Raw genomic sequence first — 57,671 nt, forward strand, 5'->3', positions numbered from 1 at the left:
CCCGCCAACCCGGCCCCGCGGGCCTGCCAACTGCGCGGGGGCCCACCGCCCCCCCCCCCCCGCGGGGGGGGGGGTTTGTTCACCCCGGCCCCCACCCCCGCCCCGCCGGGCGTACCGGTCCTCAGCCGGTTATCAAGCGCTGTCGTTCATCAGTTGCCGCTCGTCTTCTGCGTGAGGTCGTAGAAGGTGTCCGAGCCGACCGTCACCTTCTTGAAGTTGCTCTCGACCCACGAAGTGATCTGCGACGAGACGCTGGTGCCGGTGCCGGTGCCGGTGCCGGTGCCGGTGCCGGTGCCGGTGCCGGTGCCCGTGCCCGTGCCGCTGCCGGTGTCGCCGCCACCCATAGCGCCGGGCATGCCGGCTCCCCGGCCGCCGGAGATGAAGTAGTGGATCTTCCCGTCCGCCACGTACTGCTGGAACTGCTCCAGCGTCGGGTACGGGTCGGTGCCGTTGTATCCGCCGATCGCCATCACCGGGTCGCCGGTGGCCAGTTGGTAGCTCGCCGAATTCTGGGCGCCGATGGACGCGGCGACCCAGGTGTACTGGTCGGCGTCCGTCTCCAGCAGTTTCTTGGCGTCCGAGCTGACCGTGGGCCCGTTGAGCAGACCGCCCATGCCGCCGCCGCCCATGCCGCCACCCGTCCGGCCGCCCTCGCCGGTCCCCGGGAAGCCCCCGCCGTTCTGCTGTCCCTGGCCGCCGGGGAAACCGCCGCCGCCGTTCTGCTGTCCCTGACCGCCCGGCGTACCGCCGCCGAAGCCGCCGCCGCTCGGGAAGCCGCCGCCGCCCGGGAAACCGCCCCCGCCGTTCTGCTGCCCCTGGCCGCCGGGGAAGCCACCGCCACCGTTCTGCTGCCCCTGACCGCCGGGCATGCCGCCGCCTCCGCCGAAGCCGCCGCGCATACCGCCGCCACCGCCCTGGCCGCCCCCGAAGCCCATCCGGCTCGCACCCGCAGGACCGGCCGTCGGAATGGCGCCGGTGTGGGCGGAGTCGATCGTGGACAGCGTGTACGCGGTCGGTCCGGCCAGCGCGGCGACGAGGCCCGCGGCCGCCGCCCCGAGGGCCAGCCGGCGCGGCACCCGGGCCACGAAGATCAGGCCCAGCGCGGCGGCCAGGCCACCGATCAGGACCAGCCAGCGCAGCCAGGGCGCGTAGTCCGGGGTGCGGTTGAGCAGCACGTAACCCCAGGCCGCGGCGGCCACCACGGAGGCCGCGAGGACCAGCGAGGCCCAGGTCTCGGCCCGCCGCTCCCACACCAGACCGACGCCCATCCCGACCACGGCCGCGAGGTACGGGGTGAGGGCGACCGTGTAGTACTGGTGGAAGATGCCCGCCATGTAGCTGAACACGATCATGGTGATCAGCAGTGAGCCGCCCCAGACCAGGAACGAGGCCCGGGTCACGGACGTGCGCCGGGCCCGCCGGGTGGCCCACAGGGCGGCCACCAGCAGGATCAGCGCGGCCGGAATCAGCCAGGAGACCTGGCTGCCGACCTCGGCGCTGAACATCCGGTCCCAGCCGGTCTCCCCCCAGCGGCCGCCGCCGCCCGCGCCGCCCCGGCCGCCGACGCTGCCGGTCTCGTCGCCGCTCAGCCGACCGAAGCCGTTGTAGCCGAAGGTCAGCTCAAGGAAGGAGTTGTTCTGGGAGCCGCCGATGTACGGGCGCGACGAGGCGGGCCACAGCTCCACGATCGCCACCCACCAGCCGCCCGCGACGACCATCGCCGCCGTGGCGAGGCCCAACTGGACGAACCGCTTGCGCAGCCGCACCGGAGCGCAGACCGCGTACACGATCGCCAGCGGCGGCAGGATCAGGAACGCCTGCAACGTCTTGGCGAGGAAGGCGAAGCCGATCGCGGCCCCCGCCCACACCAGCCACTTGGTCCGGCCGTCCTCCACGGCACGCAGCACCAGGTAGCAGGCCAGCGCCATCAGCAGGGCCAGCATGGCGTCCGGGTTGTTGTACCGGAACATCAGCGCCGCGACCGGGGTGAGCGCGAGCACCGCGCCCGCGACCAGCCCGGCCACCGGGCTGAACCGGCGCCGTACGGCCGCGTAGACCACCGCGACCGTGCCGACGCCCATCAGGACCTCGGGGGTGAGGATCGCCCAGGAGTTCAGGCCGAAGATCCGCACGGACAGGTCCATCGGCCACAGGAAGGCCGAGGGCTTGTCGACGGTGATGGCGTTGCCCGCGTCCAGCGAGCCGAAGAAGAACGCCTTCCACGACTTGCTGCCCGCCTGCACGGCCGCCGAGTAGAAGGAGTTGGAGTAGCCGGAGACGCTCAGGTCGTAGAGGTAGAGCAGCGCGGTGGCGAGCAGCAGGCCGAGGAAGGCCGGGCGTGCCCAGCGGGGGTCCTCCGGACGCCCGCGCCACAGTCTGCGGACGAAGGGCTGCTTCGGTTCACCCGACTCGGGGACGGGGTTCCCGGGCGCGTCCGCCGCGGCCGGCCCGGATGCCAGGGCCGGGGGCGGCGGCGAGGCCGGGGGTGGGGGAGCCGTCTGCGGCGGGCCCGACGGGCCGGGGCCGCCGTGCGGGGACGGCTGCTCGTAGTGGGTGGTCATCGGGCTTCCCCCGGGTCGGTGTCATGAGGGCGCACCGGCTGCATCCGCATGGTGGCGTCCCTCCAGTTGTCGTCCGCGGCGTCGTCGACGCGAGACTGGGTGGTCGTCGGGTGCTGGGTGTGCTGGGTGTGCTGGTACTGGGCGGAGCCGTGCTGTGCGGACGGGCCCGAAGGCTGCGCGGACGGGCCGGAGGGCTGCGCGGACGGGCCGGAGGGCTGGGCGGGCAGGCCCGGCAGCCGCCCGGCGGAGACGGGGTACTGGGCCGTGGCCGCCGGGTGGGGCGCGGCGGACGCCGGGGGCGCGGGGTGGGGCGCTGCGGACGCCGGGTGGTGGGCGTCCGGGGCCGCCGGACCCGTACCGTACTCGCGCCGCTCCGGGAACACCCACGCGCGGAACAGCAGGAAGCGCAGCACGGTCGCCGCGAGGTTGGCGGCGATCAGCACCGCCAGCTCCGTGGAGTGCGGCGGGTTGCTGCTGGCCGCGTCCAGGGCGGCGAGCGAACCGCTGGTCAGGGCGAGACCTATGCCGAAGACGACCAGGCCCTGCGCCTGGTGCCGGACCGCTCCGCCGCGCCCGCGCACCCCGAAGGTCAGCCGCCGGTTGGCCGCGGTGTTGGCGACGGCCGAGACCAGCAGGGCGAGCGCGTTGGCCACCTGGGAGCCGGAGAACTGCCGGAAGAGGCTGTAGAGGACCAGGTAGAAGAGGGTGGACAGGCCGCCGACCACGCAGAACCCGACGAGTTGGCGGGCCAGCCCCTTCGGCACGTCCTGGATGTCCCGGTCGCGCGGGTCGTCGCCGAAGGGGCGGGTGAGCCGGTCAAGCGGCAGCGAACCGGTGGCCAGGGCCTTGCCCACCCGCCACACCCCCTTGAGGTCCTCGGTCGCCGTCTTCACGATGTGCACCGTCGAGTCCGGGTCGTCGACCCAGTCGACCGGCACTTCGTGGATCCGCAGCCCGGCCCGCTCGGCGAGCACGAGCATCTCGGTGTCGAAGAACCAGCCGGTGTCCTCCACCAGCGGCAGCAACGCCTGGGCCACATCGCGCCGGATCGCCTTGAAGCCGCACTGCGCGTCGGAGAAGCGGGCCTGCAACGAGCCGCGCAGGATCAGGTTGTACGAACGGCTGATGAACTCCCGCTTGGCGCCGCGCACCACCCGCGACGACCGGCTCAGCCGGGATCCGATCGCCAGGTCGGAGTGGCCCGAGATCAGCGGGGCCACCAGCGGCAGCAGCGCGTTGAGGTCGGTGGACAGGTCGACGTCCATGTACGCGAGGATCGGGGCGTCCGAGGCGGACCACACGGTCCGCAGGGCGCGCCCGCGGCCCTTCTGCTCCAGACGGAAGTCGTGCACCTCGGGCAGCCGTACCGCCAGGTCGGCCGCCACCCGCGGGGTGGCGTCGGTGGACGCGTTGTCGGCGATCGTGATGCGGAACGCGTACGGGAAGGTGCGGGTGAGGTGCTCGTGCAGTCTGAGCACACATGGCCCCAGGTCCTTCTCCTCGTTGTAGACGGGGATCACTACGTCCAGGACAGGCGTACCGGCGGCTGCGGCCGGGAGGTGCTCCCGCGCCGGCAGGGTGCCGGGAGAAGAGTCGGTTCGCATGCCCCCGACTGTCGTCAGGCGCCCTGTTCTGCCCATGTGGTGGCACTGTGCTGCGCCTGTGAGTGCGATTGCCAAGGTGTTTCGCGGGCCTGCCGGGGGAGCGCCGGGTGAAGCACGGGCAGGTGCACGGTGAACACCGTGCGCCCGGGGGCGCTGTCCACGGTGACGGACCCGCCGTGCGCGGTCGCCACGGCCTGCACGATGGCCAGGCCCAGGCCGGTCGAGCCGGTGGATCTGGACCGGGCGGAGTCGCCCCGCGCAAACCGTTCGAACACGTGCGGCAGCAAATCGGCCGGAATGCCCTGGCCGTTGTCCTCGACGTCGATGCACATCCACTCCCCGCGCCGCTGCACCCGGGCCGTGACCGTGGTGCCGGTCGGGGTGTGGTTGCGGGCGTTGCCCAGCAGGTTGACCAGGACCTGTTGCAGCCGTGCCGCGTCCGCGGAGACGAGGGCCGGCTCGTCGGGCAGGTCCAGCCGCCAGGTGTGGTCCATGCCGGCCGCGCGGGCGTCGCTGATGGTGTCCACGACGAGCGGGATGAGGTCGGTCTGCTCGAACTGGAGGGGCCGGCCCGCGTCGAGCCGCGCGAGCAGCAGCAGGTCCTCGACGAGCAGCGTCATCCGGCCCGCCTCGGACTCGATACGGCCGAGGGAGTGCCGGGTGTCGGGGCCGACCTGCTCCCGGCCGCGCCGGGTCAGTTCGGCGTAGCCGCGGATGGAGGCCAGTGGCGTACGCAGCTCATGGCTGGCGTCCGCGACGAACTGCCGTACCCGCATCTCGCTCTGCTGGCGGGCGTGCAGGGCACCGTGCACGTGGTCGAGCATCCGGTTCAGTGCCGCGCCGACCTGTCCGACCTCGGTGTGCGGGTCGCACTCGGACTCCGGTACCCGCTCGCTCAGCTGCACCTCTCCGGTGTGCAGGGGCAGTTCGGAGACCCGGGTCGCGGTGGCGGCGACCCTGCGCAGGGGGCGGGTGGCGACGCCGACCAGGACGTACCCGGCGATTCCCGCGGCGACCAGACCGGCGGCGGTCACGCTGATCTCGACGAGGATCAGGGTGTTGATGTTGTCGTCGGTTTCCTTGGTCGGTATGGCCACGTAATAGCTGCCGTTGGGGCCGGTGACGTACTGCGCGCGGTAGCTGCCCAGACCGGGGATGTCGACGGTGTGCTTGGCCTTGTCCTTGGGGACGGAGCCGAGCGCCGAGAGCTGGTCCTCGGCGAGCGACTGGGCGCTCATGTCGAGGGTGTCGTGCGACTTGTGGCCGACCTTGCCTTCGGTGACGGCGCCGTTGTCGACCACCGCGGCGATCGTGTACTGCGGCTGCGGGCCCCGGGAGACGAAATCGGTCAGGTCGACCGTCTTGGACTTGGCGCGCAGGACGCCCTGCTGGGCGGCGGGCCCGCCCGCGCCCTGGCCGGGCGGCGCGAACATGCCGGCCGCACGCGCGCCGACCTCGCTGAGCTGGCCGTCGAGCTGCTGGTACAGGTGTGACCGCAGCGCGAGCGTGGTCACGGTGCCGATCACCGCGCAGACGACGGCGACGAGCATGACGGTCGCGACGACCAGCCGGGTTCGCAGGGTGCGCTGCTGTCGCGCTCGTCGCTGCTGCGTACGCGGCCGTCGGCGTCCGCTCATGACGCGGCGGGCTTGATCAGGTAACCGGCGCCGCGCCGGGTGTGGATCATCGGTTCCCGACCGGCGTCGATCTTCCGGCGCAGATAGGAGATGTACAGCTCGACGACGTTGGCCTGACCGCCGAAGTCGTAGGACCAGACGCGGTCGAGGATCTGCGCCTTGCTGAGCACCCGGCGCGGATTGCGCATCAGGAAGCGCAGCAGCTCGAACTCGGTGGCGGTGAGGTGGATGTTGTCCCCGGCCCGCGACACCTCGTGGCTGTCCTCGTCGAGGGTGAGGTCACCGACGACGAGTACGGAGTCGGAGCGCCGGTCGGCGGCGCCGGACCGGCGGATCAGTCCGCGCAGCCGGGCGACGACCTCCTCCAGGCTGAACGGCTTGGTGACGTAGTCGTCGCCGCCCGCGGTGAGACCGGCGATCCGGTCCTCCACCGCGTCCTTCGCGGTGAGGAAGAGGACCGGTACGTCCGGCAGGTCGCGGCGCAGCCGGCCCAGCACGGTCAGCCCGTCCATGTCGGGCAGCATCATGTCCAGGACGACGGCGTCGGGCCGGAACTCCCGGGCGGTCTGGACGGCACCCTGGCCGTCGCCTGCGCTGCGGATCTGCCAGCCCTCGTAACGGAGAGCCATGCTCAGCAGTTCGGTGATCGACAGCTCGTCGTCCACCACAAGCACTCGGACGGGGCTCCCGTCCGGCCTCAGCAGTTCGGTGCGCCCCTGGGGCGAGGTCGTGGTCATGGTGGACACCTTTGCGGCGGCCTCTGAGAGCACACTTTCACTTGTCTGTGATTTCTCTGAGAAACCCACAGCGGGCCCTCAGCCAGTCCATGGGTGTCTGCCGGGCACCTCCTGGGTGCCTCCCAGACGCCCCTGGCCTGCGCCGATGCCCTCAGAGGGAGCCTCAGAGCCACTGGATCGAGCAGCAGGACGACCGGGCCGGATGCCGGGACGACCGGGCCGGCCGTCGGGACCACCGGGCCGGATGCCGGGACCACCGGCCGGCCGTCAGGACCACCGGGCCGGACGTCACCGTCGCCGTCTTCGTCTTTGTCTTCGCCGTCACCGTCGTCGTCGCCATCACGGGGGTGGGCGACGGCTCACAAACCGAACAACCGGGCCCCGTTGTCGTGGCACACCGCCCGCAGCCAGGCGTCGCCGAGGCCGAGCCGTTCCAGCGCGTGCAACTGGTGCACGTACGGATAGGGGATGTTGGGGAAGTCGGAGCCGAGCAGGACGCGGTCGCCGAGGTCGGCGAGGCGGGGCAGGGCGCGACGGGGGAAGGGCGCGTGGTCCTCGATGAAGTCCGTGAACGCCATCGTCGTGTCGAGCCGCACCTCGGTGAACCGCTCGGCCAGCGCGAGGAAGTCCTCGTACTCGGGCATCCCGAGGTGCGCGACGACCAGGCGCAGCCGCGGATGCCGGGCCAGGACCCGTCCGATCGGCCCCGGTCCGGTGTGCTTGCCGGGTGCGGGCCCGGAACCGCAGTGGATCACCACCGGGGCCCCGGCCTCGGCGAGCAGCCCCCAGACCGGGTCGAGCAGGTCGTCCGCCGGATCGTAGGCCCCCACCTGCACATGCGCCTTGAACACCCGGGCCCCGTCGTCGAGCGCCTGCCGGACGTAGCCGGTGGCGTCCTCCTCCGGGAAGAGGGTCGCGGTGTGCAGACAGTTTGGCGTGCGGCCGGCGAAGTCGGCGGCCCAGTTGTTGAGCCAGCGGGCCATGCCGGGCTTGTGCGGATACAGCATCGCCGTGAAGGCCCGTACGCCGAACTCGCGCAGCAGCGCGGCCCGTTCGCCCTCACCGGTCCGATAGGCGATCGGCCACTCCAGGCCGCCGGTGAGCGGCCCGAGCCCGTCGAAGTAGGCCCACACCTTGTGCAGCACGCGCTCGGGCATGAAGTGCGTATGCACGTCCACGAGCCCCGGCACCCCGAGCCGAGTCCAGAACCGCCGGACATCAGATATTTCGGTGCCTTGGGTGCCTTGGGTGCCTTGGGTGCCTTGGGTGCCTTCGGAGGAACCATGGGCTCCACCCGCTTCATGGGACCCATCGGCTTCATCGGACCCGCCGGCTTCACGGGCTCTATCGGCCTCATGGGCCCCGCCGGTTTCACGGGCCCCGTGGGCTTCCAGGGCCCCGCCAGCTCCAGGGACCCCGGTGGGCTCAGCAGTTCTGCCCGCTTCGGAGGCCCCGTCCACGTCGGCGGAGCCGTCCGTCGGGGCGGCGGATGTCCTCTCCGTGCCGGTCACGCGCCCGCTCCACCGGGATGATCGCTCATTCCCCCACGATCGCCCACGGACCGCGTACTGTCCACGTCCGGCCGTCGCCCCGGCTCAGAACAGCTCGTCCTGAATTCCCGCCTCCTCCTTGAACTTCCGTACGGGTACGGCGATCCCCCCGCGTGCGTCGGCCCCCGGCAGGACCGGGACCAGTTCCCATCCGGTCATCAGCCGGGTGTCCAGGACGACCGTCCCGCGCTCGGTGGCGAGGTGCAGATCGGGCCCCGCCACGGCGACCAGCTCACCGCTCACACCCCCGCCCGCCACCAGCTCGGTCACCTCGCCGAACGCGGCCGCCGGGCCCGCCGTCAGCCCGAACACCTCCGCGTGGTCCACCGCCAGGAACGGCTCACGGGCGAGCGCCTCCGGCCAGTTGTCGAGCGCGACGGCGCGCGCGTGCAGCGCCTCGATCTCCGCGGAGCGCTCGGCCGGCGACCCGGGCAGCGCCGCCCGCACCGCCCGCTTCACGCCGTACGGGATCCGGTCGGGCACCCGCAGCGCGGCCCGCAGCAGTTCCTCGGTGCGCCGCGCGGCCATCAGCGGACCGACCGCGAGCCAGCTGAAGCAGACGGCGCCCTGTTCGAGAAGCCTCGCGGACCCCCGTTCTCCGGCGGTGATCCCGACCTTGACCAGGCCGGGCCCGAACCACGCCAGATACACGTGGTACGGCCGCGGGTCGTCCGCGACGGTGTCCGCGGCCACGGAGTGCGCCCGGTCCAGCCGCGCGCACTCCTCGCACCGCGCGCCGGTGCTCCGACCCGACACCACCGCCCGCACCGGGCAGGGATGCCCACGCGCCCCCGCACATCTCCGCACACCCCCGTCCAGGACTCCGAAGGCCACCCGTTTCCCCCGGGGCAACGCACTCCTGCGTCCCCCGTCCCACACCAGCACGGGACCGTCCCCGGCCCACCGCAGCCCCGCGCATTTCCATGCCTGTGCCATCACCTCCGAGAGTAGGCGCCCCCACTGACAACGCCCCTGCCCTTCGGATCGGAGAGAGGGCCGCGACCGACGTCAGTGACCGGCTTCAGCGACCGGCTTCAGTGACCGGCCTCCGCAACCGCAGACTCCGGCTCCCCGTTGCCCGCCCCGGCCGCCACCACTGCCGTACGCCGCTCGCGCCCCGCCAGCCGGCATGCCACGCATCCCACGTGCCCGTCCCGCGCTCCGGCGTCCCGGACCCGCATGCCCCAGGTCTCCCGGGGCCGCGGGCCGGGCGGCTTGCCCCAGCCCACGAGGTGCAGCACCCAGGTGACCAGGACGGCCACGGCGACGATCCCGGTCCCGCCGCCCACCACCGCGGCGGAGGCCATGACCACGCCCAGGCCCGCCACCGTGGACCCGACGGTCGCTATGAGGGCACCGGTCCAACCGGCGACCGTGTGTCCCTCGTCGTGCTGTCCGCTCACGTTCCCGCCTCCGTTCGTCGGCAGGGCGAGTCCGCCCGCTCGGCGTGAGGGCCTGAACTCCCCCACCACGCAAGGTATTTACTCCCGAACAACGCTTTTGCTGCTCGACGTACTGAGGGACGATCGCCAACGGTGCTCCGCCGCACGATGCGGAGAAATACGAGGGCGACCACTGGTGTCCGTGCATGATGGCGCGGTTGCTCCGGCCTGTGAACTCTTCTCCCGGCCTTCGACCCCTCGGCAGGGGCGCCACGGTACGACCAGGGCCGCCCCGCGATACGGCTGAGGCCGCCCCGCGATACGGCTAGGGTCACCCCCATGGGTGCCGCCACAGCCGCCATGGTCACTGCCGTCGTCGGAGTCCTCGGCACCCTGTTCGCGCCGCTGATCACCAGTTGGACGGCCAAGCGCCGACGGGCGGAGGACAGCCGGGCCGAGGAGGCGAGGCGGCGCTTCGAGGAGCGGCGGGCCGCCTACACGGCGATGAACCGGGCTTCCCGCCACTTCCACACCATGCTGAAGGACGCCCTGCACCGCCTGCGGGACGGGGTCTACAGCGACGACGACCGCGTCCAGGTCGAGGAGGCCCGGCGGGACTACCGCGACCGCTACGCCGAGGCACAGATGATCGTCCCCGAGGCGGTGCTCAGGTCGTCCCGCGAGGTGAACACCGTCCTGGCCGCGGTCGACGCCACCGCCAAACGCATCGACCGGGGCCGGGCGAGAGAAGGAGAGAGCGCGGAACAGGCTCTGCTGGCCCTGAAGACCGCGGAGCCCAGGCTCACCGCGATGCGCCGCGTCATGCGCGAGGATCTGGGCCTGCCGGACTGACGAGGAATCGTCGCAGGTCAGAGCCGTTCCGTACGGATGTCACCGGTGATCGCGACCCCGATGTCACCGCCTGCCGCCACCGACCGCTCCCCGGATGCCGTGACCGAGACCCCGCCGCCGGGCAGCAGGGCGGTCAGTTCGCGCAGCAACTCCACGTCGTCCCGCAGAGCCCGCTTGATCTGCTGGCGCAGGGCCGCCGCCGCGTCCGCGTCGTCCGGTTCCGCGACCGCGTCGCCGACCGCGGCCTCCAGTTCGGCACGCCCCTGCGCATCCCGGCGCCGCCATACGGCCTGCAACAGGCGACGACCGGCATTCGCCGTCGCGTCCACCGCCGAGTTCTCCGCCCGGGTCAACACCCCTGCGCCATAGGCACCCAGAGCCGCCGTCAGATACGGCCCGGCCTGCCCCAGAAACTGAACGATCTCCGCACTCACGCTCTGCCCCTCATCTCTGGCCCTCGCCTCCGGCCGCTCGTCTCTGGCCCTCGCCTCCGGCCCCTCATCCCTGGCCTCTCATCCCTGACCCCTGTGCGTCCACCCCCGTGCGTCCATCCATTTCATGATCGCTCCTTTTCATGGTCACTCCTCTTCATGGTCACTCCTTTCGCATCGAGTCCAGGGGCAGATGCCGCAACTCTCCGCATCGTCGGCGGTGTTGCGCCAAGCTCTACGCGTTGCGGATGCTGTGGAACACGGCCGGAGCGCACCCGGAGGAGAAGCACAGTGAACGAGCGACCTCCCGGCGACGACCACGCGCTGTCCGGGGACCTGCTGCCCCCGGACGACACGGTGGGCGCCGTGTCCGTGAGCCTCGGCCTGCGCCCCATCGCGGACGACGTGGTGGGAGAGCGCCGTGACCTGGCCCTGGCGCTCCGCAGATGCTTCGAGGTGCTCGACATCTCCGTACGCAGGTACGCCGTCACGCGCCGCTACCACGCGAGCAGCGTCAGCCGGTATCTCAGCGGGGACACGGTGGCGCCGGACAACTTCATCGCCACGCTGATGGACGACGTCGGCAGGAAACTCGGTCGCCCGATGGCCCAGGAAGCGCGGCTTCGCGTGACGGGGCTGCAACGCGCGGCCCTGAAGGCGACCAGCGGTCGCGCCTGGAAGGTCCAGCACCTGGAGGACCAACTGGTCACCGCTCTCCACGAGAAGGACCTGGCCAGGACCCAGGCCGACGCGGTGGCCACGGCCCTGCAACAGTCGCAGGAGCAGGTGGCGAGGCTGGAGGCGGAGCGGGCGGAACTCACCCGGACGGCGTCGGACCACCGGCTCATCGGCGTCGAGCTGGACCTGTTGCGCGCGGAGCAACACCGGGAGCGCACCGAGCGGGACGCGCTGCACCAGCGGGTGGCAGACCTGGAAAAGGCGCTCGAAGCGGCCGAACGACGTGTTGCACGGGCCGAGCAACGCTGCGTCGATCTGGAACACCAGTTGCTCGCCGCCGATGCCGCGGCGGCCGACGAGGAACACCGGGACCGGCGGCAGGCCGAGGAGAACAGGGAGAGGAAGCAGGCGGAACTCGACGCTCTGCGCGAAGAAGTGGCGCGGCTGCGGGCAGCCACGCCGGGGACCAGGACACCGGAAGGAACCACGGGACAGGACGGAACGACAACGACGGCATCGACGGCGACGGCATCGGTGACGGCAGGGCCGGATCCGACGGCAGGGCCGGATCCGACGACAGGGCCGGATCCGACGACGGAGACGGCGACGGCGGCGGAGGCCCCCCGCGCGCCGGCCCCCCGCGCGCCGGCCCCCCGCGGGGATCTCGTGGCGACCGGCTCGGCCGGTTCCCCCACCGCGGTCCGGCGGGACTTCACGGCCGCTCCGTCGAGCGTCACGATCGTCTTCTCCGGCGCCAACCGGCCCTGGGCGGCGTGGATCGCGCAGTGCCTGGAGCGCCACGGTCACCGGGTCACGCTCCAGCACTGGGACCCGCCGCGCCAGGTCCCCCTGGAGGATTCGCTGGGCGACCTGCTCCGGTCCAGCGTGCGCGTGCTGCTCGTCCTCAACGACGGGTTCTTCGAGATCGGCCCGCGGCCCGCGGGCGAGTGGGACGCAGTGCTGCGCGGATTCGTCGCGGCCCACTCCGACCGCTTCGCGGCCGTCAGCCTGACTAACCGGGTGCTGCGGCCGGCGACCGCGGTGCTGGAACCGGCCGGCCTGTGGGGGCTGAGCGAGGAGGAGGCCGAGGACCGCCTGCTGAGCAGGCTCGGCCTGGAACGTGCCCGCACCCAGCGGGCCCTGACCCGCTACCCGGAGACGAGCTGCGAGGTCTGGGGCGAGGTCCCGCGCCGCAACCCGCGCTTCACCGGCCGCGACCACCTGCTGACCGACATCCACCAGCGGCTGGCCGACGCCGAGCGCGGCGCCGCCGCCTGCACCCTGCTCGGCATGTCCGGCGTCGGCAAGACCCAGCTCGCCGCCGAGTACGCGCACCGCTTCAACACCGCCTACGACCTGGTGTGGTGGGTCGACTCCGACGACCGCGCCACCCAGCGCGACCGCCTCGGCGAACTCGCCGTCAAGCTCGGTCTGCCCGTCGGCAGCGAACCCGAGGAACGCATCCGCGCCGTCCGGGACGCCCTGCGCCGCGGCCACCCGTACGCCAACTGGCTGGTGGTCTTCGACGGCTGGGACGACACCGAGGACGTTGGCGCGCTGCTCCCCGAGGGATCCGGGCACATCCTCGTCACCTCACGGAACCGGACGTGGGGCGACCACATGGACGTCGTGGAGATCCCCGCGTTCCCGCGCGCGGAGTCCATGGCCTACCTGATGCGGCGCGCCCCGCATCTCACCGCCGCCGAGGCGGACGAGGTCGCCGCCGAGTTCGGCGACGTACCGCTGCCCTTGGTGCAGGCCGCCGCCTGGCTCGGTGAGTCCGGCACGGACGCGTCCGAATACCTCCGGATGGTCCGCGAACGCAGGCTCTCCACCGTGGACGAAACCGGCACCGGCGACGGCTTCCCGCAGTCCTCCATGACCTCCTGGTCGATCCTGCTCAACCGGCTCCGCCGCGCCGAGCCCCGGGCCCTGGACGTCCTCGGCCTGTGCACGGCGTTCGCACCCGGCCCCATTCCGCTCGGCCTCGTCCACGCCTGCCCGGGGACCGACCTGCCCGAGGAACTGCGCTGGATGACCGACGACCTGCCCGCCTGGACCCACGCCCTGGACACCCTGGTCACCTACTCGGTGCTCACCCGCGGCCACCACGGCGATCCGGCCGGCGCCGAGGCGGACCCGTCCGGGGAGACCGTGCACATGCACCGCCTCGTCCACGACATCGTCTCCAGGCTGATCGACGGCGACGGCGACGGCGACGACAAGGGCGAGGGCGAGGGCAAGGACAACGGAAGGGGCAAGGGCGACGGCAGGGGCGACCGCAGGGGCAGGGGCGACGGCCGCGTCGATTACCGCAGGGCCGTCCGCACCCTGCTCGCGGCGGCCGACCCCGGCAACCCGGAGGACAGCAGGAACTGGCCCAGGTACGCCGACCTGCTGCCCCACCTGGAGCCCTCCGGAGCGCTGGGCAGCGACCGGGACCCGGTCCGGCGGACGGTCCTGAACGGCCTGCGTTACTCCCTCCTCAGCGGGGACCACCAGGCCGGACTGGCCCTGGCCCGACAGGTCCGTACCCTCTGGTCCACGACCATGGACCCGCTGAGCGAGCCCATGCTCGACCTCGCCGACCAGGAGGGCGCCCTGCTGCGGGCAGGCGGCAGGTTCCGTGAGGCGTACGAACTGGCCCGGGGCGTCCTCGAACGGCTGGAGGCCGCCCCGCGGCGCAACCCGCTCGGCGAGCTGACCGCCAGGCGCGCCGTGGCCGGCGGCCTGCGCCACTCCGGGCGGTACCAGGAGGCGTTCGAGGTGCAGCACGAAGTCTTCCAGGACACCCTCGACCGGCTCGGCCCCGCGGAGTCCGCCACCCTGGCCGCCCAGCACGACCTCGGTGTCGGCCTGCGGCTCCTCGGCCGGTACGAGGAGGCGTACGAGCTGGACACGCAGACCCTCGCACGGCGGGAACACGCCTTCGGCGGACGCCACATCAGCACGCTGGACTCGGGCAACGCCGTCACCCACGGTCTGCGGCTCCTCGGCCGCCACCAGGCCGCCCTCGCCCGCCAGGAGTACTTCGTCCGGCTCCACACGCAGGTGCTCGGCGAGCAGCATCCGCAGACGCTTGAGGCACGGTTCCAGCTGGCCCTGTGCCTCCTCCACCACTCCGACGCCCGCGGCCCGGACGTCGCGGCCTCACTGGCCGAACTCCTGACACAGCTGGAGCAGGCGTACGGCCGGGAGCACCACCGCACGCTGTCCTGCCGCACGGCCTACGGCAACTGCCTGCGGGAGTCCGGCGATCCGGGCCAGGCGCGCGACCTGATCGTGGAGGCGGAGTCCGGCTACCGCTCCCTGCTCGGCCCCGCCCACCCCGTCACCACCGGCATGCTCTCCAACACCGGACTGGTCATGCTGGCCATGGGCGAACGCACCGAGGCGCTGGCGCTGTTCGAGGCCGCGCTGGCCGGTCTCACCGCCACCCTGGGCGCCGACCACCCCACCACTCTGGGCTGCGCCCTGAACACGGCGAACGCACGCAACGCCAACGACCGCGTGGCCGAGGCCCACCGGTTGAGCGCGGACACCTGCGACCGGGCTAGGTACGTCCTCGGCGTCGAGCACCCGTTCACCCAGCTGTGCCAGGTCGCCCTCGCCGCCGACCTGCGCGCCACGGACGAACTAAAGGACGCCGAAAAGCTGGAGGAGGCAGCCCTGACGACGCTGATACGCACCCTGGGCCCCCAACACCCCCACACCCTCACAGCCCGCCGACGGACCCGTCCTTACTGGGACTACGAGGCGTACGTAGGCTGATCACCACCGACCGAAGCCCCCCAGCCCCTCCCTCCCGATCGACTCCTGTGATCGCCCCCTCCGGCGAATCCCCTGGCCGCGCCCCGGGCAGAATCCCGTGCCCGGACACAAGATGCCGACCCCACAAAACCAGACTAAACTATGCCCAAAACCGTGAATTGGGACGCCCCGGGCCGTTGAAGTTCCCCGAGTCGAGGAACTCCGGCCGTTGATGTCGCCCACGCGTACCGCGTGGTCCCACCTGCCGGCACCGGTGCTGTGACGTTGCTTTTCAGATCCGAGCGGTGAAACCGACCGTCCCGCACTGGCTCTTCTCTGCGGCGGCGGCCACAGGCGCGCCTTCAGGCGCGCGAGACGATGGAAGGAAAGGCGGGCGTTCCCATGCGAGCGCAACGCACGAGGCATCTCCTCGCGATATCCGCTGCCGGGATTCTGATCGCCGGTGGCACCGCGATCGGCACAGCGGGCACCGCTTCGGCGACCCCAACCCACACGAACTCTTCGTATGCGCAGAACTACAACGCGTATTACGGCAACTGCTACTTCAACGCCTACTACGGCTACGTCTGCTACGGCGGAGGCTATGGAGGCTATGGAGGCTACGGAGGCTATGGGGGCTATGGGGGCTATGGAGGCTACGGCGGCGGATACGGCCACGGCGGATACGGCGGCGGTTACGGCCACGGCGGCTATGGCGGTCACGGTGGCTACGGCGGCGGTCATGGCGGCCACGGAGGCCACGGACGCTGACCGAACCCAGCCGATGGCGCCCTGCAATCGAAAGGCCCCGGCTATCACCGGGGCCCTCCGCACTGCGGGCACCCAGCGGGAAGGACTGAAGTCCCCATTGCCAAAGGCTGCTGCTGTCCGGCCTCGTTGATGTCAGTCGCGGACGTCAGTGGGGGTGGCCAGCCCGGCTGAGCCGGCCTGGGGACCAGTTGCTTGCGGCTCTGGCCGGCCGAGGCTTCACCGCGGTTCCCCGCTGCTGATTGACCGAGAGGCACCGGCGATGCGCCCCGTTCAGGTGGCATGCGCTCCTTCTGTGCGCTGGATGCCACCTTGCGTGATTCGCCAGGGGGACAGCACGGTTTGGGCGGATGCTGCTCGGCGCTGTGCTCCAGGACCACCAGGGAGGGGCGGTACGTCGTGGGTTCAGCCGGTCACTGGGCAAGTGAGACGTTCGGAGACATCGCGGGTGAGCTGGCGGACATCATCCCGGCCTGCCTCGTCCGGGCGCACGAGCGGGCCCGCACCGGACACGAGGGCGTCCATACCCAGACGCTCGAAGCCTACGGGCACGGCCTTTACGCGGTGCAGTACGAAGAACTGGCCGCCGGCCTCGCTGGTCTCGGGGACGCCGTGCGCCTACAGGGGCGAACGATGATGCTCATCCGCGGGTGCCTGATCTACCCTCTCCGGTACGCGAAGAAGGACGTTCCCGTTACGGCTGCATGCCTCCGGCGGGCCACAGGCTTTCGAGCGGATTTGATCCGCCGCCACGGCCCGCCGCCCATGCAGGAGCCGCTTGACCTGGACTGGGGAGACCTCGACGACTCCGAAGTGCATCCCGATCTGGAACTGCTTCCCGAAGACGTGCGACTCGTCCTCGTCGCCTACGCCTGTTCCATGGGGGACGGCGTGATGCGCGTCGAATGGGGCTCCGCAGAGTTGCGCCGAGAAGACCGTCACCTGATCTGGCACCGGCACGAGCCACTGCTTCCAAATGTGCGGGGGTAAAAACCGCAGCTTGGGAAGCTCAGGTATTCTGGGGCCTTTTGGGTGGCTGAATTGCAGGGAAGGGGATTCCCAGACGTCGGTGCCGCGGACACGCTCCCCGTGCTTCCCCGTGGCTCCCCGTAGGTTCTGGCACGGTTGTGGCATGCCTGAACGAAGGCGCCGAACTACCGCCCCGGTGAGGACGGGTGGGCAGAGGGAGAGAAGTGCACGGGAGCCGGCCGCTGCGGCCCGCCGGCGTTGGACGGCTGAGACCCCAGCTCAATATCGGTCCCAGGCTGCCGATGCATCCCCTGCTGGGATGCCAGGAGAGCAGTACCAACAGCAGTAATCATTGAGGCGCTTGCCGCCGCGCCGAATAGACCGCTCGCGACTTTGTCAGGGTAACGATGGCAGCAACGGCAGACGTTGCACTGCCTACCGTTGCTACACCCGAAGCAATCTGATAGGCGAGTTTCTTTTGGTTGGCCGCCAGGTCCTGTTCCGGCATTTCATCCCTTTCATGAGTGTTGGGTGAGCCAAGCCCACTTTGACACGCTGATGTATGGAGACTCTGTTCGCGTTCTACAACGCTTGTGACGAGCGTTTGGTTCAGTCGATCTCCACCAGTCCCCCTCCCCCGCTCCCGTCAGCGGAGAGCCGGCAACGGTGAGAGGCCGGCTCCGCGGCCTTGGGCTGGAGCCGCCATGGGACGAGCGAGCGGCGCGAGGACGCGCGCCGACTGTCAGCGTCCCCGTGGCCCGTCAAGAAGCTCAGGAAGCCGGGCCAGAGCTGGACAGTCCAAGCGTGGCTTTGAGCACTGGGTCGAGAACATTGCCGAGCCGTACGTCTCCGAGAACACGTACGACGGGTACGAGGTCGACGTACGCGTTCACCTCGTGCCCGGCCTGGGTGCTCACAAGCTCGACAGGCTGGAGCCGGAGCGCCTGGAGCGCTTCTACCGGAAGATGCAGGACTCCGGGAGCGCGGCCGGTACCGCTCACCACGCCCACCGGACGATCCGGACCGCCCTCGGTGAGGCGGTGCGACGGGGGCACGTTCCCACCAACGTGGCGGAGATCGCCAAGGCTCCGCGGCTCGAAGAAGAGGACATCGAGCCTTACACGATCGAGGAGGTGCAGAGCGTGCTCGTCGAGGCGTCCAAGCTCCGCAACAGTGCTCGGTGGGTCGTCGCCCTGGCCCTCGGCCTCCGGCAAGGGGAAGCCCTCGGGCTCCACTGGGAAGACGTGGATCTCGACGCGGGATACGTCCGCATCCGCAAGAACCGGCTCCGGCCCAAGTACGCGCACGGGTGCGGAGACGATCCCTGCGGCAGGAAGGCGGGCTACTGCCCCAAACGGCAGCAGACCCGGCGTGAGCACAAGAGCACCAAGTCACGCGCGGGACGGCGTACGGTCGGCCTCCCGGACCCGCTGATCAAGCTTCTCCGGCAGCACCAGGAGGTGCAGGAGAAGGAGCGCGTCGAAGTCGGTACGGACTGGACGGACAAGGGCTACGTCTTCGCCTCGCCGACCGGCGGTCCTCTCAGCCCCAATACCGACTTCCACGTCTGGAAGCGTCTGCTGCGGGACGCGGGCGTGCGCGACGGCCGTCTTCACGACGCTCGCCACACCGCCGCGACCGTCCTTCTGATCCTCGGCGTCCCGGACGTCGTGGTCGACGCGATCATGGGCTGGGAGCCCGGGGGAGCGGCGCGGATGCGGGCCCGGTACATGCACGTGACAGGGACGCTGCTCCGGAAGGTCGCGCAACAAGTCGGAGACGTTCTCTGGGAGCCGCCCGACGCGGCCCGGAAAGTCAACTGAGACGGAAACTGAGACGGACAACGTCGAAGGGCCCCACCGTGACCGGTGGGGCCCTTCGACGTATTGCCCGGTGAGAGCAATGGCGGAGGATACGAGATTCGAACTCGTGAGGGGTTGCCCCCAACACGCTTTCCAAGCGTGCGCCCTAGGCCTCTAGGCGAATCCTCCGCCGGAAACATTACATGATCCTGAGGTGTGCTCGCGAACTCGTTCCCCAGGCGGAGATCGGGTACCCTGTGCAAAGCCCCTCACGCGGCGCTATCTGACTGAACTCCCCCAGGGCCGGAAGGCAGCAAGGGTAGGTTGGCTCTGGCGGGTGCGTGGGGGGCGTTCGCGTGCCCGGGCCCAGGTGGGAGGCCATGGCGGGGATCGTTGTCAGTGGGCGCCTATAACCTCGTATGCGTGTCGTCTCTCGCGCTGTACCGCCGCTATCGCCCGGAGACCTTCGCCGAGGTCATCGGGCAGGAGCATGTCACCGACCCGCTGCAGCAGGCGCTGCGGAACAACCGGGTCAATCACGCGTACCTGTTCAGCGGGCCGCGCGGGTGTGGCAAGACGACCAGCGCGCGCATCCTGGCCCGCTGTCTGAACTGTGAGCAGGGGCCGACGCCCACTCCGTGCGGCGAGTGCCAGTCCTGTCGCGACCTGGCCAGGAACGGGCCCGGTTCCATCGACGTCATCGAGATCGACGCGGCGTCCCACGGTGGCGTGGACGACGCCCGTGACCTGCGCGAGAAGGCTTTCTTCGGGCCCGCGGGCAGCCGGTACAAGATCTACATCATCGACGAGGCCCACATGGTCACGTCGGCCGGCTTCAACGCCCTGCTGAAGGTAGTCGAGGAGCCGCCGGAGCATCTCAAGTTCATCTTCGCCACCACCGAGCCCGAGAAGGTCATCGGCACCATCCGGTCGCGGACGCATCACTACCCGTTCCGGCTCGTGCCGCCCGGCACCCTGCGGGAGTACCTCGCGGAGGTGTGCCGCAAGGAGGACATCCCGGTCGCGGACGGAGTGCTTCCGCTCGTCGTGCGCGCCGGGGCCGGATCCGTGCGTGACTCCATGTCCGTCATGGACCAGTTGCTCGCGGGCTCGGGCGCCGAGGGTGTCACGTACGCCATGGCCACCTCGCTGCTCGGGTACACCGACGGGTCGCTGCTCGACTCCGTCGTGGAGGCGTTCGCCACCGGTGACGGGGCGGCCGCCTTCGAGGTGGTGGACCGGGTGATCGAAGGGGGCAACGACCCCCGCCGGTTCGTCGCCGATCTGCTGGAGCGGCTGCGTGACCTGGTGATCCTCGCCGCTGTGCCGGACGCCGCGGAGAAGGGCCTCATCGACGCCCCGGCGGATGTCGTCGAGCGCATGCAGGCCCAGGCCGGCACCTTCGGGGCGGCCGAGCTGAGCCGTGCCGCCGACCTCGTCAACGAGGGGCTGACCGAGATGCGCGGCGCCACCTCGCCCCGCCTCCAGCTCGAACTCATCTGCGCGCGCGTGCTGCTGCCCGCGGCCTACCGGGACGAGCGTTCCGTCACGGCCCGTCTCGACCGGCTGGAGCGTGGCGTCAACTTCTCCGGTGGCGGCGGCGCGCCCGCGGCGGGGTACGTTCCCGGGCCCGACGCCCACCTGGGAGGCGACACCCACCTGGGCGGGGGCGGCGGGCTGCCCGGCGGTGGTCCCGCCGCGGCGCGCGCGGCCGTACGGGCGCCTGGGGGCGGCGCGTCCTCGATGACACCGCCCGGCACTCCGCCCGCCACTCCTTCGGTCAATCCGCCCGTCACGGCGTCCGGGGCGGCGCCCGTGCCACCCGCGTCACCCACGACGCCCATGGCTCCGGCCGCTGAAGGCCCGCAGGCTCCCGCTGCTGTCACGCCCGCCGCGCAGCCCACCCCGCCTGCTCCCGAACCGGCCCCCGCAGCCCCGCCCGCCGCAGCCCCTCCCGCCGCCGCGGCGGCGCCGGGCGGCTGGCCCACCGCGGCACCCGCGGGCGGTGGTCGTCGGCCCGGCGGCTGGCCCACGGCGGCTCCGGCGGGCGGTGGACAGCAGCCCCCGGCCCCGCCCGCCGCCACCCCGCAAGCTCCGCCCGCCGCCCCCCAGGTCCCGGCGGCGGGCGCGGGCTCTGGTGGCCTCGACCCCCGCATGCTCTGGCCGAACATCCTGGAGGCCGTCAAGAACCGCCGCCGCTTCACCTGGATCCTGCTCAGTCAGAACGCCCAGGTCGCGGGCTTCGACGGCACCACCCTCCAACTCGGCTTCGTCAACGCCGGGGCCCGTGACAACTTCACGAGCAGCGGCTCCGAGGACGTGCTGCGGCAGGCGCTTGCCGAGCAGTTCAACGTGCAGTGGAAGATCGAGGCGATCGTCGACCCGTCGGGCGGCTCGGCCGGCCCGCCCACCGGCGGCCCGCAGGGCTACGGCGGGGGCGGCAACGCCGGCGGTTACGGCGGCGGAAGTGCGGGACCAGGCGCAGGCGGCGGTGGAGGCTACGGCGGGTCGGGTGCCGGGTCCCCCCAGCGCTCCGCCGCGCCCCAGACCACCGCCCAGCCGCCGACCGCGGTCCAGAGCAGACCGCAGACCGCCGCGTCGGCCGCTCAGCCCCCGTCCTCCCGGCCCGCGGCAGCCCCCGAACCGCCGCCGGTCGCCCCCGAGGACGACATCCCCGAGGACGACGATCCCGACCTCGACGAGTCGGCCCTCTCCGGTCACGAGCTGATCGTGCGCGAGCTGGGGGCGACGGTGGTGGAAGAGATCTCGAACGAGTAGAGCTCCGCCGCGCCCCGGTCCTCGGAAGCCCGCACAAATCGGTTCCCCCGTGCCGGTTAGGCTGACCCCGTGAAGGTCCTCGTCATCGGTAGCGGCGCCCGCGAACACGCCCTGTGCCGTTCCCTGTCCCTCGATCCCGCCGTCACCGCGCTGCACTGCGCCCCAGGCAACGCAGGCATCGCCGAGGTCGCCGAGTTGCACCGGGTCGACGCCCTGGACGGCGCGGCCGTGTCCGCGCTGGCCACCGAACTCGGCGCCGACCTCGTGGTCGTCGGCCCGGAGGCCCCGCTGGTCGCCGGGGTCGCCGACGCCGTGCGCGCCGTCGGCATCCCGGTGTTCGGCCCGTCCGCGGAGGCCGCCCGGATCGAGGGATCCAAAGCCTTCGCCAAGGACGTGATGGCGGCGGCGGGGGTGCCCACCGCCCGTTCGTACGTCTGCACCAGCGCCGACGAGGCCGCCACGGCGCTCGACGCGTTCGGTGCACCGTACGTCGTCAAGGACGACGGGCTCGCGGCGGGCAAGGGCGTCGTCGTCACCCGCGACCTCGACGCCGCGAAGGCGCACGCCGCCGTCTGCGAGCGCGTGGTGGTCGAGGAGTTCCTCGACGGGCCCGAGGTGTCCCTGTTCGCGATCACCGACGGCGAGACCGTCGTCCCGCTCCAGCCCGCGCAGGACTTCAAGCGCGCCCTGGACGGGGACGAAGGACCGAACACCGGCGGCATGGGCGCGTACTCGCCGCTGCCGTGGGCCGATCCCAAGCTGGTGGACGAGGTCCTGCAGACCGTTCTGCAGCCGACCGTCGACGAGCTGCGCCGTCGGGGCACGCCCTTCTCCGGGCTGCTCTACGCCGGGCTCGCGATCACCTCGCGCGGTGTCCGGGTCATCGAGTTCAACGCCCGCTTCGGGGACCCCGAGACCCAGGTGGTGCTGGCCCGGCTGAAGACACCGCTGGCCGGCGTGCTGCTCGCCGCGGCCCGGGGCACCCTCGACGATCTGGAGCCGCTGCGCTGGAGCGAGGACGCCGCGGTCACCGTGGTCGTCGCCTCGCACAACTATCCGGGCAGCCCGCGTACGGGCGACCCGATCACCGGCCTCGGCGAGGTGGCCGCCACGGACGCCCCGCAGGCGTACGTCCTGCACGCCGGGACCAGGCGCGACGGCGACGCGATCGTCAGCGCCGGAGGCCGGGTCCTGTCCGTCACGGCGACCGGTTCGGACCTGACGGAGGCCCGCGACCGCGCGTACGCGGCCGTCGCCCGCATCGGGCTGGACGGCTCCCAGCACCGCACGGACATCGCGGCGAAGGCGGCCGGCGTCTGAGAACCGCCGGTCGACCGGCCGGTGTCTGAGAACCGCTGGTCGACGCAGCGGTCGAAACAGCGGTCGACGCAGCGCAGGCCCCGGGCGGAAATCCGGGGCCTGATCTTTGCTGTCCGTCATTCACCTTTGACCAAAGCCATTCCATCGAGTGAGCGATGTTCCATCCGGCTGACGGGGGCCGGGGCCCCAACTAGGGTGCGGCGCATGCGTTCCGGCACTTGGCCCATCGGCATTGCGATGTCAGTGGCGGGTGCCACAGTGGGGGAGTGAGCAAGGCCAGGAAAGCGCCAGGACAGTGAGGGGGTGACGTCCGGTCGTGACCGGTATGGGTGTGGAGGCGGGCGCGCAGGCCGCGCGCTCCCGGGCCATCGCCGTGCTGCGGGTGCGCGGCCGGGCGCTGGCCGTGGCGCTGCTGCCCGCGGCGGCGGCCGTGATCCTGCTGACCGGTGGCACCACCGGCCATCTCGTGGGTGGCGGCTGGGACACCGCGCGCGGTGTCGTGGCGGCGGTCGCCCTGCTGGTGCTGCTGGCCGCGGCGGTCGTCGCGGCGGTCGTGGCTCGGGCGCGCCCCGCCGTGAGCCCGACGATCCCGATCTCCGAGGACTCCGCCCCGGACCTGTACCGGATGGTGCGCGACCTCGCCGACCGGCTGGACGTTCCGGCGCCCTCCGCCATAGCGCTCACCCCGGACTGCGACAGCTGGCTGGAGGACCGTACCCACCCCGCGCACGGCCCGCCCGCGCCACGCGGCCGGGACGCACTGACGGCCCCGGCGCGGCGCCCGCACCGGCGTGCGCCGGCCGCGCCCGTCCTCGTCATCGGCTCCCCGTTCCTGTGGTGGATGCGGGTCGGTGAACTGCGCGCGGTCCTCGCCCCGGTCATCGCCGGTACGGGACCCTCGGCGCACCCCGACATAGCGGCGGCCCGCCGTTTCGTCCGCGGTCTTGACGCGGCGGTGGCGGTGACCGCGGCGCCCGGCCGCGACCCGATCTCCCGCACCGTGCTGGCGGGCGTCGGCTGGGTGGCCCGACTGCTGCTGCGCGGCTGCCGGGGGCATGCCACCGAGATGGAGCGAGGGGTGGCGGCGGCCGCCGCCGAGCGGGCCCAGGCCGTGGACTACGGGCTGCGGATCGTCGCCCAGGAGCAGGTGGGGCTGGCGTACGCGGGCTGGGACCGGCTGCTGACCCGTGTGGCGCTCCCCGCCTGGCGGATGGGCCGCTGGCCGTCCCGGCTGGACGCGGGCGTCGTCGCGGCGCTCACCGAACTCTCCCGGCGCGACCGGTTGGCCGAGGGCTACGCCTCACGTCTCGGTGAGCGCCCCGCCTGCGACCTGCTGGAGGAGCCCGGCACCGTGGACGAGGCCGCCTCGCTGCTCGCCGCCCGACTCTTCCACGGCGGCCCGGCGGAGCGGGGACCCGACTGGTCCCCGGTCGACTGGCAGGAGTATCCGGAGGAGGTGGTCGACCGCAAGTGGCGCACGGACGCGGCCCGCCTCCACCGCGTTCTGGACTCTCTGGGCGTACGCCCGGCACCGGACCTCACCGCCGCCCGGTACCCGGAGGGCCCCACCCTGGCCCGCGTCCTGGACCACCTGTCGATACCGCCGGACCATCCCACCGATACCGGCATCGCCGGTCATGACGTCCGTACCGGTCATGACGTCCGTACCGGTCAGGATGCCCCCGCCGGCCCCCGCGGCGCCGATCGCATCGACAACGCCGGCCGATTCGACAACGTCCCCCGTGCCGGTGCCACGGATGGTTCCGACCTCGGCTCCGACGACGGAGATCCCGGCAAGGCCGGAGACCTCGCTCTCGGTCCCGAACTCGACCTCGACGGGGACTTCGGCGCCCACGCCGCTCCGGACGCCGGACACCCGAGCCCCGGTGGCGGTCGGCCCGCCCCCCGGCCCCAGCCGCCGGCGAGCGGGCCCGCCGCGGAGCCCGCCGGGCACACCTCGGAGCCATCAGCAATATCAGCAATATCAGAGGCATCAGAGGCGTCGCAGATGGCGGAGACGTCAGGGGTGTCAGAGACGTCAGGGGTGTCAGAGATGTCGGGGACATCGGAGGCAGTCGACGGGTATCTCTCGGGACGGGGTGCGGGTTCGGACATGGGTGACGGCCGAGATGCCGACGCGGACGCGGACGCCGACGCCGACGCCGATGTCGATGTCGATGCCGAGACCCGGCACGGCGCTGCGCTCGCCGCCCGGCTCAGCGCCGAGGTGGCCCGCGAGGAAGCCTCGGCGACGGCCGACGCCGTCGCGACCGGTCGGGCCGCCCCCGGCCAGGGCCCCGACATCGCCCTCTGGGACGGCGGCGCCCTGCCGCTGTTCCCGCTCCAGCCCCCGCGTTCCGCCCGCGAACTGCTCGCCGACCACGTGGCGGCGATGGTCTGCTGCGCCGCGGTGGACACCGCGGGTGCCGCCCCCGGTCTGGACTGGCTCGACGGTCCGTCCCTGATCCTCAACGGCGAGCGGGCCGTCGACCTGGGTTCCCGAGTGCTCAGCCTGACCGAGGACGGTGATCCGGCCCCGCTGCGCGCCTGGCTGGCCGAATCAGGGATACGACCGGAGAAGCCGGTACGGCTGGTCTGACGGGCCCCGCCGCCCTCGGCTGCCCGCCTCGCTTCCCGCCCCGTCCGGGGCGCCCGGCGCGCGACCTCCCGTGGGTTTCCCGACCGCTCCCGGACGACCGGGTACGGAACGGCGGTTGGAACGGCGGCTGACAGCGACGAGCCGCGGTTGACGGCCGTGAGCCGTGCTTGAGGCCGTGAGCCGTGCTTGAGGCCGTGAGCCGTGCTTGAGGCCGTGAGTCGTGGTTGACGGCCGTGAGCCGCGGTTGACGGTCGTCAGCTGCCCCGCACTCGCCCGTCGATGCCGGTAGACGCCCGTGGACAACAGAAAAAGCAGCCAACTTACCGGAGTCCCACGTTCCACTTTCGGTCAATTGGCAACGAATAGTGACTACACGCGTGCAGAATGTGATGTGCTGGGACGGTTCGCGCATACGGCCGGGACAGGTGGTACACGGCAGCGCGGACGGCGCACCACGGGGGCACGAGGGAGGGGAGCGACCATGGGATCCGAACACATCCGCCGCTGGGAGTCCGGCGCACTCGCACACGCCGTCAGCGATCCCTTCGGGCAGGGCCCCGTCCCCTGGCTGCGGGGCAGCGAGACCTATTTCGACGACACGGGCCACGTGGTCCCCTGGTACGTGGACCCGATTCCGCAGCGGTCCGCCGACGGCAACAGCCAGATCCCGGCGCCGCGTTCGGCCGGCGGCCCCCGCTCGGCCGACGACGTGCACCGGCAGATCAAGGGCTTCACGTCGACCGGCGCGGCCGCGCCGGGCGAGGCCCTCGACTTCCACATCACGGTCGATCCGCCGCAGGAGTTCGGCGTCGACATCTACCGGATCGGCCACTACGGAGGTGACGGCGCCGCCAAGATCACCACCAGCCCGCGGCTCTCCGGCATCGTCCAGCCCCCGCCGCTGACCGCCGACCGTACGGTCTCCTGCCACCACTGGTGGCTGTCCTGGCGGTTGCAGATCCCGTCGTACTGGAGCATCGGCGCCTATGTCGCCGTGCTCACCACCGCCGACGGCTACCGCTCCCACGTGCCGTTCACGATCCGCGACAACCACCCCGCCGATCTGCTCCTGCTGCTGCCCGACATCACCTGGCAGGCGTACAACCTCTACCCGGAGGACGGTCACACCGGCGCCAGCCTCTACCACGCCTGGGACGAAGCGGGCCGGCTGCTCGGCGAGTCCGAGGCGGCGACCACGGTCTCCTTCGACCGCCCGTACGCGGGCGCGGGCCTGCCCCTGCACGTGGGCCACGCCTACGACTTCATCCGCTGGGCCGAGCGCTACGGCTACGACCTCGCCTACGCCGACGCCCGCGACCTGCACGCCGGCCGCATCGACCCCACCCGGTACCGGGGCCTGGTCTTCCCCGGCCACGACGAGTACTGGTCGTCCAGCATGCGCCGCACCGTGGAGCTGGCCCGGGAGAGCGGCACCTCGCTGGTCTTCCTGTCCGCCAACACCATGTACTGGCAGGTGGAGTTGGGCCCCGCCCCGACCGGCGTCCCGGACCGGCTGCTCACCTGCCGCAAGCGCAAGGGGCCGGGCCGGTCGGCGCTCTGGCGCGAGATCGACCGGCCCGAACAGCAACTCGTCGGCATCCAGTACGCGGGCCGCGTCCCCGAACCCCGGCCCCTGGTCGTGCGCAACGCGAGCCACTGGCTGTGGGAGGCCACCGGCGCGCACGAGGGCGACGAACTGGCCGGTCTGGTGGCGGGCGAGGCGGACCGCTACTTCCCGCGCACCCCGCTGCCCGAGCACGAGGAGCGCATCCTGCTCGCCCACTCGCCCTACACCGACAACGACGGCGCTCTGCGCCACCAGGAGACCTCGCTGTACCGGGCGCCCTCCGGCGCGATCGTCTTCGCGTCCGGCACGTTCGCCTGGTCCCCGGCCCTGGACCGCCCCGGCCATGTGGACAGCCGAGTCCAACGCGCCACGGCGAACCTGCTGGACCGCATCTGCAAACGCGACTGACCACTTGCCCACGACCCGTCGCCCTTTGTCCCCCGCCGCCCCCGCCCCGCATCGCCCGCCCGCCGCCGACTGCCCCACAGACAGACCCCCTGCGGCTGCCCCCTGCGGCTGCCCCCCTGGGACCGATTCCCTGCCGCTGCCCCCTGGGACCGATTCCCTGCGACTGATCCCTACGACTGCGACTGATCCACACCGGCCGACCCCCTGTCGGTGGCTCCTGTCCGATACGGGACAATCGACCCATTGGACAGAACCACGGGGAGGAACCGTGTCCGGATTCGTTGAAAAGCCCGAACCGATCCAAGTTCCGGGCCTGGTGCACCTGCACACCGGAAAGGTGCGCGAGCTGTACCAGAACGAGGCGGGTGACCTCGTGATGGTCGCCAGTGACCGCATGTCCGCTTACGACTGGGTGTTGCAGACCGAGATCCCCGACAAGGGCCGGGTGCTCACCCAGCTCTCCCTCTGGTGGTTCGACCAGCTCGCCGATCTTCTTCCGAACCACGTGCTGAGCACGGAACTGCCCGCGGGCGCCCCCGCCGACTGGGCGGGCCGCACCCTCGTCTGCAAGTCCCTGCGGATGGTCCCGGTGGAGTGCGTGGCCCGCGGCTACCTCACGGGCTCGGGCCTGATCGAGTACGACGAGTCCCGGACCGTCTGCGGCCTCGCCCTGCCCGAGGGCCTGGTCGACGGCTCCGAACTGCCCGGCCCGATCTTCACCCCGGCCACCAAGGCCGAGGTCGGCGAGCACGACGAGAACGTCTCCTACGAGGAGGTCGCCCGTCAGGTCGGCGCGGAGACCGCGGCCCAGCTGCGCCAGGCCACCCTCGCCGTCTACGGCCGGGCCCGGGACATCGCCCGCGACCGCGGGATCATCCTCGCGGACACCAAGTTCGAGTTCGGCTTCGACGGGACCACCCTCGTCCTCGCCGACGAGGTCCTCACCCCGGACTCCTCCCGTTTCTGGCCCGCCGCGCAGTGGCAGCCGGGCCGGCCGCAGCCGTCGTACGACAAGCAGTTCGTGCGTGACTGGCTGACCTCCGCCGCCTCCGGCTGGGACCGCAGGAGCGAGCAGCCTCCGCCGCCGCTGCCGGAGGAGATCGTGTCGGCGACCCGGGCGAAGTACCTGGAGGCGTACGAGCATCTGACGGGCATGAGCTGGTCGTAGGGAGCACAGCCCCGGCGGTGACGGGGTCCCTGATCGCGCATCTTGAACGACCGCGAAAAAGCCCCCCGGCACTGGCCGGGGGGCTTCCTTCTGGAGCGGACGACGAGGCTCGAACTCGCGACCTCAACCTTGGCAAGGTTGCGCTCTACCAACTGAGCTACGTCCGCATGCGCCGTGGCGCGAGAGCAACTATACCCAACCTCGCTCCCGGGCGAGACGGACCGCCGCGTGCCGGTTGTCCGCACCGAGTTTCGTCACGGCGGACGACAGGTAGTTCCGCACGGTCCCCTGGGACAGCGCGGCCCGTTCGGCGATCTCCGCCACCGGCGCCCCGTCCGCCGCCAGCTCCAGCACCTCGGCCTCCCGCGCGGTCAGCGGCGAGTCCCCGGCGGAGATCGCGTCGGCGGCCAACTCCGGGTCGACGTAGCGGTTTCCGGCGTGGACGGTACGGATGATCTCGGCGAGCTTCTGGGCGCTGACCGTCTTCGGGACGAAGCCGCGCACGCCCGCCGCAAGAGCCCGCTTCAGATGTCCGGGCCGGCCGTGCCCGGTGACGATCAGCACCTGGCACTCCGGCAGTTCGGTCCGCACGGATGTGGCGACCTTCACACCGTCGGCGCCCGGCATCTGTAGATCCAGGACGGCCACGTCCGGGCGGTGGGCGCGGGCCATCGCCAGCGCCTCGGGCCCGCTGGCCGCCTCCGCCACGACGAGGAGGTCCTCCTCCAGGGCGAGCAGCGCGGCCAGCGCGCCCCGGATGAGATGTTCGTCGTCGGCGAGCAGCAGCCGTACCGGGGAACTCATCGTCGTACTCCGCTCTCGGTCGTCGCGCCGCTCTCGGTCGTCACACTGCTCTCCGCCGTCACACTGCTCTCCGCCGTCACACTGCGCCCGGTCGTCACACCGCGCCCGGTCGTCGCCCTGCTCTCCGCCGTCACTTCGCTCTCAGGCGTCATATCGTGCTCGGGCGCCGTCCCGTTCTCAGGCGTCCTGCCGCCGTTCCCACCCGCCAAGGGCACCTCCGCCACCAGCCGGAACCTGTCCTTCCCGACGGCGCCCGCCTCCAGCGTCCCGTCCACCGCGGCCAGCCGCTCCCGCAGCCCCGCGAGCCCGGAACCCCCGCTCCCGCTCCCGTTCCCGTTCCTGCTCCCGTTCGCGGTCCCGGACCGTCCGTCGTTCTCCACGGTCAGCACCACCCGTCCGGCACGCAGCCCCAACGCCACACGGCACCGCCCGGCATTCCCGTGCCGCAGCACATTGGTGGTCGCCTCGCGCACCACCCAGCCCAGCGCCGACTGGACCTCGGCGGGCAGCCCCGCGGCCCCGCCCGTCACCTCGCAGTCGATCCCGGCCGCAGTCAACACGCCCTGGGCGCCGATGAGTTCGACGGTGAGGTCGGCTTCCCGGTAGCCGCGTACGACCTCCCGGACCTCCCGCTGCGACTCCTGCGCGATGCGCTGCACCTCGATCATCTGCTCCACGGCCTCCGGCCGCTCGCGCCGCGCGAGCTGCACGGCCAGCTCGCCCTTGAGCGCGATCACCGAGAGGTTGCGCCCCAGGACGTCGTGCAGGTCCCGGCCGAACCGCAGCCTCTCCTCGGCGACGGCGAGCCGGGCGCGGGTCTCGCGGGCCTCGTCGAGTTCGTAGACCGCGTTGAGCAGCCAGACGGAGAAGACGCAGGTGAAGGAGTAGAGGCCGGAGCCGGCGAGGATCGCGAGGACGGTGATCAGTGTGGTGGGCGCGGGCATGCCCAGCGGGAAGGCGACCAGCCCGGCGCCGATCGCGAAGCCGGTCACGACCGCGAACACGCGCCGCCGGTTGCGTACCCCGAGCGCCATCATTCCGGCGCCGAAGCTCAGCACGCCGGCGAAGACCGCCCCCGTGGCCGCGTCGACCTCCCTGCCGCCGGGCCAGTACTCCTGGATGCCGAGCGCGGCCAGCGCGATCCCGAAGCTCACGGCGCCGTACGTCCATTGCAGCCGCGTCGGCTGCGGGCGTCGGCCGCGGGCCCAGTCCAGCGCGCGGGAGGCGGTGACGGCGCCGAGCACGGAGTGCACCAGCAGTAGGCCCGCGAGCCAGCCGGCGAGGGCCGGGTCCACGATCCGGAAAAGCGGCAGTCCGAGTACGGCGAACTCCATCACCGAAAAGCCGTGGAACGACCAGCGGGTGTAGGTCTCCACCTTGGCCGGCGTGCTCTTGCGCCGCCACCAGCCGTTCCTCCTGCTCATCTCCTCATCCCCTCATCCCGTCGTCTCCTCATCCCGTCGTCTCCTCATCTCCTTGCTCACCGGCCCGGTCGCGGTCCCCGAGCCGTCGGCCCCGAGGCGTCGGCCCCGAGCCGTTGGCCCCGGGGCGTCGGCCCCCGAGCCGTCGTCGGTCCCCGAGGCGTCGGGCCCTCAAGCCGTCAGCCCCCGAGCCGTCGCCGCCCCTGTCGTTCGGTCCGCGGTCAGCGTCGCGGTTCCCAGCGGAACCACCGTCGTACAGCAAACACCGCCACCAGGACCCAGACCAGCGCGAGGGCCAGGGTGCCCAGGGCCTGGGGCGCGTCCAGCTCGCCGGTCCAGCCGCCGCGGACCAGCCGGACGGCCGGGGAGAGCGGGAGGAGTTCGCAGACGGCGGCGACCCGGTGGGGCATCACGTCGGTGGGGATCACCACACCCGAGCCGATCATGGATACGGAGATCAGCGGCAGCGCGGTGACCTGGGCGCTCTCCGCGGTCCTGGTGACGGCGGCGGTGAGAGCGCCGAGCGCGGCACACAGGAGGAGGCCCGCCAGGACGCCGAGGACGGTGAGGTACACCGCCTTGGGCGCCCCGGTGTCGAGGAGCGCCGCGCAGCCCACGGACAGCACGAGCGCCTGCACGAGGCCGAGGCCCATGGCGGGCAGGGCCGTGCCGGTGAGGATCTCCGTGTCGCCGAGTTCGCCGGTCCGCAGGCGTTTGAGGACCAGTTCCTCACGGCGGGCGACGAACGCGCTCACCACGGAGGTGTACACGGCGAACAGGAAGGAGAAGCCGATCGCCGCGGTCAGCATGACCACGCCGATGCTCAGACCGTGCCCCTTGAGATCCATCTCGCCGAGCGCGGGCCGCAGGCTGAACGGCAGCGCGAGCGGCACGAGCAGCGCCGTGACCATCGCGGTCCGGTTGCGGCCGAGGAGGGTGAACTCGGCGCGGGCGAGAGCGCGCAGCCGCCGGGCCGAGGGCCTGAGCGACGCGCGGCCGGTCCGGACGGGGGCGCTCGGCCGGTCCGCCGGGCCGGGGCGGACCTGTGTGGTCGCGCCGGCCCGCGTGCTCCTGCCGGGTTGCCCGGGTTGTGTGGTCTTGCCGGGTTGCTCGGGCTGTGTGCTCATGCCGGGCTGTCCGGGCTGTGTGTTCATGCGGGGTTGCCCGGGGCCTGTGCTCATGCCGGGCTGTCCGGGTCGTGTGCTCATGCGGCTGCCTCCCGCTCCTGTGCGATGCCGAGGAACGCCTCTTCCAGAGATGCCGAGCGGACGTCGAGGCCGTGCAGTTCGACCTTGCTCCGCTCGGCCCACACCAGCAGTCCGGTGGCCGCGCGTTGCAACTGCCGGGTCTGCAACCGGACCGTCCGTCCGGTCACCTCGTGCCCGCACACCCCCAGCGCGTCGAGGGGCGGCAGGTCGCCGAGGAAGTAGCCCGTGGGCAGTTCGAACTCGATCCGGGAGGGCCGCTCGGCGGTCACCTCGGCCGGGGTCCCGGTGGTGGCGATGCGTCCCTCGTGCATGATGGCGAGCCGGTCCGCGAGGTTCTCCGCCTCCTCCAGGTAGTGCGTGGTCAGCAGCACGGTGGTGCCGGCGTCGCGCAGCGCGCGCACCAGTTCCCAGGTGTCCCGGCGGCCCTCGACGTCGAGGCCGGTGGTCGGCTCGTCCAGGAACAGCACCTCGGGCTCGCCGAGGACGGCGAGGGCCAGGTCGAGGCGGCGCCGTTCACCCCCGGACAGCTGCTTGACCCGTACGTCGGCCTTCCCTTCCAGGCCGACCAGTGCCAGTGCCCCGGCCGCCCCCCGGCGCGCCCGGCTGGCGCAGTCCGCCCACATCCGGGCGGTCTCGGCGACGGTCAGTTCGGCGGGGAAGCCGCCCTCCTGGAGCATGATGCCGGTGCGCGGGCGTACGGCGGCCCGTTCCAGGTGGGGATCGTGGCCGAGGATCCGCACCCGGCCGTCGGCCGGTGCCGCGAGCCCTTCGAGTACCTCGACCGTCGATGTCTTGCCGGCTCCGTTGGTGCCCAGCAGCGCGAAGATCTCCCCGCGGGCCACGGAGAAGCTGATCCCTCGCACGGCTTCGAACCCGCCCCCGTAGACACGGCGGAGGTCGGTGACCTCAATCACGTGTTCGTGCTCGTTGTCGTCCATGACACCAGCGTCCCGGCGGACCGGGCCGGGCAGCAGTGCGTGATGTCATCGCTCGGCATGACAAATGTCAGGCCCCGGGGAGCGGTGCGCGCGGAACCGCCGACAATGACTGCGGACATGAAAAGACCCCGGTCCGGGGGACCGGGGTCTCATTCCCGAGCGGACGACGAGGCTCGAACTCGCGACCTCAACCTTGGCAAGGTTGCGCTCTACCAACTGAGCTACGTCCGCACTGCTCCCGATCGGCTCCCACCGATCGGTGCGGCACCAGCCTACCTGATCCTTTGGGACCGGACGGCGATGCGGAGCGGGTGACAGGAATTGCACACTGCGCCTTCCCCCTGGAAGGGGGATGTTCTACTACTGAACTACACCCGCACGACTGAGGTGGTTTTGGCCTTTCGGTCTTGCCCCTCGGCGTGCTCCAGACTCTAGCTGATCAGGAGGGGTGCAGCGCAAGTCGGTTGTGCCGAGGGGCGGATGACCGGGCGTCGGCCGCGCTCACTGCGCGGCGCTGAACGCCTCGTAGACCTTCTTGGGGATCCGGCCTCGCGCGGGCACGTCCATCTTGTTCGCCTGGGCCCAGGCGCGGACGGCCGCCGGATCGGGGGCTACCTCCGTCTGCCGGTACGCCTTGCCCGACCTGGACCGCTTGCGGCCGGCCGCCACGTACGGCTCCAGGGCCCTACGCAGTTTCTTGGCATTGGCTTGGTTCAGGTCGATCTCGTACGACTTGCCATCGAGTCCGAAGGCGATCGTTTCCGCCGCTTCCGAGCCGTCAATGTCGTCAAAGAGAGTGACCACGACCTTCTGCGCCACGAATATCGGTCCCTTCGTGCGGCACCTCATACAGCTCAGCTGTGATGACGTGCCGAGTATCGGCTATTGCCAATTCATTTGTACAGTGCCCGGCAATGAAATGTGAAGCCCGACTAAATCCTTCAGCGTGTCCGAGGACAATAGCTTGGGCGGGGCGGCCCGGGGATCTTTCCCGGAACTTTTCACAAGTGCCCCCCTTCGATGCGGGATCGTGATGGCAGTCACGTAGGTTCCTACAACTCTACCCGCGTAGAAATTTTGTGCCGGTAGTCTGAGGGAACCAGCTCAGCACCACACACCGGGAGTGCCAGTGGCACGCGTCGTAGTCGACGTCATGCTCAAGCCGGAGATCCTCGACCCCCAGGGCCAGGCGGTCCAGCGTGCGCTGCCGCGCCTGGGTTTCGAAGGCATCTCCGATGTACGTCAGGGAAAGCGATTCGAACTGGAAGTTGACGGGCCGGTCGACGAGGCCGTACTCGCCCGCATCCACGATCTTGCGGAATCCTTCCTCGCCAACACCGTGATCGAGGACTTCACCGTCAAGGTCGAAGAAGCGGCGGAAGCGGCGGAGGCCGCCAAGTGACCGCTCGTATTGGCGTCGTCACTTTCCCGGGCAGTCTCGACGACCAGGACACCCGGCGTGCGGTCCGCCTCGCGGGCGCCGAGCCGGTCGCCCTGTGGCACAAGGACAAGGACCTCAAGCAGGTCGACGCGGTGGTGCTGCCCGGCGGTTTCTCCTACGGCGACTACCTGCGGGCCGGCGCCATCTCCCGGTTCTCGCCGGTGATGGAGACCGTCATCGAACAGGCGAGGGCCGGGCTCCCGGTGCTCGGCATCTGCAACGGCTTCCAGATCCTCACCGAGGCCCACCTGCTGCCCGGCGCGATGCTCGGCAACAACCACCTCCACTTCGTCTGCCGCGAGCAGAAGCTGCGCGTGGAGAACGCCCGGACCGCCTGGACCGGCGACTACCGCGACGGCCAGGAGATCAGCATCCCGCTGAAGAACATGGACGGCCGGTACGTCGCCGACGAGTACACCCTCGACCAACTGGAGGCCGAGGGCCGGGTCGCGTTCCGGTACGTGTCCGGCGGCGAGGCCGCCGACGGTTACGGCAACCCCAACGGTTCGCTCCGGGACATCGCCGGCGTCACCAACGAGGCCGGGAACGTCGTCGGCCTCATGCCGCACCCCGAGCACGCCGTGGAACCGCTGATCGGTACCGGCCGCACCGACGGCCTCCCGTTCTTCACCTCGATCCTCAAGAAGCTGGTGGCCGCATGAGCCGGACCCCTCTGGACACGGTCGAGCACGCGGCCGAGACCCCCGACGTCCAGCTGCCCTGGGCCGAACTCGGACTGAAGAAGGACGAGTACGAGCGGATCGTGGAGATCCTGGGCCGCCGTCCGACCGGCGCCGAACTCGCCATGTACTCGGTGATGTGGTCCGAGCACTGCTCGTACAAGAGCAGCAAGGTGCATCTGCGGCAGTTCGGCGAGAAGGCCCCCGAGTCCGACGCGCTCCTCGTCGGCATCGGTGAGAACGCCGGCGTCGTGGACGTCGGCCAGGGCTACGCCGTGACCTTCAAGGTCGAGTCGCACAACCACCCCTCGTACGTCGAGCCCTACCAGGGCGCGGCCACCGGCGTCGGCGGCATCGTCCGCGACATCATCGCGATGGGCGCCCGCCCGGTCGCGGTCGTCGACCCGCTGCGCTTCGGCGCGGCCGACCACCCCGACACCAAGCGGGTGCTGCCCGGCGTCGTCGCCGGCATCGGCGGCTACGGCAACTGCCTGGGCCTGCCCAACATCGGCGGCGAGGTCGTCTTCGACGCCTGCTACCAGGGCAACCCGCTGGTCAACGCCGGTGCCATCGGTGTGATGCGGCACGAGGACATCCACCTCGCGAAGGCGTCGGGCGCCGGCAACAAGGTCATCCTGTACGGGGCCAGGACCGGCGGCGACGGCATCGGCGGCGCCTCCATCCTGGCCTCCGAGACCTTCGACGACGCGAAGCCCTCCAAGCGGCCGGCCGTCCAGGTCGGCGACCCCTTCCAGGAGAAGCTGCTCATCGAGTGCACCCTGGAGGCGTTCCGGGAGAAGCTGGTGGTCGGCATCCAGGACCTGGGCGCGGCCGGCCTGTCCTGCGCCACCTCCGAGCTGGCCTCCAACGGCTCCGGCGGCATGCGCGTCACCCTGGACGACGTACCGCTGCGCGACTCCACCCTCTCGCCCGAGGAAATCCTCATGAGCGAGTCGCAGGAAAGGATGTGCGCGGTCGTCGAACCGGAGAAGGTCGACCGGTTCCTGGAGATCTGCGCCAAGTGGGACGTCATCGCCACCGTGATCGGCGAGGTCACCGACGGCGACCGGCTTGAGATCTACTGGCACGGCGGCAGGATCGTCGACGTCGACCCGCGCACGGTCGCGCACGAGGGCCCGGTCTACGAGCGCCCGTACGCGCGCCCGTCCTGGCAGGACGACCTCCAGGCGGACGACGCGAACAAGCTGCCCCGGCCGGTCACCGGCGAGGAACTGCGGGAGCAGGTCCGCGCCCTGGTGGCCTCCCCCAACCAGGCGTCCAAGAGCTGGATCACCTCGCAGTACGACCACTTCGTGCAGGGCAACACGGTGCTCGCCCAGCCCGAGGACTCCGGCATGATCCGCGTCGACGAGGAGACCGGCCTCGGCGTCGCCATCGCCACCGACGGCAACGGCCGCTACGCCAAGCTGGACCCGTACACGGGCGCGCAGCTGGCGCTGGCGGAGGCGTACCGCAACGTGGCGGCGACCGGCGCGAAGCCCCTGGCGGTCTCCGACTGCCTGAACTTCGGCTCGCCCGAGGACCCGGCGGTGATGTGGCAGTTCGCCGAGGCGGTACGCGGCCTCGCGGACGGCTGCCTCCAGCTGGGCACGCCGGTGACCGGCGGCAACGTCTCCCTCTACAACCAGACCGGCGAGGCGGCCATCCACCCCACGCCGGTGGTGGCGGTGCTGGGCGTCATCGACGACGTGGCCCGCCGCACGCCCGTCGCCTTCCAGGAGGAGGGCCAGCTGCTCTACCTCCTCGGCGACACCCGTGAGGAGTTCGGCGGCTCGGCCTGGTCCCAGGTGGTCCACGACCACCTCGGCGGGCTGCCGCCGGCCGTGGACCTGGAACGCGAGCGCCTGCTGGCCGAGATCCTGATCTCCGCCTCCCGCGACGGCATGATCGACTCCGCGCACGACCTGTCGGACGGCGGTCTGGTCCAGGCGGTCGTCGAGTCGGCGCTGCTCGGCGGCAAGGGCGCGCGGCTGGTCGTACCGGACGGCCTGGACGCCTTCACCTTCCTCTTCTCCGAGTCGGCGGGCCGCGCGGTCGTCGCCGTACCGCGTTCCGAGGAGGTCCGCTTCAACGACATGTGCGGCGCCCGCGGTCTCCCGGTCGCCCGCATCGGAGTCGTGGACGGTGACGCGGTCGCGCTCCAGGGCGAGTTCGAGCTGACCCTGGCCGAACTGCGCGAGGCGCACGAGGGAACCATCCCGGCGCTGCTCGCCTAGCCACCACGGCCCGTACGCCGAGGCCCCGCCCGTTTCGTTCCCGACGGGCGGGGCCTCGGCGTACGGGGCCGGTCGTTTCCGGCGGAATCGGCTGCGCAGCGTCCGGCACAACCTCGTCGAACTGCGGTCCGTGCTCACCGACCCGGAGATCTGGGGCATCCCGACGACCGGGCCGTCACGATCCCCAACCCGGCGACGCCGAGCGAACTGGTCGGTCCGATCCGCCGGGCCGCCGAGGGGCGCGGGGCCGTATCGGGCCACTGCGGCGGAGCGCCTAGGCTCACCGCCATGCCACCGGCCAAGAAGCGCACCCGGACCTACGACCCCGCCAGGACCCGCGCGGCGGTCCTCGCCCAGCTCGGCAACGTACGGGAGGCCGTCCGCACCCTCGGGCCCGAACAGCTCGCGCTCCCCACGCGGCTCGGCGACTGGACGGTGCGCGAACTCGTCGCGCACATCGGGATGGCGGTCACGGCCGTCGGGCGCGCGCTCGACCGGCCGGAGCCGCCGCGGCCACAGGGCACGGTCCTCGACTGGCCGTTCGCCACCGCCGCCAGTGCCGCCGCCATCGACGAGTTCACCCGGCGGCTCGCCGAGCGCCACCCCGACCTCGGCGCCTACCTCGCCGAGGTCGAGCAGAGCCTCGGTGCCCAGCTCGACGCCCACCCGGGCACCCGCGTCCTGGAGACCAACGCGGGCGCGCTGCCGCTCGCCGACTACCTGGTCACCCGTACCGTCGAACTCGTCGTCCACACCGACGACCTGAACGCCGCCGTGCCCGGCCTCGCGGTGCCGCAGGACCGGCAGGCCCTCGCCGCGGCCACCCGGCTGCTGGCCGACGCGCTCGCCGTGCGCGCGCCCGGCGGCTCCACCGAGGTGCGCATCCCGCCGTACGCCGTCGTGCAGTGCGTCGAAGGCCCCCGGCACACCCGCGGTACGCCGCCGAACGTCGTCGAGACCGACCCGCTCACCTGGATCCGGCTCGCCAGCGGGCGGCTGACCTGGGCGGACGCCCTGGCGGACGCGAAGGTGAGCGCGAGCGGGGAGCGCGCGGACCTCGGCGGGCTGCTGCCGCTGATGGCGTAGTGAACCGACGGCGCGGCTGCCGCGTCGAAGGACCATGGACAGGACCATGGACAGGAACAGGCAGCGAACGACCCTCATGGCCGCCGTCGTCCTGCTGCCGCTCGCGGCCTGCGGCAGCGAGCGCGCGGACGGCGGTTCCGGCTCCGTACGGGAGGCCGTCACCGGCGTCCACTGGAACGTCGGCAGCGTCACCGTGGACGGTGCGACCCGGCGCGCTCCGGCCGGCACCTACGCCGAGTTCGGCGACGGCCGGATCCGGGGCAGCTACGGCTGCAACCAGTTCAGCGCCCCAGCCGCCTTCGACGGCGACCGCCTCCGCCTCGGCGCCACCCAGACGACCATGATGGCCTGCGCGAAGGACCCCACGGACCTCAAGAACCCCACGGACCCCAAGAACCCCGGGGACGCTGTGGACCCCATGGTCCCCATGGACCCCATGGACCCCATGGACCCCATGGACCCCATGGACTTCGAGCGGACACTCGCCCGCACCCTCGCCGAGGACCCGCTCACCGCCCGGGTGCGCGGCGGCGAGCTGGTCCTCACCAGCCGGTCCGGGGACACCGTCCGGCTGACCGACGAGCCGGACGCCCCGTTGCGCGGCACGAAGTGGACGATCACGGCACTCGGCGCGGACGGCACCGCGGTTTCCCTGCCCCGGGGCGCCTCGGCCCACCTCGTCTTCAGCAGGGACGACGGATCCGGCACGGGCAACGGATCCAACACGGACGTCGGATCCGGCACGGGCAACGGATCCGACGACAACGGATCTGGCACGGGCAGCGCAAAGGTCACCGGACGTCTCGGCTGCAACAGCGTGTCCGCCGATGCAACGGTCCGCGACTCACATATCACTCTGGGCACTCCCCTCACCACCCGAATGATGTGCGACGCCTCACTCATGCATGTGGAAAGGAGCCTGCTGCGCTTCTTCGACGGCTCGGCCGAGTACCGGATCGACCATCGCACTCTCACCCTGACCAGGGAAAACGGCGAAAGCTTCAGTGCGGTCGCGGAACAGTGACGGGCGGTGGACCGATGCCGTCGCGGCATCAGAGAGCCGTTAGCCAATTCGGACCAGTGGTCGATCTCGCCTACACTCGGTGCCGTGCCACGTGGTGACGGTCGACTCAATCACGATCTGCTCCCCGGCGAGAAAGGCCCCCAGGACGCGTGCGGCGTCTTCGGTGTCTGGGCTCCGGGTGAAGAGGTCGCAAAGCTCACGTACTTCGGGCTCTACGCCCTCCAGCACCGGGGTCAGGAATCCGCGGGAATCGCGGTCAGCAACGGCTCCCAGATCCTCGTCTTCAAGGACATGGGCCTCGTGTCCCAGGTCTTCGACGAGACCTCGCTCGGTTCGCTCCAGGGTCACATCGCGGTCGGTCACGCCCGCTACTCGACCACGGGTGCCTCCGTGTGGGAGAACGCCCAGCCGACGTTCCGTGCCACGGCGCACGGATCCATCGCCCTGGGCCACAACGGCAACCTGGTCAACACGGTCCAGCTCGCCGAGATGGTCGCCGAGCTGCCGAAGGACAAGAACGGCCGCTCGACCCGGGTCGCGGCCACCAACGACACCGACATGCTCACGGCCCTCCTCGCCGCCCAGGTCGACGACGACGGCAAGCCGCTGACCATCGAGGAGGCCGCGCACACGGTCCTGCCCAAGGTCAGGGGCGCCTTCTCGCTCGTCTTCATGGACGAGCACACCCTCTACGCGGCCCGCGACCCGCAGGGCATCCGCCCGCTGGTGCTGGGCCGTCTGGAGCGCGGCTGGGTGGTCGCCTCCGAGACCGCCGCCCTCGACATCACGGGCGCCAGCTTCGTCCGGGAGATCGAGCCCGGCGAGTTCGTGGCGATCGACGAGAACGGTCTGCGGGCGTCGCGATTCGCGGAAGCGAAGCCCAAGGGCTGTGTCTTCGAGTATGTGTACCTGGCCCGTCCGGACACCGACATCGCCGGCCGGAACGTGTACCTCTCCCGCGTCGAGATGGGCCGCCGCCTCGCCAAGGAGGCCCCGGCCGACGCCGACCTGGTGATAGCCACCCCGGAGTCCGGCACCCCGGCCGCCATCGGCTACGCGGAGGCGAGCGGGATCCCCTTCGGCTCCGGCCTCGTCAAGAACGCCTACGTCGGCCGGACCTTCATCCAGCCCTCGCAGACCATCCGCCAGCTCGGCATCCGCCTGAAGCTGAACCCGCTCAAGGAAGTCATCAGGGGCAAGCGCCTGGTCGTCGTCGACGACTCGATCGTGCGCGGCAACACCCAGCGCGCCCTGGTCCGCATGCTCCGCGAGGCGGGCGCGGCCGAGGTCCACATCCGGATCTCCTCGCCCCCCGTCAAGTGGCCCTGCTTCTTCGGCATCGACTTCGCCACCCGCGCGGAGCTGATCGCCAACGGCATGAGCATCGAGGAGATCGGTGTCTCGCTGGGCGCCGACTCGCTGGCCTACATCTCCCTCGACGGGATGATCGAGGCGACCACCATCGCCAAGCCGGACCTGTGCCGCGCCTGCTTCGACGGCGAGTACCCGATGGAGCTGCCGGATCCCGAGCTGCTCGGCAAGCGGCTCCTGGAGACCGAGCTGGCGGCCGGCCCGGCCGTCCCGGCCGCGGTGGACGCGATCCGTCGTCCGTAACACCTGTCGTACGACACGAAAGTCACAGTCATGCCTGAGACCACTGGTGCCAGCTACGCAGCCGCGGGCGTCGACATCGAAGCGGGGGACCGCGCCGTCGAGCTGATGAAGGAATGGGTGAGGAAGACCAGGCGTCCCGAGGTCCTCGGCGGCCTCGGCGGCTTCGCCGGCCTCTTCGACGCCTCGGCCCTGAAGCGCTACGAGCGGCCGCTGCTGGCGTCCGCCACGGACGGCGTGGGCACGAAGGTCGAGATCGCCCGCCGGCTGGGTGTCTACGACACCATCGGCCACGACCTGGTCGCCATGGTCATGGACGACATCGCGGTGTGCGGTGCCGAGCCGCTGTTCATGACCGACTACATCTGTGTGGGCAAGGTGCACCCCGAGCGGGTGGCCGCCATCGTGAAGGGCATCGCGGAGGGCTGTGTGCTCGCCGGCTGCGCGCTGGTGGGCGGTGAGACGGCCGAGCACCCGGGACTGCTGGGCGAGGACGACTTCGACGTCGCCGGCGCCGGCACGGGCGTCGTGGAGGCCGACCGGCTGCTGGGCGCGGATCGCATCCGCACGGGTGACACGGTGATCGCCATGGCATCGTCCGGGCTTCACTCGAACGGGTACTCCCTGGTCCGTCACGTGCTGCTGAACCAGGCCGGGCTGTCCCTCGACGCCCGCGTCGAGGAGTTCGGCCGCAGCCTCGGCGAGGAACTCCTGGAGCCGACCAGGATCTACTCGCTGGACTGCCTGGCCCTGATCCGCACCACCGAGGTGCACGCCTTCAGCCACGTCACCGGTGGCGGCCTCGCCGCCAACCTGGCCCGGGTGGTCCCGGACGGCCTGCACGCCGTCGTCGACCGCTCCACCTGGACCCCCGGCCCGGTCTTCGACCTGGTGGGCAACGTCGGTGACGTGGCGCGCCTGGAGCTGGAGCGGGCGCTCAACATGGGTGTCGGCATGATCGCGGTGGTGCCCGCGGAGTCGACGGACGCGGCGCTGGCGACGCTGGCCGACCGTGGCGTCCCGGCCTGGGTGGCCGGCGAGATCACCGACCGGGGCGAGCACACCACGGGTGCGGAACTGGTGGGCGACTACGCGTAGGCCCGGTCCGGCGACAGTGCGGGGCCGGGTACCCGTGACGACAGCACGAAACCCGGCCCGGTGCTAAGGGCCCCGGACCGGGAAGAAGCGGCTGGGCCGCTGCAAGCGTCACGCGCCGCGACGGTGTTGCGAGGACTGGCCGTCCTCGTCCTCCTCGTCGTCGTCCTCATAGAGGTCGGCGTAACGTGAATACAAGTCGTCGTCGTGCTCATCTTCCTCGAAGCGGTCGCCGTTCGGCGACTGGTTCGACGTCGATGCGCCCAGCTCCTCGGCCAGGCGTGAGAGGTCCGTCCCACCGCTGTTGTACTTCAGCTGGCGGGCGACCTTCGTCTGCTTGGCCTTGGCCCGGCCGCGCCCCATGGCTCGACCCCCTCAACGACGGGGCTCGACGGCCCCAGAGTCTGACACGCGTTCATGATCTGGAACGGACTCTCCGCGGAGAGGCCGGTCCGTAGGGCTCCCACGGTACCTGAGCCCGCGGCCATACGGTACGTCGCCCGCAGGACGCGCGTCCGCACCGGACCTTCGAGGTGCCCTGTCCTCGCTGGTCAACGGCGATTTTAACCACTTATCGGGGGACGACCCGCCGGACGAAGTGAGAGTTCTCTCCACCTTGCGCCCGGCGGGTACCGCTCAAACGTGCGAACGTGGCGCCCCGAAGGGCGCGGGACCGGCCGGCACCCGGCATACGGCTCCGCCGCGCGGGCGGGGCGCGTCCCGCCTTTCCGGAGCCGTACCCGGGCGACCGCGGAGTACGGCGCTTCCCCGAGAGGAGCGCTAGTGCGCCGTCCGCGCCTCCGCCATCCGCTGCTCGGCGATCCGGTCGGCCGCGGCGGCCGGCGGAATCCCGTCGTCCTTCGCACGTGCGAATATGGCCAGCGTGGTGTCGAAGATCTTCGCGGCCTTCGCCCGGCACCGGTCGAAGTCGAAGCCGTGCAGCTCGTCGGCGACCTGGATGACGCCGCCGGCGTTCACCACGTAGTCCGGGGCGTAGAGGATCCCGCGGTCGGCGAGGTCCTTCTCCACGCCCGGATGGGCGAGCTGGTTGTTGGCGGCGCCGCAGACCACCTTGGCGGTGAGCACGGGCACGCTGGTGTCGCCGAGGGCGCCGCCGAGCGCGCAGGGCGCGTACACGTCCAGGCCCTCGACCCGGATCAGCGCCTCCGTGTCGGCGACCGCGGTGACGCCCTCGGGGTGCTGGTCGAGCATGTGGCGTACGGCGTCCTCGCGCACGTCCGTGATCACGACCTCGGCGCCCTCGTCCCGCAGGTGCCGCACCAGGTGGCGCCCGACCTTGCCGACGCCCGCGATGCCGACCCGGCGTCCGCGCAGCGAGGGGTCGCCCCACAGGTGCTGGGCCGAGGCGCGCATGCCCTGGTAGACGCCGAAGGCGGTGAGCACGGAGGAGTCGCCCGCGCCGCCGTTCTCCGGGGAACGGCCGGTGGTCCAGCGGCACTCGCGGGCCACCACGTCCATGTCGGCCACGTAGGTGCCGACGTCGCAGGCCGTGACGTAGCGCCCGCCGAGCGAGGCCACGAACCGCCCGTAGGCGAGCAGCAGCCGCTCGGTCTTGTCCCGCTCCGGGTCGCCGATGATCACGGCCTTCCCGCCGCCGTGGTCGAGTCCGGCCATGGCGTTCTTGTACGACATTCCGCGCGCGAGGTTCAGGGCGTCGGCGACGGCATCCGCCTCGTTCGCGTACGGGTAGAAGCGGGTTCCGCCGAGCGCGGGGCCCAGGGCTGTGGAGTGGAGGGCGATGACGGCCTTGAGTCCGCTGGCGCGGTCCTGACAGAGCACGACTTGCTCGTGTCCACCTTGGTCCGAGTGGAACAGGGTGTGCAGGACGCCGTTGGTCACGTCGGTCACTGTGGTGACTCCCGGGTAAGTAGCGGCGAGTGGAGACGCGGCTCCTGGGGGTACCCCCGCACTTTTGGTGGCGGGGGAGGGTGGCGGGTGCCGCGGCACGAGCGTAGAGCCTGTGCCGCCCGCCATCCGTACAGTGTTCAGGATCACTTCGGCGCGTCGTCCGCGGGCCCCCGGGCGTGGCACGATTTGCAGTGGTTTCCCGTCCGTCCGAGCACGGCTCGGGCGGGGTCCGAGTACGGGCCGCGCACGGGTTTCGAGCGGGGTCCGATGGGGAGGGAGCAGGCGTGCCCAAGGTGTCCTCGGTGATCGTCCCCTATGCGGCGTACCTGCGTGTGTACGAGCCGCTGGCCGCCTTCCCGGAGCCGGAGCGCGGCCACTGGGCCCGCTACGCCCGCCGCCCCGACCGCCCCTCCTACCAGGACGAACTGCGCCGCTCCCTGGCCGACTTGCTGCCCACCCCGCCCATCCCGGTGCCGGTGCACGAGAGTGGCGACGCGTTCGTGCTGGACGTCGACGGAGTGGTCTGCGTCTGCCCCTGGCGCACCCGGCTGCGCGGCTGGCAGGCCCTGGGGGAGCCGACCGGGGAACTGCCGCCGGCGGTCCTGGACGCGGTGCTGCCGCCGGTCGTGCGCCGCCAGGCCGCCCAGGACTACGAGCGCTGGCTGGTCCGCAACCCCGATGCCCGGCCGTGGATCCGCACGGCGACCTGGCAGGTGCCGCTGAGCTGGTTCGTCCTGGTCTCCGACGACGAGCGGGAGTACGCCGAGGGCGTGGAGGAGAAGGCGCCGCCGCTGCTGCGCTACCGCACGCCGATGGTGCAGGCCCGGCGCCGGGTGGCGCGGGCGCTGCGCACGCTCAAGGAGGCGGTCGACGAGGGGCCGCTGATCGACGGCGTGCTGGACGTCGGACGCTGGCTGGAGGAGTTCCATCCGCGCTCGTTGGTGGAGCTGGACTACGGCGGTCTGGTGCACGTGGTGCCGCCGGGCGAGCTGGCCGGGGACCACTCGGCGGCGGACGTGGCCGAGGGCATCGACGCGCTGCGCCGGGGCGACGGGGACGCGGCGGGCGAGGCGTACGGCCGGCTCGTGGAACGCTGGCGTACGGTCCGGGATCTCCGCTCCGCGAACTGACGATGTGTCAAAAGTGACCTGGGTCACGGCCGTGACGGCGGGGACGTCGTACGGTCGACGACACTTCCCTACGTGATGGGACGTTGGTCCTGATCCGGTCTTTTGCCCCATGGGTCATCAAGATCCCGCAAGGGTGATGGACGGCACTTAAGCGGCCCTTGCGTCTCTTGCCCCTCCTCGTGCCAAAATAGGACAAGGAGTCCGGGAGGGGCTCCGCATTGCTCGCTTTAGGGGGGTCTGGTGACACCTGCACGCCACTGTGACTGATCGTCACAGTGGCGTGACTGTCCGCTATGACATGGTCCATCGGCTTCCGTCGCTGATGAACACCTGGGAGGGCAATTCCATCGGTTTGGCCGACGCGGCTGGACAGATGGTGTAGTTGTAGTGCCGAGGACAAGCCGTTCGTCCTATAACCGACTCGACTCGCGTCCGCCATATCGGGCAACGCGGGTCAAGGTGCAGAATTTAGAGGAAAGAACCGAGAAACGTCGGTTCTCCCGAGGAGGCCGCTCATGACCGCTCGCACCCCTGATGCCGAGCCGCTGCTGACCCCGGCTGAGGTCGCCACGATGTTCCGCGTCGACCCGAAGACGGTCACGCGGTGGGCGAAGGCCGGAAAGCTCACGTCCATCCGTACGCTCGGCGGGCACCGCCGCTACCGCGAGGCTGAGGTCCGCGCACTGCTCGCGGGTATTCCGCAGCAGCGCAGCGAAGCCTGAACAACTCCATAACCGGGCAAAACGGCTGGTCCCCCAACTGGTCGCGGCGCCCGAACCCTAGTTCCAAGCGACGCGGGACCTGCCCCAACAGGGCCCACGCCCAAGCCGATCGCAGTGTTCTAGGCAGCGACACAGGGTGCGTCGTAGATCGCGCTGGACTCCGCCGGGTCCAGCGCGATCTTTTTTGTGTGCCCGGCGGCCTGGGTGACGGGGGTCTGTGAGCGGCCTTGTCGGAGTCTGGGGGGAGGTGTCGGAACCACTGTGAACGGGGTGGAAGAGTGGTGCAATTGCACATATTAAATCGACTAGTTGTAGGACAAGCGTAAGCGCCACCTTTTCAAAAACTCCTTCGGTGACACCCGTCACATGCCCGGGAGCTTGTTGCGGTCGGCCTGTGTGCGTTAGAGGCCCTGTCCGCGGTCCGTGCCGGAGTGCGCCTTCGGGCCCCATCGCCCCACCCTCGTACGGCCGTTGGGCCGGCGGTGGTCACGCGGGGAGGGTGCTCTCGTCCCCGGTGACGTCCTCCTGGATCTCGACGGCCGACGGAGCGGAATCCATCGCCAGGCGCAGCAGACGGTGGCAGATCGCGCAGTGGCGGGTCAGATGCCGGTAGGACGTGGCAGCCGACAGATGCGCCCTCAGGAGCGCCCGCGTCTCGTGCCTGGCAGCTGCCGCCATGTGCCACCTCCACGGGCCCGTACGAGGGGACGGGTCCTCTTCCTTGGGTACCCGCGGAATGTGACGCCGTCAAGGCCGCCCCGGCCCCATCCGGCCGCGCGGGGCCGCCCGGAAGCGGAACGGAAGCGGAACGGCACGGCGACGCGGGAGCCGACAGCACGGCGGCACAGGACCGGCGGTGCGGCGACACGGGAACCGGCGATGCGGCGGCGCAGGGACCGGCGGCGCGGCCGTCCCCGGGAACAGGTCGCTACTCCGGCGGCGCAGGAGCCGCCGGCACAGTGGCCGTACAGGGACGGCGGCCGGCGCAGTGGCCGCACAAGAACGGCTGCTAGAGCGGCAAGGAAGCGGGGGGAACGCGGCGACGCGGAGCACGGGAACGCAAAGAGGGCCCGCCCCTTGCCAGGGGCGGACCCTCCTCTGCTGCGGTCCTGACGGGATTTGAACCCGCGGCCTCCACCTTGACAGGGTGGCGAGCACTCCAAACTGCTCCACAGGACCAGACGACCCCTCCCAGAAGCCTTGAACGCTGGGGGAGATCCGCGGCGCCATTCGTGCGTTGCGCTGCGAGAAGAGACTGTACAGGAGGGTGCGTCCCTTGGTCGAACTCACCCAGCGTGCCACCGCGACTACGGTACGGCCGCGTCGATCGCCTTCACGATCCGCTTGTCCGAGACCGGGTACGCCGTCCCGAGGGCGTGCGCGAAATAGCTGACCCGCAGCTCCTCGATCATCCACCGGATGTCCAGGGCCGCGGCGGGCACCGGGCGGCCCTGCGGGAACTGCTCCAGCAGCCACGCGTACTCGTCCTGCATCTCATGCACCTTCGCCATGCGCGTGGTGTCCCGCTGGACCCCCGTCGCCATCTGCTGGAGCCGGCGGTCCGCCGCCACCAGATAGCGCATCAGATCAGGCAGCCGCCGCACCCCCGACCAGGTCACGAATCCGGGCTTCACCAGCCCGTCCAACTGGGCCCGGACGTCCGCCAGGTTCGACAGCAGGGCGGGGCTGCGCACCGCCTTCAGGCGGCGTTCGCACGACTGCCAGGCGGCCAGCACCTGCTGCACCTGGCCGACCGCGCGGACGGTCGTGTCGACGATCTCCGCGCGCACCTTGTCGTACAGCTTCCGGTACGACTCCTCGTCCCACACCGGACCGCCGAAGTCGGCGATCAGCCGGTCCGCCGCCGCCATCGCGCAGTCGTCGAACAGCGCCTGCACGGAGCCGTGCGGATTCGCGGACAGGGCGAGCTTCTGCGGGTTCGTCAGCCGGTCGGCGGCGAACTTCGCCGGGTTCACCGGGATGTTGCGCAGGATCAGCCGGCGCGTACCCCGCCACATCGCCTCGGCCTGTTCCGCCTCGGTGTCGAAGAGCCGCACGGACACCGTGTCGCCGTCGTCCACCAACGCCGGATACGCCTTGACCGGCTGTCCGGCCCGGCGCGTTTCGAAGACGCGGGTCAGCGACCCGATCGTCCAGTCGGTCAGACCCGAGCGCTCCAGGGATTCGCCGCCGGTGCGTTCCGCGGTCGCCGCCGCGGCCTGCGAGAGCGCCTTTCTGGCCTTCGGCTTCAGCCGCAGCCGCAGCGCCTCCAGATCCTTGTCCTCCGCGAGCTTGCGACGCCGCTCGTCGACGATACGGAACGTGATCTTCAAGTGGTCGGGGACCTTCGACCAGTCGAAGTCGTCCGCTGCGAGGGGCACTCCCACCACGCGTTTCAGCTCACGCGCCATCGTGACCGGCAGCGGCTCCTGGAGCGGCACGGCCCGCTCCAGGAACGCCTTCGCGTGGTTCGGCGCGGGCACGTAATGCCGCCGGATCGGTTTCGGCAGCGAACGGATCAGCTCCGTGACCACCTCTTCCCGCAGGCCCGGGATCTGCCAGTCGAAGCCCTCGGCCGTGACCTGGTTGAGCACCTGGAGCGGTACGTGCACGGTGACGCCGTCCGCGTCCGCACCCGGCTCGAACTGGTACGTCACCCGGAACTTGAGCGGACCCTGGTGCCATGCGTCGGGATAGTCGGCCTTGGTGACCGCCTCCGCCGACTCCCGGATCAGCATCTCCCGCTCGAAGTCCAGGAAGTCCGGCTGCTCGTGCCGCTGCCGTTTCCACCAGGCGTCGAAATGCGCCCCGGACACCACATCGTCGGGGACCCGCTGGTCGTAGAAGTCGAACAGCGTCTCGTCGTCCACGACGATGTCCCGGCGGCGGGCCCGGTGCTCCAGCTCCTCGACCTCGCTCAGCAGCCTGCGGTTGTCCGCGAAGAACTTGTGGTGGGTGCGCCAGTCACCCTCGACCAGCGCGTTGCGGATGAACAGCTCGCGGCTCGCCTCCGGGTCGATCCGGCCGTAGTTGACCTTGCGGTCGGCGATGATCGGCACGCCGTACAGCGTCACCTTCTCGAACGCCATCACCGCCGCCTGGTCCTTCTCCCAGTGCGGTTCGCTGTACGTCCGCTTCACCAGGTGCGCGGCGAGCGGTTCGACCCATTCCGGCTCGATCCTGGCGTTGACCCGCGCCCACAGCCGGCTCGTCTCCACCAGCTCCGCCGACATCACGAACCGTGGTGGCTTCCTGAACAGCGCGGAACCCGGGAAGATGGCGAACTTCGCGTTGCGGGCGCCCAGGTACTCGTTCTTCCCGGCGCCCTTCCCGCTCTCCCCGCCGGTGGTCTTCACGTCCTTCATGCCGATGTGCGACAGCAGACCCGCGAGCAGCGACACATGGATCAGGTCGTCGGAGGCGTCCTCCTCGTTGAGGTGGATGTCCATCTGCTTCGCGACGGTCCGCAGCTGCGTGTAGATGTCCTGCCACTCGCGGATGCGCAGGAAGTTCAGGAACTCCTGCTTGCACATCCGGCGGAACGACGACGAGCCCCGTTCCTTCTGCTGCTCCCGGAGGTAGCGCCACAGGTTGAGGAAGGCGAGGAAATCACTCGTCTCGTCCTTGAACCGGGCGTGCTGCTGGTCGGCCTGGGTCTGCTTGTCCGCCGGGCGCTCCCGCGGGTCCTGGATGGACAGCGCGGCCGCTATGACCATGACCTCACGCACACAGCCGTTCCGGTCGGCCTCCAGGACCATCCGGGCCAGCCGCGGATCGACCGGCAGTTGGGCCAGCTTCCGGCCGGTCTGCGTCAGCCGCTTACGGGGATCCTTCTGCACCGGGTCGAGCGCGCCCAGCTCCTGGAGCAGCTGTACGCCGTCGCGGATGTTGCGGTGGTCCGGCGGGTCGATGAACGGGAACTTCTCGATGTCGCCGAGGCCCGCCGCGGTCATTTGCAGGATGACGGACGCGAGGTTCGTACGCAGGATCTCGGCGTCGGTGAACTCCGGCCGGGCGTCGAAGTCGTCCTCGGAGTACAGCCGGATGCAGATGCCGTCCGACGTACGGCCGCAGCGGCCCTTGCGCTGGTTCGCGCTCGCCTGGGAGATCGGCTCGATGGGCAGCCGCTGCACCTTCGTGCGGTGGCTGTAGCGGGAGATGCGGGCGAAGCCCGGGTCGATGACGTACTTGATGCCCGGCACGGTGAGGGAGGTCTCGGCGACGTTGGTCGCCAGCACGATCCGGCGACCGGAGTGCGGCTGGAAGACCCGGTGCTGCTCGGCGTGCGAGAGCCGGGCGTAGAGCGGCAGGATCTCCGTGCGCTGCCAGTCGGCGCCGGCCCCGCGCGGGGTCTTCCTCTTCTCCAGCGCGTCGGCCGTGTCCCGGATCTCCCGCTCACCGGACAGGAAGACCAGGACGTCGCCCGGACCTTCCGCCATCAGCTCCGCCACCGCGTCCGTGATCGCGGTGATCTGGTCCCGGTCGGCGTCCGCTGCGTCCTCGGCGTACTCCTCCAGGAGCGGCCGGTAGCGCACCTCCACCGGGTACGTCCGGCCGCTGACCTCGACGATCGGCGCGTCGCCGAAGTGCCGTGAGAACCGGTCCGGGTCGATGGTCGCCGAGGTGATGACGACCTTCAGGTCCGGCCGCCGCGGCAGCAGCTGCGCCAGGTACCCGAGCAGGAAGTCGATGTTCAGCGACCGCTCGTGGGCCTCGTCGATGATGATCGTGTCGTAGGCGCGCAGCTCGCGGTCGGTCTGGATCTCGGCGAGCAGGATGCCGTCCGTCATGAGCTTGATGAAGGTGGCGTCCTGGTTCACCTGGTCCGTGAAACGCACCTTCCAGCCGACCGACTCCCCGAGAGGCGTCTTCAGCTCGTCGGCGACCCGCTCGGCGACCGTACGCGCCGCGATCCGGCGAGGCTGGGTGTGCCCGATCATCCCGCGCACCCCGCGGCCCAGCTCCAGGCAGATCTTGGGGATCTGCGTGGTCTTGCCGGAACCGGTCTCACCGGCGATGATCACGACCTGGTGATCGCGGATGGCCTCGGCGATCTCGTCCTTCTTCTGGCTGACCGGCAGCTGTTCGGGGTACGAGACGGCCGGTACGCGCGCCCGCCGTGCGGCGACACGTTCTTCGGCCCGTGCGATGTCCGCCTCGATCTCGGCGAGGACGGCGGCACGCGCCTCCGGCTTACGGATCTTGCGCGCACCTTCCAGCCGCCGCCCGAGTCGGTGCGCGTCACGCAGCGACAACTCGGTCAGCCGGGGGGCCAGGGCGCCTGGGGCGGGAGCGGGATATGCAGACATACGCGGTCCAGGATCTCATCCCGGGGAAATCGGTGGCGAACGATTTACCCGTGCCCCGGTTGCCGTCACATGGTGATTCGGTGGTGCGTGGCCGGCTCCCTGACCGCCGACCGCCGACCGGGCGGCTCCGAGACCGAGTTGAACGACGGGCCCGCCGGCTCCGTCCGCCCGGCCGTCACCGCTCACCGACTCGGGCGACACGACGCGCCCGGGGAGCCCGGCAGGCTGACTCCGGACCCTCCCGGGACAGTGAAAAACCCCCGTCGATACTCTCGACGAGGGTCTTTGCGCAGTTCAGTGAGGGTGGCTGGGGCCGGGGTCGAACCGGCGACCTTCCGCTTTTCAGGCGGACGCTCGTACCAACTGAGCTACCCAGCCGCAGGGTTTCACGTGAAACCCTGGCGGTCCTGACGGGATTTGAACCCGCGGCCTCCACCTTGACAGGGTGGCGAGCACTCCAAACTGCTCCACAGGACCTTGCGTGACGTGCAACAGTGTTGCACACCGTGTTGCGTGCCCCCAACGGGATTCGAACCCGTGCTACCGCCTTGAAAGGGCGGCGTCCTAGGCCGCTAGACGATGAGGGCTATCGGCCCGCCTGGGCGCTTCTCAGCGCGTCGGGGACGTGAGAAGCATATGGGATGGCGGGGGGGATCGCCAAAACGGTTTACGGGGCGGACGGAGCGGTGGTCCGGGAGGGGGCCGTGGGTGGCGTGGGGGTGCCGGGAGACGGGGTGGCCGGGCGCGCGCCCGGCAGGTTCTCCTCCGGCAGATGGCGGCTGACCTCGGCGGTGGTCAGCCCGAGCCCGCCGAGTTCGATCTCGTCCCATGCCTGGAGGCGCCGGGTGTCCCGGTCGAAGTAGAGGATCGAGGCTTCGATCGGGTCCGGGTACTTGCCCTCCACGGCGCGCAGGCCGCTGCCGCCGGTCGATCCCTCGACGCGCAGCCGGGTGCCGTACCGCATGACCTCCGTCTGTTCGTGGTGGAGGTGGCCGGCCAGGACGATCGGCACTTCGCCGTCCGTCTCCCGGGCCGCCGAGGGCTCGTGCGCGAGGGCGACGTCCACCGGTGTCCCGGCGGCCCGCTGGTCGCGCAGCGCGGACGCCAACTGGTCTCCGGCCAGCTGTTCTGCCTGGTCGCCGCCGGGTGCGACCGAGCGGTCGGGGGTGAACTGCGGGTCGCCGATGCCCGCGAAGCGCAGGCCGGCCACGGTCCGTGCCCGGCCGTCGTCCAGGACCTGCACGTTCTTCAGGCGCTCCAGATAGCGCTGGGTCGCGCGGGAGTCGTGGTTGCCGCGGACCCAGACGTAGGGCACGCCCAGGTTGGCGATCGGGTCCAGGAAGCCGTTCTCCGCCGTGGTGCCGTGGTCCATGGTGTCGCCGGAGTCCACGATCACGTTCACCTTGTACTGCTTGACCAGCGAGGCGATGATCTTCCAGCTCGCCGGGTTGAGATGGATGTCGGAGACGTGCAGGACCCGGATGGTGGAGGGGTCCGGCTGGTAGGCCGGGAGCGTGGAGGTGACGTCGTAGAGCTTGGTCACGTTCGTCACCAGGCGGGCCAATTCCTTCTGGTAGACGTCGAATTCGGTGACGATGCTGCGGGCGTTGCCGACCACGGAGGGCGCGGAGGAGAGCAGGCCCGAGAACTTCGGCTCCAGGACCGACTTGGGGTTCCAGGTGGCGAACGCGGTCGCGCCGGAGGCGGCGAGGAGGGCCAGCGCCAGGCCGCCGGCGGTGAGGGCCCGGCGCGGGCGGCGGTAGACGGCCAGGCCGAGCGCGGTGGCACCGGCGACGACGGCGATGCAGGAGCGCACGGCGAGGTCGAGGGTGCCGTGCTCGACGTCCCGGGTGACCTCGTCCTGGAGGCCGGAGAGCCGCTCGGGGTGGTCGACCAGGGCTTGGGAGCGCACCGGGTCCAGTTGGTCGACGTTCACGTCCAGGCGGAAGGGCGCGACATGGCTGTCGAGGGTCAGGGCGCCGAGCGGGGACACGTTGATCTTCGTGCCGCCGGTGAGCGAGGGGCGCAGGGTCATCGTCGTGTTCACGGGCCCGACGGATGCCCGTACGTTGCCGACGATCAGCAGGCCCAGCCAGGCGCCGGCCAGGACGACCGCCGTCAGGCCGAGGGCGCGGGCCCAGGGGCGCGGCCGGGCGGCGAGTTCGAGGGCGGGCGGCACGGGGGTGCGCTCGGGTACGCGGACGCGCTCGTACACGGCGACGAGGCGCTTCGGTACGGGAAAGCGGACGCGGACCATTGGTCCCGTATGCCCAGGCACGGAAGCGGATATGCGGCGGTCCGTGACACTCGTACGGCGGTCCCGTGCCCGACAATGGCCCTGTGCTGGAGATGACGCGCGAGGAGTTCGAGGAACTGGTCGCCGAGGCGCTCGACCGGATTCCGCCCGAGCTGACGCGGCTGATGGACAACGTCGCGGTGTTCGTCGAGGACGAGCCGCCCGCCGACGACCCCGAACTGCTCGGCCTGTACGAGGGGACGCCGCTGACCGAGCGCGGTGAGTGGTACGCGGGGGTGCTGCCGGACCGGATCACGGTCTACCGGGGGCCGACGGTGCGGATGTGCGAGACGCGGGAGGAGGTCGTGGCGGAGACCGAGGTGACCGTGGTGCACGAAATCGCCCATCATTTCGGGATCGACGACGCGCGTCTGCACGCACTCGGCTACGGGTGAGCGGCGCCCGCGTGTCTTCTTGCGGGCGGCGGGAGTTGGGCAGGTCGACTTCTTCGCCTGCCCGCCCTCGGAGGTGGCTACCGTGCGCCCCTTGTACGTACCAGTCCGTTTCGCCGCCACGGTACTGGCCGTCTCCGCGGCCGCCGGCTGCGTGAACGTCGGCGCGGACACCGCCCGCCCCGGGCCGTCGCGGTCCACCGGACAGCAGGGCGGCAAGGCACCCGACGGGGGTGCGGCGGTGCCCGGCGCCGGTGCCGGGTACGACGGCCCGGCGGCCGACGGCGACCGGCGCGAGGACCGCGAGAGGGCGAAGCCCGGGGAGTCGGCGTCCGCGCCGGAAACGCCCTCGGGGCGGCGCAGCGCGCCCGCCACGCCGGCCGGGCCGCGGCACACGCCGAAGCCGGGGGATCCGGTGCCGACCGAGGAGCAGCCGCCCGATCCGCACACCGAGGAGCCGACTCCGCCGCCGCCGACCGTCGCACCACCCGCGTCGCCGTCTCCGCCGCCGACCGCGGAGCCGTCCTCGTCGGCCCACGAAGATCCCTCCCCGCAGTTGGTGCAGCGTGAGCCGGCGCCGGCGGCGGGACGGCCGGCGTAGTGCCCCGGCAGGCAACGTTCGCCCCGTCGCGACGCTCCCCCAGCCTTCGGCCGGGAGGTACCCCCAGGCACGCTCCCCCAAGCTCTTCGAGCAGGGGGGACCCCCAGAGCACGCACCGAACGCCGCTCCTTGACGGGCAAACGTTGCCTGCCGAGGCACTAGCCCGGACCTGCGGCCCGTCCGGGGGTTCGGGCTCGGTTTGCCTTGGGGGGTGGAAGGTGCGTATGGTGGTAGATCGTTTGATCCCATTTGCCCGGCGCCAACGCAGAGCGCGCCGTGTGGCGCGTTCTCTCCTTTGCCGTGGCTGACCGCATTGAGGCGGTCGTATTGCGCATCACGGAGTTGACGGGTGCGTGCCGACGAGACTCCGGAAGGTTTCGCATTCGCATGTCCGTGTCCAGTACTGACCACGTCGTGCCGTCCGAGAACGATCACGTGGACGGGGCCGAGAGCGTCGCAGCGCCCGCAAGCGCCGAGCACGCCGAGCACGCCGAGCACGCCGAGCACACCGAGAGCGCAGGGAGCGCAGAGAGCGCCGGGAACACCGCGCACGCGGAGAACGCCGAGGCCGTCGGGACGGCCGACGCCGGCGAGTCCGGTGAGTCGGGCGAGTCCGGTGACACCCCCCAGATCAGCTTCGCCGACCTCGGTCTGCCCGAGGGCATCGTGCGCAAGCTCGCGCAGAACGGTGTGAACGTACCCTTCCCGATCCAGGCCGCGACCATCCCGGACGCCCTGGCCGGCCACGACATCCTCGGCCGCGGACGTACCGGCTCCGGCAAGACCCTCTCCTTCGGTCTGCCCACCCTGGCCAGGCTCGCGGGCGGCCGTACCGAGAAGAAGCGCCCCCGGGCCGTCATCCTCACCCCGACGCGTGAGCTGGCCATGCAGGTCGCCGACGCGCTCCAGCCGTACGGCGACGTCCTCGGCCTGAAGATGAAGGTCGTCTGCGGCGGTACGTCCATGGGCAACCAGATCTACGCCCTGGAGAGGGGCGTCGACATCCTGGTGGCCACCCCGGGGCGCCTGCGCGACATCATCGACCGCGGCGCCTGCTCCCTGGACGACGTCCGGATCGCCGTGCTCGACGAGGCCGACCAGATGTCCGACCTGGGCTTCCTGCCCGAGGTCACCGAACTGCTCGACCAGGTCCCGGCGGGCGGCCAGCGCATGCTGTTCTCCGCGACCATGGAGAACGAGATCCAGACCCTCGTCGACCGCTACCTCTCCTCGCCCGTCTCGCACGAGGTGGACGCCGCCCAGGGCGCGGTCACGACGATGTCCCACCACATCCTGATCGTGAAGCCCAAGGACAAGGCGCCGGTCACCGCGGCCATCGCCGCCCGCAAGGGCCGCACCATCATCTTCGTCCGTACGCAGATGGGCGCCGACCGCGTCGCCGAGCAGCTGCGCGACGCGGGCGTGAAGTCCGACGCGCTGCACGGCGGCATGACCCAGGGCGCCCGCACCCGGACGCTGGCCGACTTCAAGGACGGGTACGTCAACGTCCTGGTCGCCACGGACGTCGCCGCCCGCGGTATCCACGTCGACGGCATCGACCTGGTCCTGAACGTCGACCCGGCGGGCGATCACAAGGACTACCTGCACCGGGCCGGCCGCACCGCCCGCGCGGGCCGCACCGGCACGGTCGTCTCCCTCTCGCTGCCGCACCAGCGGCGGCAGATCTTCCGGCTGATGGAGGACGCGGGCGTGGACGCCGCGCGCCACATCATCCAGGGCAGTGCCGTCTTCGACCCGGAGGTCGCCGAGATCACCGGCGCCCGTTCCATGACCGAGGTCCAGGCCGAGTCCGCGGGCAACGCCGCCCAGCAGGCGGAGCGCGAGGTCGCGCAGCTCACCAAGCAGCTGGAGCGCGCCCAGCGGCGGGCCGGCGAGCTGCGCGACGAGGCCGACCGGCTGGTCGCCAGGGCCGCCCGTGAGCGGGGCGAGGACCCGGCGGCGGCGCTCGCCGAGGCGGCGGAGGCGTCCGCCGCGGAGGCGGTGGCCGAGGTGTCGGTGCCGGAGCAGCCGACGGCGCAGGACGTCGACCGGCCCGAGCGTGCCGAGCGCACGGCGGGCTCGGGCTCGGGCTCGTACGAGCGTCGCGAGCGCAGTGACCGCGGTGACCGCGGCGGCTTCAACCGTGACCGGGATCGGGACCGCGATCGTGACCGTGACCGTGGCTTCGAGCGGCGGGACGACCGCGGCGGTTTCCGTCGTGATGACCGGCGTGACGACAGGCGCGACGACCGTCGTGACGACCGCCGTCCGTTCGACCGTGACCGGGACCGGGACCGTGGTGGGCGTTCCTTCGAGCGGCGGGAGGACCGCGGTGGCTTCCGCCGGGACGAGCGGGGTGGCCGGTCCTTCGAGCGGCGGGACGACCGCGGCGGTTTCCGTCGTGACGACCGGCGCGACGACCGGCGCGACGACCGTCGTGACGACCGCCGTCCGTTCGACCGTGACCGGGACCAGGACCGTGGTGGGCGTTCCTTCGAGCGGCGGGAGGACCGCGGTGGCTTCCGCCGGGAGGACCGGGGCGGACACCGTGGCAGTGACCGTCCGTTCAACCGGGACCGCCAGGGTGACCGGCCCGGCTTCCGGACCGGCGGCCACGACCGCCCGTACGCCCGCCGTGACGACCACCGTGGCACCGGCTCGGTCGGTCGCCGCGAGGACAAGCCGCGCTGGAAGCGCAACGGCTGACAGCTGACAGCTGACAGCAGTCGACGGCTGACGTAGCCGCCCGCCGCCGACGGAGGCCGGTGGACGCCGATGAAAGCCGACGGAAGCCGACGGACGAAGGGCCCGCACGACGCGCTCGTGCGGGCCCTCGGTCTTTTCGCCCGCCCCGTCCCAAGTCGCCGTCTCCGCCGGTTCCCGGCCACCATGTGGCGCATGTCACGCCGCCGGAGAGGGAATCGCTGGGGGCATGACAAATGACACGAGGGCGAGCGGGCCGTCGGACGAGGAACGGCTGGCCCAGCTCGGCTACACCCAGGTCCTCGCCCGCCGGATGTCGGCGTTCTCCAACTACGCCGTGTCCTTCACGATCATCTCGGTCCTGTCCGGCTGTCTGACGCTCTACCTCTTCGGGATGAACACCGGCGGCCCGGCGGTGATCACCTGGGGATGGGTGGCGGTCGGCCTGATGACGCTGTTCGTGGGCCTGTCGATGGCGGAGATCTGCTCGGCGTACCCGACGTCGGCGGGCCTGTACTTCTGGGCGCACCGCCTGGCGCCGCC

40 protein-coding genes, 8 tRNA genes, 1 other RNA gene and 2 pseudogenes (1 of these 51 running past the window's edge) are annotated in these 57,671 nt (G+C 71.3%); 24 read left to right on the top strand and 27 right to left on the bottom strand.

Features of this window, described 5'->3' with window-relative positions; all coding sequences use genetic code 11:
- Positions 1-149: 149 nt before the first annotated feature.
- The 8 genes and pseudogenes from ACFC09_RS14955 to ACFC09_RS14990 all read right to left on the bottom strand — a co-directional run.
- Positions 150-2,561, bottom strand: a complete 2,412-nt coding sequence (locus ACFC09_RS14955; protein WP_376527595.1) for a glycosyltransferase family 39 protein — start codon at positions 2,559-2,561, stop codon at positions 150-152.
- Positions 2,558-4,165, bottom strand: coding sequence for a glycosyltransferase (locus ACFC09_RS14960; RefSeq protein ID WP_376527597.1), 1,608 nt, complete (start codon positions 4,163-4,165; stop codon positions 2,558-2,560). Before ACFC09_RS14960 ends, ACFC09_RS14955 begins: the two co-directional genes overlap by 4 nt.
- A 14-nt stretch (positions 4,166-4,179) precedes the next feature.
- Positions 4,180-5,802, bottom strand: a complete 1,623-nt coding sequence (locus ACFC09_RS14965) for an ATP-binding protein (protein WP_376527600.1) — start codon at positions 5,800-5,802, stop codon at positions 4,180-4,182.
- Complete coding sequence (locus tag ACFC09_RS14970) at positions 5,799-6,539, bottom strand: response regulator transcription factor (RefSeq protein ID WP_376527603.1); 741 nt, start codon at positions 6,537-6,539, stop codon at positions 5,799-5,801. The genes ACFC09_RS14965 and ACFC09_RS14970 overlap by 4 nt, the downstream gene beginning before the upstream one ends.
- A 359-nt stretch (positions 6,540-6,898) precedes the next feature.
- Entirely contained in the window at positions 6,899-7,765 is an 867-nt protein-coding gene (locus ACFC09_RS14975) for an amidohydrolase family protein (RefSeq protein WP_376528003.1), read from the bottom strand.
- A gap of 369 nt (positions 7,766-8,134) precedes the next feature.
- Complete coding sequence (locus tag ACFC09_RS14980) at positions 8,135-9,025, bottom strand: DUF2797 domain-containing protein (RefSeq protein ID WP_376527605.1); 891 nt, start codon at positions 9,023-9,025, stop codon at positions 8,135-8,137.
- A 98-nt stretch (positions 9,026-9,123) separates the two neighbouring features.
- Positions 9,124-9,492, bottom strand: coding sequence for an HGxxPAAW family protein (locus ACFC09_RS14985; RefSeq protein WP_376527608.1), 369 nt, complete (start codon positions 9,490-9,492; stop codon positions 9,124-9,126).
- A gap of 94 nt (positions 9,493-9,586) precedes the next feature.
- Positions 9,587-9,709: pseudogene (locus tag ACFC09_RS14990) on the bottom strand (transposase); the annotation flags it as partial.
- A gap of 101 nt (positions 9,710-9,810) precedes the next feature.
- Between ACFC09_RS14990 and ACFC09_RS14995 the strand changes: the two are divergent.
- Positions 9,811-10,323 carry a hypothetical protein gene (locus ACFC09_RS14995; RefSeq protein WP_376527611.1) on the top strand — a complete coding sequence of 171 codons (513 nt, stop codon included), beginning with the start codon at positions 9,811-9,813 and terminating at the stop codon, positions 10,321-10,323.
- A gap of 17 nt (positions 10,324-10,340) precedes the next feature.
- Here ACFC09_RS14995 and ACFC09_RS15000 read toward each other — a convergent pair whose 3' ends face one another.
- A complete protein-coding gene (locus ACFC09_RS15000) occupies positions 10,341-10,757 on the bottom strand; it encodes a hypothetical protein (protein WP_376527613.1) in 417 nt (138 codons plus the stop codon).
- A 288-nt stretch (positions 10,758-11,045) separates the two neighbouring features.
- Between ACFC09_RS15000 and fxsT the strand changes: the two genes are divergently transcribed.
- The 4 genes and pseudogenes from fxsT to ACFC09_RS15020 all read left to right on the top strand — a co-directional run.
- Positions 11,046-15,203, top strand: coding sequence for an FxSxx-COOH system tetratricopeptide repeat protein (fxsT, locus tag ACFC09_RS15005; protein ID WP_376527616.1), 4,158 nt, complete (start codon positions 11,046-11,048; stop codon positions 15,201-15,203).
- 381 nt (positions 15,204-15,584) lie between these two features.
- Complete coding sequence (locus ACFC09_RS15010) at positions 15,585-15,953, top strand: hypothetical protein (RefSeq protein WP_376527618.1); 369 nt, start codon at positions 15,585-15,587, stop codon at positions 15,951-15,953.
- Positions 15,954-16,349: 396 nt separating this feature from the next.
- On the top strand, positions 16,350-16,940 hold the full coding sequence (locus tag ACFC09_RS15015) for a hypothetical protein (protein WP_376527620.1): 591 nt from the start codon (positions 16,350-16,352) through the stop codon (positions 16,938-16,940).
- 751 nt (positions 16,941-17,691) lie between these two features.
- Positions 17,692-18,742, top strand: a pseudogene (locus ACFC09_RS15020) (tyrosine-type recombinase/integrase); the annotation flags it as partial.
- 80 nt (positions 18,743-18,822) lie between these two features.
- Here ACFC09_RS15020 and ACFC09_RS15025 read toward each other — a convergent pair.
- A tRNA-Ser gene (locus ACFC09_RS15025) sits at positions 18,823-18,910 on the bottom strand.
- A 72-nt stretch (positions 18,911-18,982) separates the two neighbouring features.
- Between ACFC09_RS15025 and ffs the strand changes: the two genes are divergently transcribed.
- From ffs to ACFC09_RS15055, 6 genes are all read left to right on the top strand, one after another.
- Positions 18,983-19,077: signal recognition particle sRNA small type (ffs, locus tag ACFC09_RS15030), an RNA gene on the top strand.
- Between the two features lie 67 nt (positions 19,078-19,144).
- The gene (locus ACFC09_RS15035; protein ID WP_376527623.1) at positions 19,145-21,499 is read left to right on the top strand and encodes a DNA polymerase III subunit gamma and tau; all 2,355 of its coding nucleotides are present in this window, start codon (positions 19,145-19,147) and stop codon (positions 21,497-21,499) included.
- 69 nt (positions 21,500-21,568) lie between these two features.
- Complete coding sequence (gene purD, locus ACFC09_RS15040; protein WP_376527625.1) at positions 21,569-22,819, top strand: phosphoribosylamine--glycine ligase; 1,251 nt, start codon at positions 21,569-21,571, stop codon at positions 22,817-22,819.
- A 325-nt stretch (positions 22,820-23,144) separates the two neighbouring features.
- Positions 23,145-25,418, top strand: coding sequence for a hypothetical protein (locus ACFC09_RS15045; RefSeq protein ID WP_376528005.1), 2,274 nt, complete (start codon positions 23,145-23,147; stop codon positions 25,416-25,418).
- Positions 25,419-25,899: 481 nt separating this feature from the next.
- On the top strand, positions 25,900-27,393 hold the full coding sequence (locus ACFC09_RS15050) for a N,N-dimethylformamidase beta subunit family domain-containing protein (RefSeq protein ID WP_376527628.1): 1,494 nt from the start codon (positions 25,900-25,902) through the stop codon (positions 27,391-27,393).
- Between the two features lie 268 nt (positions 27,394-27,661).
- A complete protein-coding gene (locus ACFC09_RS15055; RefSeq protein WP_376527630.1) occupies positions 27,662-28,561 on the top strand; it encodes a phosphoribosylaminoimidazolesuccinocarboxamide synthase in 900 nt (299 codons plus the stop codon).
- Between the two features lie 91 nt (positions 28,562-28,652).
- Here ACFC09_RS15055 and ACFC09_RS15060 read toward each other — a convergent pair.
- The 8 genes from ACFC09_RS15060 to ACFC09_RS15095 form a co-directional block, all read right to left on the bottom strand.
- Positions 28,653-28,728 (bottom strand) — tRNA-Gly (locus tag ACFC09_RS15060).
- Positions 28,729-28,750: 22 nt separating this feature from the next.
- Positions 28,751-29,365 (bottom strand): response regulator, encoded by a 615-nt coding sequence (locus tag ACFC09_RS15065; protein WP_376527632.1) that lies wholly within the window; start codon positions 29,363-29,365, stop codon positions 28,751-28,753.
- The gene (locus tag ACFC09_RS15070) at positions 29,362-30,789 is read right to left on the bottom strand and encodes a sensor histidine kinase (protein WP_376527635.1); all 1,428 of its coding nucleotides are present in this window, start codon (positions 30,787-30,789) and stop codon (positions 29,362-29,364) included. The genes ACFC09_RS15065 and ACFC09_RS15070 overlap by 4 nt, the downstream gene beginning before the upstream one ends.
- A 218-nt stretch (positions 30,790-31,007) precedes the next feature.
- Positions 31,008-31,913 carry an ABC transporter permease gene (locus ACFC09_RS15075; protein ID WP_376528008.1) on the bottom strand — a complete coding sequence of 302 codons (906 nt, stop codon included), beginning with the start codon at positions 31,911-31,913 and terminating at the stop codon, positions 31,008-31,010.
- A gap of 77 nt (positions 31,914-31,990) precedes the next feature.
- Complete coding sequence (locus ACFC09_RS15080; RefSeq protein ID WP_376527637.1) at positions 31,991-32,932, bottom strand: ABC transporter ATP-binding protein; 942 nt, start codon at positions 32,930-32,932, stop codon at positions 31,991-31,993.
- A gap of 158 nt (positions 32,933-33,090) precedes the next feature.
- A tRNA-Gly gene (locus ACFC09_RS15085) sits at positions 33,091-33,163 on the bottom strand.
- Between the two features lie 75 nt (positions 33,164-33,238).
- Positions 33,239-33,310, bottom strand: a tRNA-Gly gene (locus tag ACFC09_RS15090).
- A 123-nt stretch (positions 33,311-33,433) separates the two neighbouring features.
- Positions 33,434-33,751 carry an Lsr2 family protein gene (locus ACFC09_RS15095; RefSeq protein ID WP_121895231.1) on the bottom strand — a complete coding sequence of 106 codons (318 nt, stop codon included), beginning with the start codon at positions 33,749-33,751 and terminating at the stop codon, positions 33,434-33,436.
- A 310-nt stretch (positions 33,752-34,061) separates the two neighbouring features.
- Between ACFC09_RS15095 and purS the strand changes: the two genes are divergently transcribed.
- The 7 genes from purS (at position 34,062) to purM (ending at position 42,109) form a co-directional block, all read left to right on the top strand.
- Positions 34,062-34,334 (top strand): phosphoribosylformylglycinamidine synthase subunit PurS, encoded by a 273-nt coding sequence (gene purS / locus ACFC09_RS15100; protein ID WP_376527639.1) that lies wholly within the window; start codon positions 34,062-34,064, stop codon positions 34,332-34,334.
- Complete coding sequence (gene purQ, locus ACFC09_RS15105) at positions 34,331-35,035, top strand: phosphoribosylformylglycinamidine synthase subunit PurQ (protein ID WP_376527641.1); 705 nt, start codon at positions 34,331-34,333, stop codon at positions 35,033-35,035. Before purS ends, purQ begins: the two co-directional genes overlap by 4 nt.
- Entirely contained in the window at positions 35,032-37,290 is a 2,259-nt protein-coding gene (gene purL, locus ACFC09_RS15110) for a phosphoribosylformylglycinamidine synthase subunit PurL (protein ID WP_376527644.1), read from the top strand. Before purQ ends, purL begins: the two co-directional genes overlap by 4 nt.
- Positions 37,291-37,578: 288 nt before the next feature.
- Positions 37,579-38,376, top strand: a complete 798-nt coding sequence (locus tag ACFC09_RS15115; protein ID WP_376527646.1) for a sterol carrier family protein — start codon at positions 37,579-37,581, stop codon at positions 38,374-38,376.
- 46 nt (positions 38,377-38,422) lie between these two features.
- Positions 38,423-39,400, top strand: a complete 978-nt coding sequence (locus ACFC09_RS15120) for an META domain-containing protein (protein WP_376527649.1) — start codon at positions 38,423-38,425, stop codon at positions 39,398-39,400.
- Between the two features lie 84 nt (positions 39,401-39,484).
- Positions 39,485-41,014 carry an amidophosphoribosyltransferase gene (purF, locus tag ACFC09_RS15125; RefSeq protein WP_376527652.1) on the top strand — a complete coding sequence of 510 codons (1,530 nt, stop codon included), beginning with the start codon at positions 39,485-39,487 and terminating at the stop codon, positions 41,012-41,014.
- A 30-nt stretch (positions 41,015-41,044) separates the two neighbouring features.
- A complete protein-coding gene (gene purM, locus ACFC09_RS15130; RefSeq protein WP_376527655.1) occupies positions 41,045-42,109 on the top strand; it encodes a phosphoribosylformylglycinamidine cyclo-ligase in 1,065 nt (354 codons plus the stop codon).
- Positions 42,110-42,217: 108 nt separating this feature from the next.
- Here the strand turns inward: purM and ACFC09_RS15135 are convergent, their stop codons facing one another.
- Both ACFC09_RS15135 and ACFC09_RS15140 read right to left on the bottom strand, forming a co-directional pair.
- Positions 42,218-42,469: a DUF3073 domain-containing protein gene (locus ACFC09_RS15135; RefSeq protein ID WP_376527657.1), complete on the bottom strand. Its 252-nt coding sequence runs from the start codon at positions 42,467-42,469 to the stop codon at positions 42,218-42,220.
- 417 nt (positions 42,470-42,886) lie between these two features.
- On the bottom strand, positions 42,887-43,975 hold the full coding sequence (locus ACFC09_RS15140) for a Leu/Phe/Val dehydrogenase (RefSeq protein ID WP_376527659.1): 1,089 nt from the start codon (positions 43,973-43,975) through the stop codon (positions 42,887-42,889).
- A 284-nt stretch (positions 43,976-44,259) separates the two neighbouring features.
- On the opposite strand from ACFC09_RS15140, the gene ACFC09_RS15145 reads away from it, so the two are divergent.
- On the top strand, positions 44,260-45,105 hold the full coding sequence (locus ACFC09_RS15145; protein ID WP_376527662.1) for a hypothetical protein: 846 nt from the start codon (positions 44,260-44,262) through the stop codon (positions 45,103-45,105).
- 515 nt (positions 45,106-45,620) lie between these two features.
- Complete coding sequence (bldC, locus tag ACFC09_RS15150) at positions 45,621-45,827, top strand: developmental transcriptional regulator BldC (protein ID WP_003949541.1); 207 nt, start codon at positions 45,621-45,623, stop codon at positions 45,825-45,827.
- A gap of 486 nt (positions 45,828-46,313) precedes the next feature.
- On the opposite strand, the gene ACFC09_RS15155 is transcribed toward bldC, so the two are convergent.
- The 7 genes from ACFC09_RS15155 to ACFC09_RS15185 form a co-directional block, all read right to left on the bottom strand.
- The gene (locus ACFC09_RS15155) at positions 46,314-46,505 is read right to left on the bottom strand and encodes a DUF6274 family protein (protein WP_376527664.1); all 192 of its coding nucleotides are present in this window, start codon (positions 46,503-46,505) and stop codon (positions 46,314-46,316) included.
- 426 nt (positions 46,506-46,931) lie between these two features.
- Positions 46,932-47,006, bottom strand: a tRNA-Asp gene (locus tag ACFC09_RS15160).
- Positions 47,007-47,134: 128 nt separating this feature from the next.
- Positions 47,135-51,136, bottom strand: coding sequence for an ATP-dependent RNA helicase HrpA (gene hrpA, locus ACFC09_RS15165; RefSeq protein ID WP_376527667.1), 4,002 nt, complete (start codon positions 51,134-51,136; stop codon positions 47,135-47,137).
- 304 nt (positions 51,137-51,440) lie between these two features.
- Positions 51,441-51,514 (bottom strand) — tRNA-Phe (locus tag ACFC09_RS15170).
- Positions 51,515-51,535: 21 nt separating this feature from the next.
- Positions 51,536-51,613, bottom strand: a tRNA-Asp gene (locus ACFC09_RS15175).
- Positions 51,614-51,650: 37 nt separating this feature from the next.
- Positions 51,651-51,723: transfer RNA gene (locus ACFC09_RS15180), tRNA-Glu, on the bottom strand.
- 80 nt (positions 51,724-51,803) lie between these two features.
- Complete coding sequence (locus ACFC09_RS15185) at positions 51,804-53,393, bottom strand: metallophosphoesterase (protein WP_376527669.1); 1,590 nt, start codon at positions 53,391-53,393, stop codon at positions 51,804-51,806.
- A gap of 83 nt (positions 53,394-53,476) precedes the next feature.
- Between ACFC09_RS15185 and ACFC09_RS15190 the strand changes: the two genes are divergently transcribed.
- The 4 genes from ACFC09_RS15190 to ACFC09_RS15205 all read left to right on the top strand — a co-directional run.
- Entirely contained in the window at positions 53,477-53,827 is a 351-nt protein-coding gene (locus tag ACFC09_RS15190) for a metallopeptidase family protein (RefSeq protein ID WP_376527672.1), read from the top strand.
- 82 nt (positions 53,828-53,909) lie between these two features.
- Positions 53,910-54,425, top strand: a complete 516-nt coding sequence (locus ACFC09_RS15195; RefSeq protein ID WP_376527673.1) for a hypothetical protein — start codon at positions 53,910-53,912, stop codon at positions 54,423-54,425.
- A gap of 387 nt (positions 54,426-54,812) precedes the next feature.
- Positions 54,813-57,131: a DEAD/DEAH box helicase gene (locus ACFC09_RS15200; protein WP_376527676.1), complete on the top strand. Its 2,319-nt coding sequence runs from the start codon at positions 54,813-54,815 to the stop codon at positions 57,129-57,131.
- Between the two features lie 226 nt (positions 57,132-57,357).
- Positions 57,358-57,671, top strand: partial view of an amino acid permease gene (locus tag ACFC09_RS15205; RefSeq protein WP_376527678.1) — the 5' end (the start) only. Its footprint extends 1,294 nt past the window's final position; the window shows 314 of its 1,608 coding nt (coding positions 1-314); it begins with the start codon at positions 57,358-57,360; its stop codon lies beyond the right edge, outside the window.

Origin of the sequence: Streptomyces sp. NPDC056161 (assembly GCF_042268025.1) — a bacterium.
Lineage (GTDB): Bacteria > Actinomycetota > Actinomycetes > Streptomycetales > Streptomycetaceae > Streptomyces.

Excerpts from the sequence above, each read along its gene's own strand:
- purL (WP_376527644.1), top strand. The coding sequence starts at position 35,032 with ATGAGCCGGACCCCTCTGGACACGGTCGAGCACGCGGCCGAGACCCCC.
- ACFC09_RS14960 (WP_376527597.1), bottom strand. The coding sequence starts at position 4,165 with ATGCGAACCGACTCTTCTCCCGGCACCCTGCCGGCGCGGGAGCACCTC.
- bldC (WP_003949541.1), top strand. The coding sequence starts at position 45,621 with ATGACCGCTCGCACCCCTGATGCCGAGCCGCTGCTGACCCCGGCTGAG.
- ACFC09_RS15200 (WP_376527676.1), top strand. The coding sequence starts at position 54,813 with ATGTCCGTGTCCAGTACTGACCACGTCGTGCCGTCCGAGAACGATCAC.
- ACFC09_RS15010 (WP_376527618.1), top strand. The coding sequence starts at position 15,585 with ATGCGAGCGCAACGCACGAGGCATCTCCTCGCGATATCCGCTGCCGGG.
- ACFC09_RS15115 (WP_376527646.1), top strand. The coding sequence starts at position 37,579 with ATGCCACCGGCCAAGAAGCGCACCCGGACCTACGACCCCGCCAGGACC.
- ACFC09_RS14970 (WP_376527603.1), bottom strand. The coding sequence starts at position 6,539 with ATGACCACGACCTCGCCCCAGGGGCGCACCGAACTGCTGAGGCCGGAC.
- purM (WP_376527655.1), top strand. The coding sequence starts at position 41,045 with ATGCCTGAGACCACTGGTGCCAGCTACGCAGCCGCGGGCGTCGACATC.
- ACFC09_RS15135 (WP_376527657.1), bottom strand. The coding sequence starts at position 42,469 with ATGGGGCGCGGCCGGGCCAAGGCCAAGCAGACGAAGGTCGCCCGCCAG.
- ACFC09_RS15185 (WP_376527669.1), bottom strand. The coding sequence starts at position 53,393 with ATGGTCCGCGTCCGCTTTCCCGTACCGAAGCGCCTCGTCGCCGTGTAC.
- ACFC09_RS15155 (WP_376527664.1), bottom strand. The coding sequence starts at position 46,505 with ATGGCGGCAGCTGCCAGGCACGAGACGCGGGCGCTCCTGAGGGCGCAT.
- ACFC09_RS15080 (WP_376527637.1), bottom strand. The coding sequence starts at position 32,932 with ATGGACGACAACGAGCACGAACACGTGATTGAGGTCACCGACCTCCGC.
- ACFC09_RS15075 (WP_376528008.1), bottom strand. The coding sequence starts at position 31,913 with ATGAGCACACAGCCCGAGCAACCCGGCAAGACCACACAACCCGGGCAA.
- ACFC09_RS14980 (WP_376527605.1), bottom strand. The coding sequence starts at position 9,025 with ATGGCACAGGCATGGAAATGCGCGGGGCTGCGGTGGGCCGGGGACGGT.
- ACFC09_RS14995 (WP_376527611.1), top strand. The coding sequence starts at position 9,811 with ATGGGTGCCGCCACAGCCGCCATGGTCACTGCCGTCGTCGGAGTCCTC.
- ACFC09_RS15070 (WP_376527635.1), bottom strand. The coding sequence starts at position 30,789 with ATGAGCAGGAGGAACGGCTGGTGGCGGCGCAAGAGCACGCCGGCCAAG.
- ACFC09_RS15050 (WP_376527628.1), top strand. The coding sequence starts at position 25,900 with ATGGGATCCGAACACATCCGCCGCTGGGAGTCCGGCGCACTCGCACAC.
- ACFC09_RS15065 (WP_376527632.1), bottom strand. The coding sequence starts at position 29,365 with ATGAGTTCCCCGGTACGGCTGCTGCTCGCCGACGACGAACATCTCATC.
- hrpA (WP_376527667.1), bottom strand. The coding sequence starts at position 51,136 with ATGTCTGCATATCCCGCTCCCGCCCCAGGCGCCCTGGCCCCCCGGCTG.
- ACFC09_RS14955 (WP_376527595.1), bottom strand. The coding sequence starts at position 2,561 with ATGACCACCCACTACGAGCAGCCGTCCCCGCACGGCGGCCCCGGCCCG.
- ACFC09_RS15045 (WP_376528005.1), top strand. The coding sequence starts at position 23,145 with ATGGGTGTGGAGGCGGGCGCGCAGGCCGCGCGCTCCCGGGCCATCGCC.
- ACFC09_RS15120 (WP_376527649.1), top strand. The coding sequence starts at position 38,423 with ATGGACAGGAACAGGCAGCGAACGACCCTCATGGCCGCCGTCGTCCTG.
- ACFC09_RS14965 (WP_376527600.1), bottom strand. The coding sequence starts at position 5,802 with ATGAGCGGACGCCGACGGCCGCGTACGCAGCAGCGACGAGCGCGACAG.